Genomic DNA, 45,342 nt, shown 5'->3' with positions numbered 1-45,342 from the left:
CCGCAACCCAATAAAACGAGCACGCCGAATAAGAACCGAGACGCGACAAGACGCGACCCAGCCCGAACCGGGAAGTGGTGTTTCGAAGGATTGGCTACCTCGGGACCGTCCGCGCAAACACGTGTCCGGTGCTCCCTGCCAGGCAGCTCGAAGAACACTAGACCTCGGGGGCGACCGAGTCAAGCGCCGATTCCGCCTCGGTGACGCCCTCCTCCGCCGGCAGGTGGAAGGCCAGGACGGCGACGTCGTCGTCGTGCTCGGACGTCACGCCCATCGCCCGCAGCAGGCGGGCGCAGATCACCTCCGGGGCCCCGATGGCGCCGGTGAGGGTGCGGGCGAGAAGGTCGAGGCCCTGGTCGATGTCCTCGTCGCGGCGCTCGACCAGGCCGTCCGTATAGAGGACGCCGGTGGTCCCGGGCAGCAGGCGCAGGGTGTGCGAGACGTGCAGGCCGTCACCGGTGCCGAGCGGGGGGCCGTTCTGCTCCTCGCTGCGTAGGACCGTTCCGTCAGGGCAGCGCAGCAGCATGGGGAGGTGCCCGGCGGAGGCGTAGGAGAGGGTGCGGCGCTGCGGGTCCCAGACGGCGTAGGTGCAGGTGGCGATCTGGTTGGCGTCGATCTCCATGGCGAGGCCGTCGAGCAGGCGCATCACCTCGTGCGGGGGCAGGTCGAGGCGGGCGTAGGCGCGGACGGCGGTGCGCAGCTGGCCCATGACGGCGGCGGCGCGCAGGCCGCGGCCCATCACGTCGCCGATGACGAGTGCGGTTCGGCCGCCGTCGATGGCGATGACGTCGTACCAGTCGCCGCCGACGGCCGCCTCGGCGCCGCCGGGCTGGTAGGTGGCGGCGACCCGGAGGTCGGCCGGCTGGTCGAGCTTCTGCGGGAGGAGGCTGCGCTGGAGGGTGACGGCGGCCTCGCGCTGGCGGCGTTCCGCCTCGCGGAGCCGGGCGGCGGCGAGGACCTGGTCGGTGACCTCGGCGGCGAAGATCAGGACGCCGGCGGGCGGCCCCTCGGCGGGGGTGTCCCCGGTGTCGCCGGGGCCGAGCGGGACGCAGGAGACGTTGTAGTAGCGGTTACCGGTGAGGCCGAGGATGCAGCGGGCCTTGACGCTGCGCGGGCGGCCGCCGCGGATGACCTGGTCCATCAGGGGCAGGACGCCCATGGTCCCGAGTTCGGGGAGGGCTTCGCCGGCCGGCAGACCGGTGGTGCGGTCGCCGAAGAGTTCGCGGTAGGCGCGGTTCGTGTAGCCGAGCTGGTGGAGCGGGCCGTAGGTGACGGCCACCGGAGCGGGGATGCGGTTGAGGACCTCGCGCAGGTTCTGGGGTTTGTGCGGGTCGAACAGTTCGGCGGCGGTGGCGAGGCTGGTGGGGTCGCGGGGGCTGGGGACGACGACGCCGTCGGCGGAGGGCGCGCCCTCGTCGGTGCCAGCCCCGATCGGCGGGGCAGCACGCCAAGGGACTCCGGTGAGCCGGGCGCTCCAGCGCATGAGGTTCAAACGACGGCCGCTTCCTCGTTTTCCAGGCATATCATCACTTTTTGTGTGCACATCAGCACACGGGGTAATGACTAGGGTGGGCTGATCCTGTCAGGCAAGGGCCCGATTCCGGAAGTCGCCCGCCCGGCGTGGCCGTCCGATCCGCCCCGGTTCGTAGCACCGGGGGCACTCACCGCGGGGCCTCCGGCCCTCCGTCGGGCGGCAGGCCGAGCCCGGTCCCGGACTCCGGACGCGGGTGCCCCGCCGCCCCCAGCGAGACCACCTCGCGGGAGAACAGGCCGCCCAGCACCCAGTCCATCAGCACCCGCACCCGGCGCTCCGCGCTCGGCAGCCGCCGCAGGTGCCGGGCCCGGTGCAGCCACCAGGCCCGCCGCCCGGTGATCCGGCGACCGCGCCGGGTGTGGGCGACGGCCCGGCGCAGGCCCAGCGAGGTCGAGCAGGCGGCGTGCCCCGGCCGGTACTCGGCGAGGTCCGGGGAGTGCGGTCCGTAGTCCAGGGCGACCGCGATGTTCCGGGCGAGCAGTTCGGCCTGCGCGAAGGCGTGCTGGGCGTTGGGCGCGCAGGGCGCCCCGTCCGCGTTCGGGTCCGGTACGGCCGCACCGTCGCCGGCCGCCCAGACCCCGGGCAGCGCGCGCCCGTCCGGGCCGACGGCCTGCAGGGTGGCGAGGCAGCGGACCCGGCCGAGGGTGTCCAGCGGCAGGTCGGTGTCGCGCAGCAGCGGGGACGGGCGGACCCCTGCCGTCCAGACCAGGGTGCGGGCGCCGAAGCGGCTGCCGTCGGAGAGGGCGACGACCCGGCCGGCGACGGACGCCAGGGTGGTGCGCAGCCGGATGTCGACGCCGCGTTCGCGGAGTTGGCCGAGGGTGTGTTCGGCGAGCTCCGGCGACTCCTCGGCCAGGATCCGCTCGGTGGCCTCGACCAGGACCCAGCGCAGGTCCTCGGTGCCGACGTTGTGGTAGCCGCGCACCGCGGACCGGGCCATGTCCTCCAGTTCGGCGAGCGCGCCGACGCCCGCGTAGCCGGCGCCGACGAAGACGAAGGTGAGCGCGGACTGGCGCAGGGCCGGGTCGCGGGTGGCGGAGGCGAGGTCGAGTTGCTCCAGGACGTGGTTGCGCAGGCCCACGGCCTCACCGACGGTGGAGAAGCCGAGGCCGTGCTCGGCCAGGCCCGGCACCGGAGCCGTCCGGGAGACCGAGCCGGGCGCCACCACCAGGACGTCGTAGGGGAGTTCGATCGGCGCGGAGGTCTCGCCGGGGTTCGCCGCGTCGGCGAAGGCGCGACGGGCGGCGTGCTCGATCCGGGTGATCCGGGCGGTCAGCACCCGGCAGTCCGGCAGGGCGCGGCGGAGTGGCACCACCACGTGCCGGGGGTCGATCGATCCGGCCGCGACCTCGGCCAGCAGCGGGTGGTAGGTGAAGTAGGCCTGGGGCTCGACGACGGTGATCTCCACCTCGCCGCGTCGCAGCCGTTCCCGCAGGCCGCGCTGGAGGTGCAGCGCGGTGGCCATACCGGCGCAGCCTCCGCCGGCGATCAGGATTCTGATGGTGCACCTCCAGCCGATCGACGCTTCGTCCCGGCCTCGCGGCCGGGGGTGTCCCCCCTCACGCCCCCCTATGAAGGACCGGCAGGGGTGGTCTTGTCCACAGTCCGTACCGCGCCGGATGGGACGGGAGTCGACCGGTGTGGCCAGTTGTGCTGCCCGGGCTACTTTCTGACGGACTTTCGGACACGAAGAGCCGTGAACTATGGTCGGATTGTGTGCCGGAGCGGCCACCGCCATGACAATCGGCGGCGACGCACCGTGGAGCGGCCACTACGGCCAGTTCCAGCGTTGGCTCGACAACCCGACTGCGGGACAGTCATCCGGGGAAGGGTAGTTCCCGGACAAGGCCCCGGACGGTGCCGACGCGCCGAGCCGGACGCGAACCGGCGCGGAGGCACGAACCGTGGTCACGGAACCGGACGGGCGGCACGAGCGATGGATCATCAGGTCATGTCTGACGGGCTGAGCTGCACCGGGGGGTGCAGGGGCGGGCGACGACAGGGTCCGGGTTCGGGCGCCTGTGGGGGAGAGTTGGGATGATGGAGCAGGAGCAGGTGTTGGGGCGGGCGGGAGCACCGCACGCCGGCCAGGGCATGGTGCCGGAACAGCGCGGCCCGGTGGACCTGCCGCCGCAGTCCGGGGCGGCCTACCCCGGCGTCCCCTACCGGGCGGAGCCGCCACAGGCCGCCGCGCCCGTCCCCGGGGCCCGGCTACGGGTGGATGCCCGGCGGAATCTGGAAAGCGTGCTGCGGGCCGCCCGCGAGGTGTTCGGCGAGTTCGGCTACGGCGCGCCGATGGAGGAGGTCGCGCGCCGGGCCGGGGTCGGCGTCGGGACGGTCTACCGGCGCTTCCCGAGCAAGGAGGTGCTGGTCCAGCGGATCGCCGCCGAGGAGGTGGCGTGGCTGACCGCACAGGCGCGGGAGTCGCTGTACGGCGGCGGCGGTGCCTGGGAGGCGCTGGCCGGCTACCTGGCCCGGGCGGTCGGCACCGGCGCCGGGCGGCTGCTGCCGCCGGAGGCGTTCCGGTACGCGGAGGAGCTCGGACGGGTGCCCGAACAGCGGGTGCCCGAGCCGGCCGCCGTCCGGTTCGACCTGCGCGGTGAGGACGCCCAGGGCGGTGCCGGCGTCGAGCCGTCGGCGGCCGACGCGGATCCCCGGCTGCTGCTGCAGCTGCTGGCCGCCCTGGTGGCCCGGGCCGGCGCGGCGGGTGAACTGCGGCCGGGCGTCACGGTGTCGGACGTCGTGCTGGTGCTGACCGCCTCGGTGCCGGTGCACGCGGCCCGCACCGTGCCGGCGACGGCCGGGTTCTCGGCCGGTGTCCCGCAGGCGGAGGGGCAGCCGTCCGCCGGGCCCTCGGACCGGTTGCTGGCGATACTGCTGGACGGTCTGCGGGCGCGCTGACGCTCCACCGCCGGGGCGGCCGCCGCGCTCGGTGGGAACACGTGGCGGGAACGGGACTTGGACGGGAGACCGGCGCGCGTACCAGGCGCGCGCGCCGGGTGCGGGCGGCACGCAACCTGCTGCCGTGTGCTGGGCGAACACATCCGCGACGGCCCCTCGGAAGAGTGGGTCCCGGCCGGTCCGGCTACCGCCCGTCCCTGCGCTATGCCATCCTTTGCCCGTGGTTGGAGCCAATGTCCCGATGCGCGCCCTTCGCGCGCCGTCGGCGCCGTACAGCGGGGAACCGTGCGCCTACGCACTCCCGCGCGCCCTGCCACACTACGGGGGCTGTCGTGGAATCTGGGGTCCGTTGTGAGCGCCGAGGAACAGAACGACTACGGGTACGGCCTCGACTTCGGCCCGTCCGGAGGCCTGGCCGGGGGAACCGGGGGACTGGCCGGTGGAGCCGGCGGGCTGTCCGGCGGCCTGACCGGCGGTGCGCCTGACGGTCCTGCCATGGCCTCCGGCGGCCCCTCCCAAGTACCCGGCGCCGCACCGGGTTCGGCCACCGGCCCGACCGCCGGACACGTCCCCGACCAGGCCGGCATGCCCAGCCGCGAGTCCCTCTCCGCCTCCGACGCCGCGCTGCCCCCCGGGCGGGTGCCCGGTCAGGCCCCGGCGGGCCGGGGCGGCGTCGCCCCCGAGGCGTTCGTCGGCGACCGCCGCCCGGTCCGCCCCACCGTGCCCGCCCCCGCCGACCCGGTCGACGGCGAGCGCCCGCCCTCCGACGCCGAGTTGACCGCCCTGGTCCGGGCCGGCGACGACAGCGCGTACGAGGAGATCTACCGTCGGCACGCCGACTCGGTGCGCCGCTACGCCCGCACCTGCTGCCGCGACAGCTTCACCGCCGAGGACCTCGCCGGCGAGGTCTTCGCCCGCACCCTGCAGGCCCTGCGGGCGGGCAAGGGCCCGGAGTTCGCCGTCCGCGCCTACCTGCTGACCGCCGTCCGCAACGTCGCCGCCGCCTGGACCCGCAGCGAACGGCGCGAGCAACTCGTCGACGACTTCAGCGTGTTCGCCCAGACCTCGGCCGCCGTCGTCGACCTCGACCTGGCCGACCCGGGCGCCGACGCCTGGGCGATGGCCATGGCCGACCAGCGCATGGTCATGCAGGCCTACGCCGAACTGCCCGAGGACGACCGGGTGGTGCTCTGGCACACCGAGGTCGAGCGGGAGTCCCCGAAGACCGTCGCCGTGATGCTCGGCAAGACCGCCAACGCCACCGCCGTCCAGGCCCATCGGGCCCGCGACCGACTCGCCGCCGCCTTCCTGCAGGCGCACGTCTCCGGCAGCCAGGACAGCACCTGCGAGTCGTACGCCAACCGGCTCGGCGCGTACGCACGCGGGTCGCTGCGCAAGCGGGCCTCGGCGGAGGTCGGACGGCATCTCAAGGAGTGCGACCGCTGCACGGCCGCCTGCCTCGAACTCACCGAGATCAACACCGGCCTGCGCGCGCTGCTGCCCGGCGGCGTGCTCGTCTGGATCGGGGTCGGCGGGTTCAGCGCGGCCGCGGCCGCCGTCGGCGGCGTCGCCGCGGTCGGCGGTGCGGCCGCGGGCACCGCGGCGGCCACCTCCGGGACCGCAGGTGCCGGTGCCGCGGGCGCGGGCGCAGCCGGTGCCGGCGCCGTGGCCGGTGAGGGCCTGGGCACCGCGGCCAAGGCCGGAATCACCACCGCCATCGCGGTGGCTGCGACCGCCGTCGCCGCTTACGCGCTCACCGGCTCGCCCGAACCCAAGCCCCCGGCGGCCGCTCCCCCGGCCACCAGTGCCCCGGCCGTGCCCAGCCCGCAGGCCCCCGCCCCCGTGCCGCCCACCCCGGCCCCTGCTCCCGCCCCCGCCGCGGCGGCCCCGGCGCCGCCCGCGCCGAGCCCCAGCGCGAAGCCCGCGGCCCAGCCGACGCACGCCCCGACGGCCACCCCGACCACGCCGAAGGCCGCGCCGCCGGTCACCTCGGGCCCGCCGGCACCCAAGTCGACCCCCACGTCGCCGGCCCCGGTCGTCCCCGTCGTGCCGACGCCCACGGTGCCGCCGGTGCCCACACCCGAGCCGCCGGTCGTCCCCACGCCGACCACGCCGCCGGTGCCCACCCCGACGATCACCCCGCCGTCGCCGCCCGCGCCCACCGACTTCTGGGCCGACTCGCTGCCCGTGGTCAAGCCCGGCAACAATCGGGTGCCGCCGCCCGGGCCCAGCATCCGGCAGAAGGGCAGCGACTGGTTCTGGCAGCACGACAGCGCCTGGATCGGCGGCGAGCGCCACCCGCACGCCATCACCGTGCGCGCCCCGGCGACCACCCTGATCGACCTCAACCGCAGCTGCACGTCCTTCGACGCGGTCGCCGGGGTCGACGACGCCACGCTCACGCCCGGCGGTGTGGTCTTCTCCGTCCAGAGCGGCGACGGCAGCACGCTGTGGCGCTCCCACCCCCTCGCCGCCGGGGACGACGCGGTGCCGGTGCACGTGCCGCTGGCCGGGCAGAAGTCCATCCGGCTGGTGGTCACCCCGGTGCACGGGATCTGGTCGGCGCTCAACGTGGCGGACTGGGCCGAGGCCCGCTTCAGGTGCTCCTGAAGCGGGCCTCGGCGGGGGCTGTGCGCGGGGTCGGCGGCTGATCGCGCGGGGTTCAGCCGCGTGCGGTCCGATCGCGCGCGGACTGATCGCGAGGGGCCAGATGGCTAGCGGTCAGATGGCTAGGGGTCAGATGGCGCAGGAGCCGTCCGCACAGGCCTCCCCCGCCGGGGCGACCTCGACCGGGGCCGGTCGGCGCTCGCCTATCTCGGCGGCGACCTGCTCCAGCACCTTGCGGAAGGTCTCGGCCTCCTGGCCGCCCTGCACCGCCCACTTGCCCTCGAACACGAACGTGGGCACGGCGGTGATCCCCAGTTCCCGGGCCTCCGCCAGCTGCGCGCGGACCTCGGCGACGCCCTCGTCGCCCGCCAGGTAGGCGGTCACCCGCTCCCGGTCCAGGCCGGCGGCCACCGCGACGTCGGTCAGCGCGGCTCGGTCGCCGACGTCGACGCCGTCGGTGAAGTGCGCCTTCAGCAGCGCCTCCTTCAGCCGCCCCTGGACGGCCGGACCGTACTCGACCTCGGCGAGGTGCAGCAGGCGGTGGCCCAGGAAGGTGTTGGCGTGCAGCGCGGCGTCGAAGTCGTACGCGATGCCCTCGGAGCGGCCCAGCTCGGTCACCCGTGCGTCCATCGCCACCGACTGCGGACCGTAGCGGTCGGCCAGCCAGGCGCGGTGCGGGCTCGCCGTCGCCGGCGCGTCCGGGACCAGCTGGTACGGCCGGTAGACCACCTCGACGCCCTCCTTGCCCGGGAAGTCCTCCAGGGCCTGCTCGAAGCGGCGCTTACCGATGTAGCACCAGGGGCAGGCGATGTCGGACCAGATCTCGACCTTCATGCGGGGCACTCCAGGGGATGGGGACGGGACGGGTGTCGGATTAGGTGAACGGTGAACCATCTCGGTACATTCCCGACACCCCGGCCATCCCGGCCATCCCGGGTCGAGCCCGGGTCATCCCCGGTCAGCTCTGGTCAGCCCGCCGCGGGCGCCGGGACCACCAGCACCGGGCACACCGCGTGGTGCACCGCCGCCGAACTCACCGAACCCAGCAGCAGCCGCGCGAACCCCCCGTTCCCGCGCGTGCCGACCACCAGCGTGTGCTGCCGGGTCGAGGCCTCCAACAGCACCTCGATCACGTTCCCCAGCACCACGTGCAGCGACAGCTCCCCCGCGTACGGCCGGGCCCGCTGCCCCTGTACGGCCGCCACGGCCCGGCGCAGCCCGTCCGCCATGCTCTCCACCAGCGTCTCCACGCTCTCCTGCACCAGCTCCGCCATCCCCGGCGGATAGCCGGCCGGGGCCGGATTCACCACGGCCAGCACATACAGCGGCAGGCCGAACAACTCCGCCTCGGTCATCGCCCGGTCCAGCGCCCACAGCGACCCGTCCGACCCGTCGCAGCCCGCCAGCACCCCCGGCGGGCGCCCCGTCGGTGGCTGCCCCAGCACCGACAGCACGACGGGAACGGACTGCTCCGGGCTCACGCTGGCCACCACGGCCCTCCTCACCGACGGACTCACTGCCCGCCATCATCACCCGCCCCTGCCCCCAAGCCCCCGCCGGGCCGACCCGGGCGCGCCGCAGGGGACGGGAGGAGGCGGGTGGAGGGGGTGAGCCGGCCAGGGCGAGCCCGGCCCACAGACGCCGCGGCGGCGGGCCGGGTGCGGCGAAGCCGGGCCAGCCGACCCGCAAAGGCCCCGGCGGGCAGGGGTCAAGCCGGGTGAACGGGAGCAAGGGCGGGAGGTTGGGCCAGGGGGAGTCCGGTCCAGCAGGCGCCGTGGCGGCGGGCGCGGATGCGGCGGAGCCAGAGTTCGGTGGAGACCAGGTCGGCGAGGCCGGCGAGGGCCACCGGGGAGAGCGGGGTGGCGGGGTCGGCGAGGCCGGCGCGGACGGCGGGGAGGTCGATGAGGCCGGCTTCGGCGAGGAGGGGGGCGTCGAAGAGTTCGGCGAGGCCGTCGGCGGCCAGGCGCAGGCCCGCCCGGGCGGGAGCGGTGCGGTCGGGGCGGGGGCCGCGGCCCCAGTCGGGGGGCAGGTCGGTACGGCCGGCGCCGGTGAGGACGGCGTGCAGGAGGGCATGCCGGGCGCCGGGCTGGAGGCGGACGTCGTCGGGGAGCAGGCGGGCGGCGCGGACCACCTGGTTGTCGAGGAACGGCGCGTGCAGCCGCTGGCCGGGCTGTTCGGCGGCGTGGACGAGGGTGCGGTACGAGCGCGCGTGCCGGTAGAGGGCGTGCCGGGCCCGGTGTGCGCCTGGGTGTTCGTCGGGCGCCGGTCTGCGCGCCGCCAGCCGCAGCCGGAGGGCGACGGCGGAGAGCGCCTCGTCGGAGAGCCAGCGGGCGGCCGGCCCGGGAACGCACCAGGCGAGGTCACCGGCCGAGCGGTCGCCCGCCGTGCCACCGTCGCCCGGGGCGTGCCGGGCCGTCAGCTTGGCGGCGGCGTCGTCCAGCGCCTCGGCGTACCGGACCCGGGACAGCCGGTGGGCGGCCCGGAGCACGGTGAGCGGGGTGCGCAGTGCGCCGGCCAGCACGCCCGCGACGGCCCGGTCGGCGCCGGCCAGCGCCGCGACCGGGGGCAGCAGTTCGCGCGGGCGGCCGGCCCGGATGAGGTCGGCGAGCCGGGCCGGATGCCCGTCGAGGACCTGGCGGGCGCCGTAGCCGGTGAGGTGGTCGGTGCCGCCGGCGTCGAAGCGGGCCTCGGCGCGGGCGGCGGCGACGAGTTCGGGGCCGGGCTCGTCGGTGAGCCGACCGGCGGGCGCGTCGGGGCGCAGTCCGGCGTACGGGAGGGTCTCGGGGCCGGGGTCGAGCACGGTGTGCCGCAGTCGGGGGGTGTCGGGGGCGAGCGCGAGGGTGGTCGGGGCTTCGGTCTCGCCGAGCGTGACGGCGGCCAACTGCTCGGGGGCGGAGGGTCCCTGGGCGGCTGCGCGGGCCCAGGAGCCCTTGACCGCGCCGTTCCTGGCCCCGGCGCCGATGGCCGGCGGTTGCTCCGGGGCGGCGCTCGCGGGCACCGGCGGCAGCGGTACGGCGGCGGCGAGCAGGGCGACGGTGGCGGAGGCGGTGCCGTAGGAGAGGTCGACGCCGAGCCGGGCACGGCCGACCGGACCGGGCCCCCCGACGGGCGCGGCGGGCCCGCTGGTGCGGATCCGGGAGCGGACGGACTCCAGCAGCGCGCGGGTGAGTTCGCGGACGGCGGGCGCCTCGTCGCGCGGCTGCTCGCGGACGGCGGGGTCGTCGTAGGCGGAGAGGTACGGGTGGCCGCCGCGGATGGCGAGCACGTGGCCGGGCGGCACCCGCTGGACGCCCAGGTACGGGGTGCCGGAGCCGAGCGCCTCGGGCGATTCGGGGCAGGCGAGCCGGGCGGCGAGGTGGCCGGTGTCCAGCGGGGCGCCGACCAGGTCGGCGAGCGGGAGGGCGGCGGTGGCGTACGCGGTGCCACCGGCCCAAGGCGTGTGGAAGACCGGTTGGGCGCCGGCCAGGTCGGTGAGCAGCAGGGTGGAGCGGGTGCCGGTGCGCAGCACGACGGTGTAGCTGCCGGGCCAGGCGGTGAGGTGGCGGACGGCGCCGCCACGGGCGACCGCGAGGCCGGCGGCGAGTTCGGCGTCGGTGGCACCGCAGTGGCCGAGGACGGCGAGGCGCAGGGTGGCGGGGGTGTCCTCGACCGGGTCGGGGGCGGTGGGGCCGGTGGTGACCGCGGCGGGGGCGCCGGGGCGGAGGGTGGCGAGGCGGATCTCCTCGGGTCGCCAGTCGCCGACGGCCCAGAGCGGGTTGGGGCCGGCCCACAGGGGGCGTGCGGCGATCGGCGCGACCGTGCCGAGTGCCTCGTGCGCCGGCGTGCCCGCCCGGGGTGTGCCCGTGCTCCAGCCCGTCAGCCACCGCATCGCGCCTCCACCGGACGAGGACCTGCACCCGTGCGGCGTGTCCGCGCCGCCGGGCGGCTCCTCGCCGGTCTACGGCGTGCCGTGGCGACCGCCCCGCGTACCGGCGCGCCGTCAGGAGACATCGTGCCACCGGTTGGCGCTCCCGTGGCCGGTGTTGTCGGTTCCGGTTCCACTCCCGGTTCTGGTCCCGCTTCCGGTTCCGACCTCGCTCCCGGTTCTGGTCCCGCTTCCGGTTCCGGCCTCGCTCCCGGTTCTGGTCCCGCTTCCGGTTCCGGCCCGCTTCCGGCCTCGTTCTCGTAGCCGGTCCCGCTCCCGCTGCCGGCTCTGCCGCCGCTCCCGGTTCCGTCGCCGATCCCGGTTCGGCCACCGGGTGTTGACGTGTCCGCGCGCTCCGCAGGGCGGGCCGGGCCTCCCCCTCCCCGGCCCGGACCGCCCCCCGCGCCGTCTTTGGCATGGGCATCGCGAGATGGCCGAAAGACGTCGCTCGGCCCGGGAGGGCATCCGCATGCCCTCCCGGACTCAGCCCGCCGCCCGCGGGGATTGAGGCGGCGGTATCCCCCGGCCCGCCGGGTCCTCGACGGCGGGCCGACCCACGACCACCAGCGAATCGCCGACCAGCCGGTGGGGCCAGGGGGCACGGCCGGGCGCACGTGAACACGGGACCGGAGCACGACGCTCCGGCGCGCGGTACCCCCGACCCGTACCGAGTGGTCCAAACCAACCCCGGCGGGGACCCGGCGCCGCACCGCCTGGTGCGCGATCCCGCCATCCGGAATGCAGCCTCTTAACCGTCGGAACGCGTCCGACTACTCTAGGTACAGCAGCTACGGCCCGGTGCCGCCCGGGCCCCGCGCACAAGGCCGCAGGAGGTGCCGCCGCCACCATGACCGTCAGCCCACGAGGACCGAACGAACGGCTCGGCACGCTCCTGACCCTCGCCCAGATCAGCAACGCCGGACTGGCCCGCCGGGTCAACGACCTCGGCGCCCAACGCGGGCTGACCCTGCGGTACGACAAGACCTCGGTGGCCCGCTGGGTCAGCAAGGGCATGGTCCCGCAGGGGCCCGTCCCGCACCTGATCGCCACCGCGATCGGCGGCAAGCTCGGCCGCCCGGTGCCGCTGGAGGAGATCGGCCTCGGCGACACCGACCCGGCCCCCGAACTCGGCCTGGCCTTCCCGCGCGACGTCGCCGAGGCGGTCCGCTCCGCCACCGACCTGTGGCGGGTCGACCTCGACCTGCGCCGCGGACCCGGCGGCGGCCGCTGGAGCGACAGCCTGGCCGGCACCTTCTCGGTCGCGGCCTACGCGACGCCCGTCTCCCGCTGGCTGATCACCCCGGCGGACGGTTCGGTCGCCCGCGAGGCACCGCGCGCCCCGAGCGAGTCCTCCTCCTACCGGGTCGGCCACTCGGACGCCGCCAAGCTCCGCGAGGCCGCCCAGGAGGCCCGCCGCTGGGACTCCAAGTACGGTGGCGGGGACTGGCGTTCGTCGATGGTGCCGGAGTGCCTGCGGGTGGAGGCGGCCCCACTGCTGCTGGCCTCGTACAGCGACACCGTCGGCCGGGCGCTGTTCGGCGCGACCGCCGAACTGACCCGGCTCGCCGGGTGGATGGCCTTCGACACCGGGCAGCACGAGGCCGCCCAGCGCTACTACATCCAGGCCCTGCGGCTCGCCCGGGCCGCCGCCGACGTGCCGCTCGGCGGCTACGTGCTCGCCTCGATGAGCCTGCAGGCGGGCTACCGGGGCTTCGCCGAGGAGGCGGTGGACCTCGCCCAGGCCGCCCTGGAGCGCAACCGGGGCCTGGCGACCGCCCGGACGATGAGCTTCTTCCACCTGGTCGAGGCACGGGCCCAGGCCAAGGCCCGTAACGCGGCGGCGTGCGCGACGGCGCTCGGCGCGGCGGAGAGCGCGCTCGAACGCGCACGCGCCGGGGATCCCGATCCGGCGTGGATCGACTTCTACGCCTACGACCGGCTCGCCGCCGACGCCGCCGAGTGCTTCCGCGACCTCGGAGTGCCCTCCAAGGTCCGGCAGTTCACCCGCGAGGCGCTGGCCAAACCCACCGAGGGCTACGTCCGCTCGCACGGCCTGCGGCTGGTGGTCTCGGCGATGGCCGAGGCCGAGGCGGGCAACCTGGACGCCGCGGTCGCCGCCGGCGAGCGCGCCGTCGAGGTGGCCGGCCGGATCTCCTCGCAACGCAGCCGGGAGTACGTGGTGGAGATGTTGCGCCGCCTGGAACCGTTCCAGGGCGAGCGCCGCGTCCGGGAGTTGACCGAACGGGCCCGCGCGGTGATCGTCGCCCCGGCATGACCCGTGCCGCCTGACGGTAATTCGGATGCACCGGCGGGAGAGGCCTCGCTATGGTCTCTCTCGTCCAGGTGCGCAGGCAGAGGTTACTTCCACTCTTAATGGGCGTGTCGCGGGTTCGAGTCCCGCCGCCGGTACTCGCCGGTGTAGCTCAGTTGGCAGAGCAGCTATGTCACCTCAGCCGCCTTCGATCTCTGGACACCCATACGTGAATAGGAATTCCGCACCTCCCGGTGCGACGGCAGCGGTTACTTCTTGGTGAGGCGCCCATAGTGGCGCTGCGGTTCGAACCCGCGAAACACCGCGGCCACCTTTGATCTCGGGAGGCAGTGCGCCGGTGTGCCCGGTGCGCAGGCGGGGGTTACTTCTGGTTCTTGCGGTTCCGGGTTCGAGTCCCGGGCGTGCCGTGCGCGAGTGCGGCCGCTAGCTCAATGGGTAGAGCACAAGACTGTGCACCTCCGCCGACGTCGGCCGCCGGGTCGGCACGATCTCGGGCACCCCGCGTTCCGCCTTGCCTCCCTCCCGCTTCGACACCAGCAGGCCAGGGGGGCTTCGCCATGTCTCGATTCAACAGCCGCAAGGCCAAGGCCGGTTCGACCTCGCCCGTGGCCACCACCGGCCGGCGCACGGTCAACCACAACGGCGGCCCCGGCTTCGTCCGGGACCGCAAGTCCGAACTCTTCCTGCTGGCGATCGCCAACATGGTCGGCCAGGACACCTTCTACGAGCGCGGCGGCGACCGCGACGACCGCTACACCGCGCTGGTGCGCGAACTCGCCGTCGCCGAGCCGGAGTGGACCCTCGGGCTGCTGCGCTGGCTGCGCCACGGCGCCCAGCTGCGGACCGCCGCGCTGGTCGGCGCCGCCGAGTTCACCCGGGCCCGGCTGGACGCCGGCGCCCACGGCTACTCCCGGCAGGCCGTCGACGCGGTGCTGCAGCGCCCGGACGAGCCCGGCGAGCTGCTCGCGTACTGGACCTCGCGCTACGGCCGGGCGCTGCCCAAGCCGGTCAAGCGCGGCGTCGCGGACGCCGTCCGTCGGCTCTATCACGCCCGTTCGCTGCTCAAGTACGACACCGCCGGCAAGGGCTACCGCTTCGGCGACGTCCTGGAGTTGACACACCCCGCGCCGGATCCGGCGAAGCCGTGGCAGGGCGCGCTGTTCGCGTACGCGCTGGACCGCCGGCACCGGCCGGAGGAGGCCGTCCCGCCCGTGTCCGACCGGCTGCTGACCGCCAACCGGGAGCTGCTCGCGCTGCCCGTCGGCGAGCGTCGGGCGGCCGTGACCGAGCCCGGCGGCGCCGAGCGGCTGGCCGCGGCCGGGCTGACCTGGGAAGCGCTGGCCGGCTGGCTGCAGGGCCCGCTGGACGCGGCCGTCTGGGAGGCGGTCATCCCGTCGATGGGCCCGATGGCGCTGGTGCGCAACCTGCGCAACTTCGACCAGGCCGGGGTGTCGGACGCGGTCGCGGCCGAGGTGGCCCGGCGGATCGCCGACCCGGACGAGGTGCGGCGCTCGCGCCAGTTCCCGTTCCGCTACCTGGCCGCGCACCGGCACGCGCCGTCGCTGCGCTGGGGGCACGCACTGGAGACCGCACTCTCCCACTCGCTCGCCAACGTGCCCACGCTGCCCGGCCGGACACTGATCCTGGTGGACCGCTCCGGCTCGATGTTCGACCGGCCCAGCGCGCAGAGCCAGCTCAACCGGGCCGACTCGGCGGCGATCTTCGGCACCGCGCTGAAGATCCGGGCCGCCGACGCCGACCTGGTCGAGTTCGGCACCACCAGCCGGGTTCTGCAGGTCGGCCGGGGAGAGGCGGTGCTGCGAGTGCTGGAGCGCTTCTCCGACCTCGGCGGCACCAACACCGCCGAGGCCGTCCGCGCGCACTTCCGCGGCCACGACCGGGTGGTGATCGTCACCGACGAGCAGACCGGCCCGGGCCACTGGGGCGGCGACCCGCTCGCCGCCGTACCGGCCCACGTGCCCGTCTACACCTGGAACCTGGCCGGCTACGCGCCCGGCCACGGCCCGAGCGGCGTCGCCAACCGGCACACCTTCGGCGGTCTGAGCGACGCCGCGTTCCGGCTGGTCCCGCTGCTGGAAGCAGGGCGCGACACCGCCTGGCCCTGGCAGGCGTAGCCCCCGGGGCCGCCACCGCCCGGCCCCGGCGCCCTCGACCGACTCCGCCCGTCGTGGCAGCATCGGCGGCGGGGGAGCCGGGCGGACTGCGAGGAGCGGGCGGTGGCGTACGACTTCGACGTGCTGGTGGTGGGCGGCGGGATCGTCGGCCTGGCCACCGCGTACGCGCTGACCCGGACCCGGCCGGGGCTGCGGCTCGCGGTGCTGGAGAAGGAACCCGGCTTCGCCGCCCACCAGACCGGGCGCAACAGCGGGGTGATCCACAGCGGCGTGTACTACCGGCCGGGCTCGTACAAGGCCCGGTACGCGGTGGCGGGCGCCGCCGAGCTGGTGGCGTTCTGCCGCGAGCAGGGCGTCCCGTACGAGGTCACCGGCAAGCTGATCGTGGCCACCGGCGCGGAGGAGCTGCCCCGGCTGGCGGCGCTGGCCGAGCGCGGGCGGGCGAACGGCATCCCGGTCACGGAGGTGGACCGGGCCGGGATCGCCCGGTACGAGCCGCAGGTCACCGGGGTGGCCGGGCTGCACGTCGGCACCACCGGAATCTGCGACTTCCCGGCCGTCGCCACCGCCTACGCCCGGCTGGCCCGGGAGGCCGGCGCGGAGCTTCGGCTCGGCAGCGAGCTGCGGGCGGTGGCCCGGCGGGCGGACGGCGTGACGGTGCAGACCTCCACCGGGGAGCTGCGCTGCCGGGTGCTGGTGAACTGCGCCGGGCTGCACAGTGACCGGATCGCCCGGCTGGCCGGGGACGAGCCCGGCGTGCGGATCGTGCCGTTCCGCGGCGAGTACTACGAACTGACCGAGAGGCGCCGGGACTTGGTGCGCGGCCTGGTCTACCCGGTGCCCGACCCGGCCTTCCCGTTCCTCGGCGTGCACCTGACCCGGGGCGTCCACGGGGACGTGCACGTCGGCCCGAACGCGGTCCCCGCGCTGGCCCGCGAGGGCTACGACTGGCGCACCGTACGCCCGCGCGACCTGGCCGGGACGCTGGCCTTCCCCGGCGCCTGGCGGATCGCCCGGCGGCACTGGCGGTACGAGGTCGGCGAGTTGCACCGCTCGCTGTCCAAACGGGCGTTCACCGCCGCCGTGCGGCGGCTGCTGCCCGCCGTCACCGCCGAGGACCTGGTGCCGGCCGGCGCCGGGGTCCGGGCCCAGGCGGTCGCCCGGGACGGCTCGCTGCTGGACGACTTCGCCTTCGCCGGCTTCGACCCGGCGGACCCGCGTTCCCCGCGCCGCACGGTGCACGTGCTGAACGCCCCGTCCCCCGCCGCGACGGCCTCGCTGCCGATCGGCCGCGAGGTGGCCCGCCGGGCGCTGGCCGCGCTGGAAGCCGGCGGATGAGCCCGGTCACAGCACCTTCGGGCGGCGCCCGGTGGCCCCGTAGACTCGGGTGATTGTGACTGCCACCGCCCCGATCCCCCAGCCCTCGCCGTCCGCCCGGCTGTCCGCCGCGCCGGCCGGCTACCCCGCGCCGATGTACCCGCACAAGGCCACCGAGGCCCAGCACCGCGAGCGGCGCATCCGCAGCTTCCAGCCGCGCCGGGGCCGGATGACCAACGCCCAGGCGGGTGCCCTGGACCGGGGCTGGGAGACCTACGGCATACCGATCGACGGCAGCCCGCTCGACCTGCGGGAGCTGTTCGGCGAGCTGCCGGTCACCCTGGAGATCGGCTTCGGCATGGGCGAGACCACGGCCACGATGGCCGCCGCCGACCCGGCCACCGGCATCCTCGCCGCCGACGTCCACACCCCCGGCCACGGCAACCTGCTCGGCCTGCTGGAGCGCGACGGCTCGCGGAACGTGCGGCTGGCCGCCGGCGACGCCGTGATCCTGCTGCGCGACATGCTGCCGGACGCCTCGCTGGCCGGCCTGCGGGTCTACTTCGCCGACCCGTGGCCCAAGCCCAAGCACCACAAGCGGCGGCTGGTCCAGCCGTCCTTCCTGGACCTCGTGCTGCCCCGGCTCGCCCCCGGCGCCCTGGTGCACTGCGCGACCGACTGGGAGCCGTACGCGGAGCAGATGCTGACCGTGCTGTCCGCCTCGCCGGAGCTGGAGAACCTGCACCCCGAGGGTGACGGCAGCGGCTGGCTGGAGCCCGCGGACCACCCGGACGGCAGCATCCCCGGCTACGCGCCGCGACCGGCCTGGCGTCCGGTCACCAAGTTCGAGCGGGCCGGGCTGGCCAAGGGCCACGTCGTCCACGACCTGCTGTTCCGCCGCCGCTGAGCCGCCGACGACGGTTCGAACAGGCCGCCCCACGATGACCGGACGGTCCTGCCCCGGGGGGACGGTTCGTCCCGAGTCCTCCCGACGGACGGGTGCGGTGGCCTACCCTGTGCCGCATGGGCAGCCCGGCCGGCGGCGGGTCCCGGGCCACCGTCCAGGCCGCCGCTGACGTACCGGAGACGGTCCCGCGCACCGGCGACACCCGGACCATCCCGGGGCCCCGGAGGCGCCGGGTCCACCGCCTCGTGCCCTGGCCTGGCGCCGCGTCACCACCGCCGGCCGTGACCGCGGCGCCGGCCCGACCCGGCCGCTCGGTGGCGGTCTCCTCGGTCACCGCCACCGCCGTGCTGACCCTGGTCGGCTGCGGGGTGCTGATCCTGCACCTGGTCCAGCGGCAGACCGGCACCGTCGGGCTGCTGGTCGGCATCGGCCTGGCGATGGTGCCGCTGCCGTTCGTGCTCGGCGCCCTGGCCTGGCTCAACCTGACCGCCCGGGTGCCACTGCGGCACACCGTGTTCTGCCTCGGCTGGGGTGCCTGCGCGGCCACCACCGTCGCCATCGTCGCCAACAACTGGACCGCCAGCTACCTGACCTCGCACCAGGGCCCGCTCGGCGAACTGCTGGGCGCCGGCATCGCCACCCCGATGATCGAGGAGACCGCCAAGGCCACCGCCCTGCTGGTGCTGCTGCTGCCGCTCGGCCAGCGGCTGCGCTGCCACGGCCGCCGCACCGGCCGCCCCTGCGCACCGCTGCTGCGCCGGCTCCCGGCCCCCCGCCGTCCCCGGACGTACGCCCGCCGGCCGACCGGTCCGCACGCCCGTGACCGGCTGCGGTTGCGCCCGTACCTGCGCCCGCTGCCGTACCTGTGCCCGGCCCCGTCGTCCGGCGGCGGCCCGCACCGCCGCTCCCGGCCGCGCACCCTGACCGCCGGCGTGGTACTCGGCGGGATGACCGCCTGCGGCTTCGCCTTCACCGAGAACGCCCTCTACCTGGGCCGGGCGTTCACCAGCGACCAGCGGCAGCGGCTGGACAGCATCGGCCTCGGCGATCCGCCCAGCCTGCGCGACTTCGACAGCACCGTGCAGACCTTCGTGCTGCGCGCCCTGCTCTCCCCCTTCGCGCACCCGCTGTTCACCGCGCTCACCGGAATCGGCCTGGCCGTCGCCCTGACCACCGGGCGGCGCTGGCTGGCCCGGCTGGCCGCGCCGACCGGGCTGCTGCTGGCGATGGCGCTGCACGGCACCTGGAACGCCGCCGCCGACCTGGGCACGGACGGCTTCCTGGTCGTCTACGGGGCGCTGATGGTGCCCTGCTTCGCCGCGCTGGTCTGCTTCGCCGCCTGGGCCAGAACCCGGTCCGTCCGGCACACCGCCCGGCGCGGGAGACGGGCCGCCGAGCGCTCCGCCGCGGTGGCCTGAAGAACCGATTTCCCATCTCGGCGACTTCCCCGTATTGTTGTGTTCACCGACGCGGGGTGGAGCAGCTCGGTAGCTCGCTGGGCTCATAACCCAGAGGTCGCAGGTTCAAATCCTGTCCCCGCTACTCAGTAGCCGAAGGGCCCGGAGGATTCGTCCTCCGGGCCCTTTGCGTTCCCCCGGGACCGGGACCGGGACCGGGGACGGCACGGGCGGCTCCAAGCGCGGCACCGCCGACTCAAGGACCGGCTCGCGACGGCCTGAACGGCGGCCTGGACGATCGCCCGAGCAGCGGCCCGACCGGCGGCCCGACCGGCGGCCGCCGATAATCCGTTGCCCTCCGTCCGATCGGCTGCCTATCGTGGAGACACGATGGAAAGGAGGTGATCCTGAGTTGAGTACCAACGCAACTGCGCGCGCGTGCGCGTCTGACTCGCTCGGGCGCGCCTCCGTGGAGCTCACGGCCTAGTCGTAGCCCTGCGGACGGGAACGCGCAGAAGTTGTCGTGCCCCCGGGACACCCTCAACGCGAGGCCCCGGGGGTTCGGCATGTCCCCCGTGGTGTCGCCGGAGGATCCGTTCCGGCCGCCGGCCGGATCACACGGCGACCGGCACGGCGTTGGTGGCGGCGACCGCGGGACGGGCCGCCTTGGCCAGGTCCACGGCGTCGCCCACGGCCCAGACGTGGGTGAAGAAGAGGCGCGGTTCGTCCGTCAGGCCGTGGTTGTGGAGTTCGACGAGTTCGATACCGCCCCGCCGCAGCGCCGCGAGCACGTCCTGGACCTCGGTGGCGATCATGGCGAGGTCTCCGCTGAGTGCGGCCCGCCCCCCGCCGAGCGGTTGGAAGTTGAAGGCCGAGGTCGCGCCCAGGCCGGCCGGCAGGACGTGCCCCTCGTCGATGACGGTCTCCCGGCGGGCGAAGAGACAGGTATAGACCTCGCCGCTGCCCGAGCCCTTGGTGCCCAGTGCGGCGTCGATGCCGGCGGTGTCCAGATCGAGGGTTTGTTGCGGCCGAAGCCCCTGCGGCGGCGGCGGCGTGCCGGTGCGGTCGAGCGCGCTCCGCAGCCCGCGGGCCAGTTGCACGGCGTCAGGGCCGTGGGCGCAGACATGGGTCCACCAGACGTTGGGCTCGTGCGACGGCAGGTGCTTGTGGATGGCGGTCTGGGCGATCCCGTGGGCCTGGAACGCGTCGGTCATCGCCGGAAGTTCGTCCTCGGTCATCACCAGATCGCCCATCATCAGCGTGCTGCCGTCGTCGTAGCGGGCGAAGGAGACGTGCGAGCCGAGCGCGAGCCCCGGGGTGACGGCAACACCGCGGCAGAGCACGCGCAGGTCGTGTCGCGGGAAGGGCGTGTGGTGGTAGGTCCCGCGGATGAGGTTGCCCGGCCGACCGAGGGCGCGCACGATGTCGCCCCAGTGTTCCTCGGTGGTGTGCACCGGCTTGACCGGCTCCATGGTGCCGGGCTCCATGGCGCCGTGCGCCATAGCGCCGGGATGACGGGCGGTGGCCCGCCCGGTAGCGGAATCCGCTCCCAGGCCGGCCAACACCGACATCAGCCCAGCCGCCGCCAGTAAGGGTCTCCGCGCTATGGCGGGCAGAGCGCGGTTCCCCTGGGTCCCGTCCTCGGTCTCCACAGGATCACCTCCAGAGCTCGATGCAACCACGGAAGCCCTGCCCTCTCCCGTCCGGATCGGCCGACCGGGGGAGGCCGCGGCACGGGGAGGCGGCGGCCCGGGGTCAGGATTCGGGGGACGTCCAGGTACCCAGGGACATCTCGGCGGTGATCCCCGGGCCGAACCCGGCCAGCAGCCCGTGGTGGCCGTCGAGAACGGACTGCTCGTCGAACATCCGGGCCAGGGCGTCGAGCACCACCGCACTGGCGATGTTGCCGTACTCGGTGAGGGTGGCCCGGCTGAAGCGGAACGCCACGGGCGGCACCTCCAGGAAGTGGCTCAGGTCGTCCAGGATGCGCGGACCGCCGGCATGGACGATGTAGAAGTCCAGCTTGCCCACGTTCCACTGGTGTTGCTCCGCCAGCGCGCGCAGAGCCGGGCTGAGGGGCTCCATCGTCCCCGGCACCCGTTTGTCCAGCTGGAAGTGGAAGCCGGTGGAGCGGACCGCGTAGGAGATCCAATCCTCGGTGTTCGGGATGAGGTACGAGCTGTTGCGCTCCAACCGGATCCCGGTGCCGCCCTCGCCCCGGACCACCGCGGCGGCGATCCCGTCGCCGAACAGGCCGTTGGACAGCAGCGACCCCACGCCCAGGTCGGTGGGCTGGTAGCAGAGGGAGCAGAACTCGCAGGCCACGATCAGCACGTTGGCGTCGGGGTAGGCCAGGCAGAAGTCGTGGGCCCGGTTCACCGCCGCGCCGCCGGCCGCGCAGCCCAGTTGGGCGATCGGCAGCTGCCGGGTGTCCGACCGGAAGCCCAGCTTGTTGATCAGCCACGCCGTGAGCGACGGCATCATGAAGCCGGTGCACGACACGTACACGATCAAGTCGATCTGGGACGGCTCCACTTCGGCGTTTTCGAGGGCCTTGGACACCACGGCCGGAACGCGGGCCTTGGACTCCGCCTCGTAGACGGCACTGCGGGCGTCCAGCCCGGGGTGTTCCAGCACCGCCTCGATGGGTTGGATCAGATGTCGCTTCTGCACCCCGGTGTTCTTGATCAGACGTAATGCCAGGTCGATCTGCGGATGGTTGTGGTGAAGCATTCGAGCCAGGTCGAGGGTCTCCTCGTTGGTGATGACGTGCTCGGGTACGGCTATCGCCGGTTTGCACAGAACTGCCATGGGGGTTCCTCCTGACGGGCGGTGTTCCCAGGACGACCCGGAAGGGGCGGGGAATTCACCACTCGGCGGCAGCCGCTGCCGGCCGGACGCGCGGAGGTGGCGCGACGGGGGGGCACCGGATGGGACTCACCGGGGGATCAGACGGGCCGGCAGTTTGAGGATCGGATGCTCGCCGTGCGGGCAGTGGCACCGGCCACGAGCCGGTTTGAGCCACGCCAACTCAATCTACGGGAGGCGGGTCGATCGCGCACGTCGGCCCGCACACCCCGGGGTGTGCGGGCCGACCGGCATCTCGACCAGCAGCCTGGTCATCCGCTCGTGCGGAACACCGTCACCAGGTGACCGGCAGCGCGAGCGGATAGCGCCAGATCGACGTGGTGTTCCACTGCACTTCCTCGGCGGGCTTCGTCAGTGCGATCCCGGGGAAACGCTCCAGCAGCGTCCCGAGGGCGACTTCGAGCTCGGTGATGGCGAGCGGCGCGCCGAGGCAGTGGTGCGCACCCCAGCCGAAGGTCATGTGGGACGGGCTGGTCCGCGCCAGGTCCAGCTCGTCGGGCCGGTCGAACTTGTCGCCGTCCCGGTTGGCGGTCAGGTAGGAGACGTGCACGATGTCCCCCGCCGGGATCGTCACCCCGCTCAACTCCACGTCCTCAAGGGCCACCCGGGGGATGCCGACGCCCTTGCGGAAGGGAATGAAGCGGAGCATCTCCTGGATCACCTGAGGGAGGCTCTCGGGCTGCTCGCGCAGTACGGCCAGCACGTCGGGCCGCGTGAGGATGGTGTACGAGAGGTTGCCGAGCTGGTAGGTCGTGGTGTCCTGGCCGGTGATCAGGAGGACCATGGCCATCACGGTCAGTTCCTTCTCGTCGAGCACCTGGTCGCCGTCACGGGCCGTGGCCAGTGCGCTGATCAGGTCCTCGCCGGGGTTCCTGCGCCGCTCGGCCGTCAGCTGGGCGAAGTACGCCCGCAGGTCGGCCTTGGCCTGCACCGCGTCCGGCTTGTTGTCCAGACTGACGTCCATCATCGTCCGGGCGTGGGCGCGCAGCTGTGCGCGATCGGCCTCGGGGATCTCCAGGACCTCGCAGATCGTGATCAGCGGGAGCGGGTGGGCCAGGTGCTCCATGACGTCGGCCTGGGGCCCCTGGTCCCGCATGCGGTCCAGCAGCTCGTTCACCACGTGCTGGGTACGGTCCCTCATCCGCTCGATGCGGTCGGGCGTGAAGCCCTTGGACACCAGGCTGCGCAGGCGGCTGCTGGCAGGCGGGTCCATGACGTTGATCGCCTCGGCCTGGACGATCGGCTCGGGAGTCATGCGCGGGAAGTCCCGGCCGACGATGGCGTGGCGGCTGAAACGCCGGTCGGTGGTCACGGTGCGCACGTCGTCGTACCCCGTGACGAGCCAGGCCTCCCCCTCGCCGTAGGGGAGGCGGATGCGGCTGACCGGTGCTTCGTTCATGAGCTGCCGGAGCGTCGGGTCGAACTCGAGGGCCTCGGCGAAGTCGAATGGGCAGTTCCGTGCGCTGGAGCCGGTGGACATGTGGACCTCCGGGTCTGGGCTGTGCGGGCCGGATTGGCAGACGGACGAGGCAGCGGTACCCGATCGGTCGGCCGCGCATACCGGAGGCGGTCCTGGACCACCGGTAATTCATCCGTGCTGATCAGTGCCGGCGACAGGCGTGCGCCCATCGGCGCGGGGCCGGTCGGGTCGGCCGGTCGGGTCGGGGCAGGGCCGACCCGGAGGAGCGGCCCGCGGGCGGTCCGCGTTCTCCCGCCGCGTTCTCCGCCGGTTTCGTCGCCTTCCGCGTCGTACCCGGGCCCGCCCCGAGCCGTTCCCGTGGTGGGAGCGCGGCGCTAGAGTCGGCGCGGGTTCCGGAGCGGAGCGGTGCGGGCACAGGGGGTAGGCGATGGCGAAGGCGCGGCGGGGCGGCACGGCGGCGCAGCGGACGGCGCAGTGGGCTGCGGCCGGGGTGCTGGCCGGAACGGGGCTGCTCGGGCTGCTGCTGTTCTCGCTCGGCCAGGAGCAGGCCTGGCAGGCGCTCGGCGGCGGGCTGGTGGTGGCCGGGGCCGCGGCGGTGCTCGGCGGCGCGCTCGGCTTCCTGTTCGGGGTGCCCCGGGTGCGCGGTGGTGCCGAGGAGCCGCAGGGCTCGTACGCGCCGAACACCAACCTGGAGCAGGTGTCGGACTGGCTGACCAAGGTGCTGCTGGGCGTCGGGCTGACCCAGCTGGGCTCGCTCGGCGAGCGGCTGCACCAGCTCGGTACGGCGCTGGCGCCCGCGCTCGGCGGGGAGGGCTCCGCGGTGCCGTTCGCGGCGGCGCTGGTGCTGTACTTCCTGGTCTTCGGCTTCCTGGCCGGCTGGCTGGTGACCCGGCTCGCGCTGCCGCAGGTGCTGAACGACGCCGACCAGGCGCTGGACCTCTTCCTCGCCGGGCAGGACCGCGACCGGCGGGGCGACAAGGTGGGCGCCGACGACCTGCGGGTCCGGGCGATGCAGCACCTCGGGCTGCTCGGCGGCAGCGCGGAGCAGCCGGGCGCGCTGGCCGCGCAGCTGCCGCCCGCGTCCTCGGCGTCGTCCGGGCCGGACGGTGTGGTGGCCGAGGTCCGCTCGACCGCGCGCCGCTCGGCGCTGAACGCCGACCAGGTGCGGGCACTGTACGCGGACGGCTCCGAGGGCCGGCGGATCCAGGCGCTCGCGCTGATGCAGGGCGACCCGTCGCTGGCCGACCTGCCGAGCGTGCTGGACGCGATCGAGCGGCCGCGCTCCGGCTTCGAGCAGTACCACGCGCTGCTGGCCGCCCGGGGCCTGCTCTCCCGGCTGCCCGGCGCCGAGGCGCAGCGGCTGCGGGACGCGGTGGCCAGGCAGTTGATGCTGCCGGAGGGGATCCCGTACGGGTCGGACCGCAGCTGGCTGGCGGAGAAGATACTGTCCCGGCTGGAGGCGACGGCCTTCGTTCCGGTGCAGTCGACGGCGCCGGACCCTGCGGGGACGGCCACCGCGCAGACGCCCCCGGTGGCGGCTCCTTCGGCGGAGACGCCCCTGGTGGAGACGTCTTCGGCGGCGCCTCCGGTGGAGAACGGCTAGACGGTGAAGCGCAGTTCGGGCCGGTCCCAGGTGATCCGGCCCCGGGCGGGGGAGGTGCCGACGCGCTCGGCGCCCATCCGCAGGTAGAAGCGCTCGGCGGGCGGGTGGGAGACCACCTTGACGGCGGTGATGCCGGCCTCGCGGGCGCGCTCCAGCATGTGCGCGATCAGCTGCTGCCCGACGCCTCGCCCCTGGGCCGGGTCGGCGACGAACATCAAGTCGAGTTCGGCCGGTTCGCGGATCAGGGCGTAGAAGCCGAGCAGGTGGTCGGTGGCCGGGTCCGAGGCCAGGGACACCTCGTGCCGGGCGATGTACTCGGGGGTGACCCGGTAGCCGTCGATCATCGCCGCGTAGTCACCGCGGTAGGTGGCGGAGTCCTGGATCAGCTCGGTGAGCCGGTCGGCGTCGGCCGCTCGGGCGCGCCTGACAGTCGTTTCGATCACGCGTTCGAGTATAGTGGTGAAGTGACCTAGCAGCCATTACATTCCGAGGGTGTCCCGACGTCGGCGGTCGGCTGCCCGCAGGACCAGGACGCGGCGGGTGCGGCCGTCCTCGGGGCGGGGGAAGCGGCGGATCTCGCTGGCGACACAGTGCTCGCCGAGCGCGTACCGCAGTGGGTCGAGGTGGCAGCAGCGGCGGCCACGACCGTCGTGCAGCGGTTGGACGCGGACCTCGCCGTCCGGGGAGGTGACCCGGACCAGTTCCAGCAGGGCTTCCAACTGCCTCTCGGGGCCGAACACTTCGGGGTAGGCGAAGATCAGGTAGCCGCTCAGGGTGAGCGCGAAGGCGCCGTCCGCGAACGGCAGTCGGGGCAGCGCAGCGGCCACGTACTGCTGGGGGTGCGCGGCCGAGTCGGCGGCGAACAGCCGGCGGGCGCGGTCCCAGCTGCGCAGGTAGCGGTCCGACCGGCAGGGGCGCGGCGCCGGGTACAGGTGCGGGCGGGCGACCAGCGCGGCGGCCATCGACGCCCGGGCGGCCAGCGCGTGGGCCGCGACCTCGGGCACGGGGAGCGCGTACGCCGGGTCGGCGGCTATGACCCGGCAGCCGAGTTGACGCGCCTCGGCGGCCAGGCCGGCCGCGCCGCCCGGACAGTCCAGCAACGGCCCTGGCAGCGTGGCGAGTTGGGACCGGGTGAGGTCGAACAGGGCGCAGTACTCGTCCAGCGGACGGGAGGTGACCAGGATGTCCCGGCCCACGGCGCTCGGGTCGGCGGGGGTGTGTACGGCGGACACCCGGCCATCCGAACACGGGCCGGCCCCGCCCGCATCCGGAGTACGTCCGGGGCGCGGGTGGGGCCGGTGGGGCCTTCGGGTTCAGCGGGTTCAGCGGGTTCAGCGGCCGAGCAGGCCACGGGCGGCGGCCCGGTTCACGTTGGTCAGGCCCCGGACCAGCTGCGCGGTGAAGAGCACGAGCAGGATCCCGGTCAGTGAGAACGCGGCGATCTGCCAGGCCCCCTCGACGTAGTAGAGGTGCCGGACGTGGTCGCTGTCGTAGAAGTCGAAGAGCCGGTACCCGCGCCAGGTGGTGAAGGTCGGGAACACCCAGTGGTAGAGCGGATACAGCGCCATCGCCCAGCCGAGCACCAGGAACACCAGCGACAGGGCGAAGCTGAAGATCGCCCACGGGAGCATCACCACCTGGTACAGCACGGCCTTCCACCCGGCCGCGTCCGCCAGGCGCGCGGTGATCGCCCCCCAGGCGCCCTGGCGGACCTGGCGCACCGGCGCCGGGCCGGGCACGTCCAGCGCCAGCATGCCGCGGGCCCGGGCGCGCTCCAGCCGGCCCATGCCGCGGGCGGCGGAGGTCAGGGCGGCCAGCACGGGCACGCCGAGGACGGTGACGAAGGTGCCGATCCCCACGCAGAACAGGGTGGTCGCGAGGGCGAAGCCGACGATCGCCACCGGCAGACCGGTGAGCGTGTAGCCGATCTCGCGGTAGTAGTGGGCGGAGAACGGCGCCCACCAGACGGCCGGCGGCTGCTCGGTCCGGTGGGCCCGGGTGGAGCGCTGGTCGTCGCCGTAACCGCCGAGGACGTCCCACTCGCGGTCCAGCGTGCTTCGGCTGCTGATCATGTCCCGGCCTCGGTCCCTCGTTCTCGGTGGCTGATGCTCCCAGTCTGGCCGGACGGCGAGCCGGGGAGGATCCGGAGGCCTGGCGGATCAGGGGTGGGGTTAACCCCCGGGCCGGTCTCGGGTCCGCCTCGGGCGGGGCGGGCGGTCTGCGCGGGTGGTCGGGGACGGTCGTCGGGGAGGGTGGTCGGGGAGGGCCGGGCAGGGAGAGCCGGGCGGCCGTCCCCGCGGGTCGTCAGCCGTCCGCGCCCGGCCACTCGTCGGCGAGCAGCGAGTACAGGTGGGAGTCGGACCAGACGCCGCCCTTGCACAGGTCGTGCCGGACCCGCCCCTCCCACTGGAACCCGAGCCGGGTGAGCACCTTGGCGGAGGCCGCGTTGTCCACGTCGACCCGGGCGGCCAGCCGGTGCAGCCCGAGGGGGCCGAAGGCGAGGTCGCAGAGCAGCCCGGCGATCTCGCCCGCGTAGCCGCGGCCCCAGACCTCGCGGTCCAGCACGTAGCCGAGGTGGGCGGAGCGGTACCCGCCGAGAGTGAGGGAAGCGTGGGCGATCGGCGCGGCGTCCGCCGGGTCCTCGGCGTCGGCGCGCCGGGTGACGGCGAGCCGGTAGGTGTCCCGCTCCGGCGCCATCGCCTCCTCCAGGTAGAGCTCGATCTGGTCGGCGCAGGTCTCGCGGTCGCGCGGATCGAAGGGGAGGTACCGGGTGACCTCCGGGTCACCGAACAGCGCGTACAGCGCGTCCACGTCACCGGGGGTGTGGTGGTACTCGCGGATGGCCAGGCGGGGGCCGGTGAGTCGGACGGGGACCATGGCAGCCGACCCTACCCCCGGCCAGCGGCTACCGTTCGAGCTATGAACGACGAAGACCTGCGACTCGCCCCGCGCACCAGGGCCGCCGACCTGCTCGCCTGGGCGGCGGCGCAGGACCGCGCCCCGGTGGCCGAGGCGCCGCTGCGCGCGGTGCTGGCCCTGCTGGAGCTGGGCGAGGGCAGGATGCACGACGGCTGGCCCGAACTGACCTCGACCGCGGTGGAACACCTGCTGTACGAGCGGCTCTACCTGTACGTCCAACCCGAGCCGGAGGCGGACCCGCTGGCGTACGGCGCCGCCGTGCGGCTGGTGGTCGACCACCAGCGGGCGGCCAAGCGCCTCAACGCCAAGCGCCAGGAGCGGCTGCACGCCGAGGCCGAGTGGCAGGGCGAGGTCGCGGCCGGGCTGCTGCGCCGCGCCGACCTGGTGACCTGGCCCCGGCTGTACGCGCTGCTGCTGCACGCGCACGGGGTGGACGTCGCGGACGAGGCCGAGGTCCGGGCCTGGCTGGCCGGATTCCGGGAGCTGACGCAGGACGAGCGGCTGGCCGCGTTCGCCGCGCTGGGGCAGGCCGGCTGGTTGGACGAGGTGGACGAGCAGGGCTGGGGCCCGGCCCGGGTGCTGTCGGTCGGCATGGCCACCGATGGCGCGCGCCGGCTGCTGGAGCAGGGCCTGATGCGGCGCAGCTACCGCAACCTGGCCGAGCTGACCGCGCTGGGCCGGCCGATGCCGGACGAACTCGCCGGGGACTTCGGGGAGTTCGAGGACGCGGCGGCGGAGGCGGCGCTCGACCTGTACGGGGAGTGGACGGCGCCCGGGCTGCCGCGGCTGCTGGTGACGGAGTTCCCGGACCTCGCACCGGAGCCGGGGCAGGAGGAGATCGACACGTATCTGGCGGGGCTGGCGCAGGAGTGACGTGTGCAGGAGTGACGTGTGCGGGCGCGGCGTGTCTGAGCCCGGCGCGTCCGGGCGTGATGTGACGGAGCCCCGGCCGCGCGGTGTGCGGCCGGGGCTTCGCGGGTGCGTCAGGGGTTGAGGCCGCGCTGCTGGAGCCAGGTCTCCGGGTCGACCGGGGCGCCGCCGCCGGGGCGGACCTCCAGGTGCAGGTGCGGGCCGGTCACGTTGCCGGTCGCACCGACCTTGCCGATCTGCTGGCCGGAGCCGACCTTGCCGGAGCCCTTGATGATCGAGGAGAGGTGGCAGTACCAGATTTCGGTGCCGTCGGGCAGCGTCTCGACGATCCGGTAGCCGTACGAGCCGGACCAGCCGGCCGAGGTGATGGTGCCCTGGCCGACCGCGTAGACGGGGGTGCCGGTGTCGGCGGCGAAGTCCAGGCCGGTGTGCAGGTGGGCCCAGTAGCGGGCGCTCTGGCCGTAGTGGGCGGAGAGGTTGTAGTCGCGCACCGGCAGGGTGAGGGCGGCGGCCTTGGCCCGCTCGGCCTCGTCGGCGGCCCGCTTGGCCTCGGCCTCCTTGGCGGCGGCCTTGGCCTCCGCCTCCTTCGCGGCCTGCACGCGGGCGCCCTCCTCGGCGGCGGTGCGCTGGCTGTCGGCCTGCTGCTGGATGCGGGCGGCGAGCGCGAGGCCGGGGTCGGCGGAGAGCGCGACCGGGGTCTCGTCCGGGGCCTCGATGGCGGGGGCGGCAGCCGGGGTGGCGGAGGCGAAGCCGGTGGCGCCCAGGGTCGCGGCGACGGCAGTGACGCCGAGCAGCGGGGAGGCCCCACGGGTCTGACGCGGCATCCGGTGCCGGTTGGTCTCGACGTCCGGGCCGGAGTGCTCGGGGCTGTCCGAGCCGGGGTGGTCGAGGAGCTGGGTACCGGCTGCGGGGCCGGCCGGGTGTGCCGGGGTGTGCGTCGACGCCACGGAGGCGCGCTCCTTTCCTTCCTTCGCGCCTACCGGGTTAGCTGACGGGTTCGGAGCAGGAAGGTCTCCTACGGCCGGGCCGGAGCCCTGCCGATTCACCCCAAGGAACGTGGTTCCCCGGCTCCCTGACCTGCCCGGAGGCCGGCCGGCGGGATTAGGCGACGGCGCACGGTGCCGTCTGGGTACGGCGTTGACGACCGCGCTGCGTTATCAAACGTTAATCCTAGGAGGCCCTGATTCCAAGCCGTTCGCTCGGGACGACCGGAGACGGGCGGGGCAATCTGGGACACGATGGGCGTTTTGCGACCCTTGACCACCATTGACGCCACCTAACATGATCGGACGTCAACGAACGACCCCCCACCTGAGTACTCCTACTCATGTGCGGCCCGGCCGCGCCGCCGCATTCTGGCGCCATGAACGCACCGATGCAGTCACGCACGACGGCCGCGTACCACCTCCAGGCCGTACTGTCCTTCGCGCTGTCCGGCAGCGCCCTCGCCGTCGGAATCGCCTACCTGCCGGTCGGCGGCTGGACCCGGGCCTTCCTCGGCATCGGCCTCCTCTACACCGTCACCTCCTCCTTCACGCTGGCCAAGGTGATCCGCGACCGGCAGGAGACGAACGAGATCGTCACCCGGGTGGACCAGGCCCGGCTGGAGAAGCTGCTCAGCGAACACGACCCGTTCAAGGTCGAGGGGGCCTGAGGGGCGGACTCCGAGGGTCGGCACTCCGACTGCCTGCCGAGAGCTTGACGGCTAAGGCTATTAGCCTTAGCTTTATGGCTATCGGCAGAACGGCCGATGACCCGCACCGGCGGTCCCAGGAGGCCCACCATGAACGCCACCAGCGCCCCCAGCACCCAGTACCTCGACGTCCACGGCGGCCGGATCGCCTACGACGACACCCGGCACGGCGAGGGCACCCCCGTCGTCCTGCTCCCCGGGATGCTCGACACCCGCGCCGCGTACCGGCACCTCCGCCCCCTGCTGACCGCCGCCGGCCACCGGGTCGTCACCATGGACCTGCGCGGCTTCGGCGAATCCTCGATCGTCTGGGACGACTACTCCCCCACCGCCATCGCCGCCGACGTCCTCGCCCTGCTCGACCACCTCGGCATCGAGCGCGCCGTCCTGGTCGGCAACTCCTACACCGGCGCGACGGTCGTCAAGGTCGCCGGGGACGCCCCCGCCCGCGTCGCCGGCATCACCCTGCTGGACGCCTTCATCGAGAACCCGCCGCCGAACGCCCTGATGCGCGGCGTCGTCCGTGCCATGGGCGCCGCGCTCGTCCACTGGCCCGCCTTCTGGGGCCTGTACCACCGCAAGCTCGCCTTCCCCGGCGCCAAGCCCGCCGACTTCGACGCGTACGTCGACGGACTCGTCGCCGCGCTGCGCACCCCCGGCCGCAAGACCGCCACCCGCGGGCAGGTCGCCGGCGACTCCGCACCGGTCGGCTGGACCGAGGCCGTCCGCTGCCCGGCGCTCGTCGTCATGGGCAGCAAGGACCCCGACTTCCCCAAGCCGGAGGTCGTCGCCGACCGGCAGGCCTCGGCGCTGGGCGCCCGGAAGGTGATGATCGAGGGGTCCGGGCACTACCCGATGGCCGACAACCCGCAGGCCACGGCCGACGCCCTGCTGCCCTTCCTCGCCGAACTCGCCTGAGCCGACCCGGCCCCGCCGCCCCTTCCACCGGAGAGACCGCACCCATGCCCCGAGTAGGACTGACCCCCGACCAGGTCGTCGGCCACGCCCTCGCCCTCATCGACGAGCAGGGCCTCGACGCCCTCACCCTGGCCGCCGTCGCCGCCCGGGCCGGGGTCGCCACCCCGTCGCTGTACAAGCACGTCAGCGGCGGCCTCGCCGAACTGCGGCGGCTGATCGCCGTCCGGGTCACCGAGGAACTGGCCGACCGGCTCGCCGAGGCCGCCGTCGGCCGCAGCGGGGACGACGCCGTCGCCGCCGTCCTGCGCGCCTACCACGCGTACGCCACCGAGCACCCGCACCGCTACACCGCCCTCCCCCAGGCCCCGCAGCCCGACGACGACCTCACCCACGCGGCGGCCCGGCTGGTCGGGGTGATCATCGCCGTCCTGCGGGAGTACGGCCTCGACGGCGCGGAGGCGATCCACGCCGCCCGCACCGTCCGCTCCGTCGCCCACGGCTTCGCCTCCCTCTCCATCGGCGGCGGCTTCCAACTCGCCGAAGACCTGGCCACCACCCAGAACCGCCTCATCACCGTCCTCACCACCGGCCTCCGCACCTGGCCCACCCCCTGACCCCACCGACTTCCCCGGCCAGCGCAACAGACCGAGAAGTCGGACTCGCCGACTTCTCGCGCAAGGCAAGCGCGAAGCGCACCTGACATGGCCGGCGGGCCCACACGCACGATCGGGCCGGGACGAGAAGTCGGCGGGGCCGACTTCTGGTGGCGGGTGGGGGTGGGATGGCGGGGTGGTGTCGAACTGGTTGTCGGGGGCGGTGGGGGTGGACGGGTTAGTGTGGCCGGGCTGACTGGTGGTCATGACCGGGGACCGCCGACCCCTTGGCGGAGGTCCACGTGCCCGCACTGCTGGCGAGGGCGCGGCGGTGGTACCGGCGACTGCTGGACGGGGACGCGCGGGCGGAACGGAACGCGCTGGGTGTGCTGCTCGGGCTGACGGCGGTGCTGGGCCTGCTGCCGATCGCGCTGCCGTACAGCTGGCCGCCGTCCGCGCTGGTGCTGCCGCTGGTGGTCGGCGGGCTGCTGCTGCGGCGCGGGCAGTTGCTGGTGCTGGTGTGCGTGGCACTGGCGGGTGGTGTGCTGGGCGCGGTGGTGCAGGACCCGCGCGGGGTGCGGATCGGGGTGACCCTGGTGCTGGCCGCGACCGGGGTGACGGTGCTGGCCGCGAACCGGTTCCGGCACCAGCTGGGCCTGCGCGGGACGCAGGGCGATTCGATGCTGCTGGAGCTGGCCGAGCACACCCGGGCACTGGCCCGGCTTCCGGAGCGGCTGCTGGACTGGCACTTCGACAGTGCGCTGGCACCGGCCGGCGGCACCTCGTTCTCGGGGGACTTCCTGCTGTGCGCCCACCGTCCGGAGGAGGACCTGCTGGAGCTGGTGCTGGTGGACGTGTCGGGCAAGGGCAGCCGGGCGGCGGCCCGCTCGACGCACCTGTCGGGCGCGTTCGCGATGCTGCTGGGCCGGGTGCCGCCGGAGGCGTTCCTGCCGGCGGCCAACGACCACCTGATGCGGATGGGCTGGGAGGACGACTTCGCGACGGCCGTCCACCTCGCGCTGCGGCCGGCGACGGGCGACTACCGGCTGTTCAACGCCGGCCATCCGGCGCCCGCGCAGTACTGCCGGGCGGACGGCGGCGGCTGGGAGCGGTCGGGCCACGGCGGCCCGGCGCTGGGCCTGGTGTCGGGCGCGCCGTATCCGGCGGTGTCGGGACGGCTGCGGCGCGGCGACTCGCTGCTGCTGTTCAGCGACGGCGTGGTGGAGGTGCCGGGCCGGGATCTGGACGAGGGGGTGGGCCGGCTGCTGGCCGCGGCCGAGCCGGTGGTGCGGACCTGGCGGACGCAGCAGCAGCTCACCCGGGGTGCCGCGGAGCGGCTGGTCCGGACGGTGGCGCCGGACGCGGCGGACGACCGGACGCTGGTGCTGGTGAGACGCCTGGGCCCCCATTCGGCCGCTCCAGCACCCGCTTGAGAAATGAGGTATTAAGAATTAAGTGCCCGTTCGGGCACCCCTAGGGCACCCACCCCCTCGGAGCGGAAAGGCCGGGTATCCCGATGGACCTGACCTCGCCGTGGGCCTCCCCCTCCGAGGACGAGAGCCGGACGCCGCGCAGCAGTCCCACCGCCCGCAGCGCCATGCGCTGTGTGCGCTTATTACTCGGCTGCACCACCGCCGCCGACCTGCTCGGCACCGTCCTCGCCGAGGGCCCGGGCTGGATCACCGGCGAGGGATCCGCGCTCTACCTGCTGGATTCCGTCGGAATGCTCCGGCTGACCGCCTCGCACGGGCTTCCGGACTGGGCCCACGAGCGCTACAGCACCGTCGATCCGGCCAGTGACCTGCCCGCCGCGATGGCCCTGCGGCTGCGCCGCCCGTACCTGCTCAGCCCCGAGCACACCAGCATCGACTACCCGAACAAGAACGCCGGCATGGGCACCGGAATGGTCGCCGTGATCACCCTGCCGATGATCGTCGACGAGCGGCCGGTCGGCGTCCTCTCCCTCGCGCTGGCCCACCGGGGCACCGTCCCCCACCGCGACCTGGACGTCCTGGAGACCATCGGCGAGGCCTGCGCCCACCGGCTGTCCCACCTGCTCGACCACGCGGACGCCCGAATACCCCGGGGCCCGGCCGAGACGCCGCAGGACGGGGACGGGAGCCTCCCCGCCGGGCTGGCCCACCCGATGCTGTCGCTCGCCGTCCGGGCCGCCGGGCACGGTGCCTTCGAACGCGACCTGGTCACCGGGGAGAGCTACTGGGACGCCGCGGCGTTCCAGGTCACCGGCCAGCCCGCCACCGCCGACGGCTCCGCCCCGGAGCTGGACCGGATCGTCCACCCCGAGGACCTGCCGGACGTCCAGGCCGCGCTCGCCGAGGCGCTCGCCACCGGCGGGCGGTACCGGATCGAGTACCGGGTGCTGCGCCGGGGCGGCAAGGTGGCGCGGATCGAGGAGACCGGCGAGGTGATGCTGGACGTCCACGACCGGCCGGTCCGGGTCGCCGGGCTCCTCACCGACCGAGAACAGAGCCGCGCGCAGAGCCGGGAGCAGGGCCGGGAGCAGAACCGAGAGCAGCGCGGCACCCCCGCCGGGGCCCGGACGGCGCTGCTGCTCGCGCTCACCCGGGCGCTGTCGCGGGCGGTGACCGTCCGGGACGTCACCACCGCCGTCACCGACGTCGCCCGCCCCACCTTCGGCGCCGCCAGCATCGTGCTGGACCTGGTGGACGAGGGCCGGCTGCTGCCCGTCTCGCACACCGTGTACGGCGGGCCGCGCCGCACCGAGCTGACCCGCCTGGCGGACCTCTCCGAGGACGTGATGCAGCACGCGCTGACCCGCTCCGCCCCGCTGTTCAGCGAGCCCGGCGCGGGCCGGGTCCGGCACGGCCCGCTCACCCCGGCCGCCTGGGCGGTGCTGCCGCTGGTCGCCTCCGGGCGGCAGGTGGGCTCCTGCCTGATCACCTTCGCCACCGAGCGGGTGTTCAGCCGGGAGGACCGCACCCTGTACTCGGCCTTCGCCGGGATCCTCGCGCAGTCCCTGGAGCGGGCCCGGCTGTACGACACCCACCTGCACCGCGCCACCGAGCTGCAGCGCGCGATGCTGCCGCGTACCCTGCCCCGGCTGTCCGGCATCGCCAGCGCCGCCCGCTACCTGCCGAGCACCGAGGGCATGCAGATCGGCGGCGACTGGTACGACCTGCTGAAGCTGCCGGACGACCGGATCGGGCTGGTGATCGGCGACGTCCAGGGCCACAACGCGGAGGCGACGGCGGTGATGGGCCAGCTGCGCAGCGGCCTGCGGGCGTACGCGACGGACGGGCACGATCCGGCCGCCACGCTGGCCCGGACCAGCCGGCTGCTGACCGAGCTGGACACCGAGCTGTTCGCGACCTGCCTCTACCTGACCCTGGACCCGACCGACGGCGCGCTGACCGCGGCCCGGGCCGGGCATCCGGCGCCGGTGCGGATCGCGGACGCCAAGGCCGCCGAGCTGGACCTGCCGGGCGGGCCGCCGCTGGGCGTGGACCCGGGGCAGCCGTACCCGCTGGCGGTCGACCGGCTGTCGGTCGGCGAGACGCTGCTGGTGTACACCGACGGCCTGGTCGAGGACCGCGAGGAGGACTACGACGAGTCGGTGCAGCGGATGCTCGGCGGGCTGGAGCTGTGGGCCCGGCAGACCGGCCCGGCCCGGATCGGTGCGGCGCCCGCGCTGGAGCGGCTGGCCGACCTGCTCACGCTGAACGTGACCGAGCGGCGGTCCCGGCCGGACGACGTGGCGCTGCTGCTCCTGCACCGGACGTCGCCTCTTCCGTGACACCGTGCACACGCGCCCCACACATCCCAGGACGGGACTCGGCCATCCCCGTCTCTCCCGGACCTCGGGCCTCAGGGCCCCCACCGGGACCGAAGACCCGCAGGCCGTCCGGATCGCGGTCGAACGGCGCCGGTTTGACGCCGTATTGACTGGATATTGACGAGATCCGGTCACTTGGCGAGATCCGTTCACACCTTCGTAGGATCATCACCCTAGAATTCGCGGCGTGACGATGACTCAGTGGTGCGCAACGGCAACCGGCGTGCTCGCCGCCCTCGCCCTCGTGGCCGCCGCGCGGTACCGCGCCGTGTCCGTCACCCAGCGCCGCCGCGCCGACCGGCTGCGGCGCGACCTCGCCCGGCTCCAGGAGCAGCTCGGCGCCGAACTCTCCCGCCGGGGCGCCGAACTGGCCGCCGTCCAGCAGGAGCAGGAGCTCACCGCCTCCACCCAGCGGGCCTTCCTCAGCGTCGCCCGCCGCATCCTCGTCATGGCCCACGACCAGCAGGCCCTGCTCGACGAGATGGAGCGCACCCACGACGACCCGGCGCTGCTGGAGGGCCTGCTCAAGGCCGACCACGCCGCCGCCCAACAGGCCCGGCTGGCCCAGACCCTGGCCGTCCTGTGCGGCGCCCGGGCCGGACGGCACTGGCCCGAGCCGGTCTCGCTGGAGGACGTCGTGCGCGGCGCCCAGTCCCGCATCCTGCCGTTCCAGCGGGTGGTGGTGCGCAGCCGGATCGAGACCGCGGTGGTCGGCGCGGCCGCCGAGGCGCTGATCCACGCCATCGCCGAGCTGCTGGACAACGCCACCCGCTACTCCCCGCCCAGCACCCAGGTGTTCGTCACCCTGATGCCGGTGCACAACGGCGCCGTCATCGAGATCGACGACGGCGGCGTCGGCATGCCGGAACAGGCCGTCGCCAAGGCCGCCGCCGCGCTGGCCGGCGGCACCAGCCTGGAGGTCTCCCGGCTCGGCGAGGTGCCGCAGTTGGGCCTGGCCGCGGTCGGCCGGCTGGCCGAGCAGTACGGGTTCCGGGTCACCCTCAGCTCGGCGCCCTCGCCGTACGGGGGCGTCCGCGTCGTCGTGCTGCTGCCGAACGCCCTGCTCACCGAGCCGCTGCCGCCCACCGTCCCCGGCCTCGGCTTCGGCCTGGACGACCGGGCGTTCGGCGCCGGCCCCCGGCCGACCGGACACGCCGCCGAACACCCCCTGGTGGAGACCCCGCCGACCGGCCGACCCCCCGCGGCCGCCGGCACCCCGCCGCCGCTGCCCCGCCGGAGCCACCGGCGCGACCGCGCCAACCGCCCCGCCCAGCACGCCTCTCCCGCACCGCCGCCCGAACCGCCGTACCGCTCGGCCCGGGATGCGCAGGCGTTCATGGCGATGTTCCAGGCCGGGACCGCCAGCGGCCGATCGGCCGCCCGGGCCCAGGCCCAGCCCGACCCTTCCCTGCCCGCTTCCCCCCGACTTCCCCAGCGCTCCGGAGAGTTCCATGACCACCACCCCTGATCTCGGCTGGCTGCTCGCAGACATCGTCAACGTCCCCCAGGTCCAGCACGCCGTCGTCGTCTCCAACGACGGTCTGGAGATCGGCCGCAGCGCGAACATCGCGCGCGAGGACGCCGAACGGCTCGCCGCCGCCTGCTCCGGACTTCAGTCGCTGGCCCGCGGCGTCGCGACCGGCTTCGGCGGCCCGGGCAGCACCACCCGCCAGATCATCGTCGAGTACGGCGGCGGCTACCTGTTCATCGTCGCCGCCGGGGCCGGCGCGCACCTGGCCGTGGTGACCAGCGAGTCGGTGGACGCCGGCCTGGTCGCGTACCAGATGCAGGTCCTGGTCGAACGGATCGGCAGCCACCTCACCAGCCCGCCGCGGGTCGACCACGCGGCGGGGGGCCACCGGTGAGCGGGCCCGTCCGCCCCTACGTCATCACCGGCGGCCGCAGCCGGTCGACCCGGGCCGAGTTGGCCATCGAAAGCCTGGTCAGCGCGTCGGCCGAGGCGCCGGAACTGCCCGAGCACGCGCTGCTCAACCGGGAGCACCGGCGCATCCTCACGCTCTGCCACAGCCTGCTGTCCATCGCCGAGGTGGCCGCCCACCTGGGGCTGCCGCTCGGCGTCGTCAAGGTGCTGGTCGGCGACCTCTGGGACCTCGGCGCCGTCCAGGTGCTCCCGCCCGTTCCGCAGGCCGAACGCCTGCCCGCAACCCTTCTGGAAGAGGTGCTCGTTGGCCTCCGCCAACTCCGCTGAAGCCGCCCCCGAGGCCACCTCCGGCCTGCCCGCCGAGCCGAGGTACCTGCCGTCCTCGGTCCAGGGCGCGGTGAAGATCCTGGTCACCGGCCCGTTCGGGGTCGGCAAGACCACGCTGGTCGGCTCGCTCAGCGAGATCACCCCGCTGCGCACCGAGGAGACGATGACCGCCGCCAGCAGCGGCATCGACGACCTCACCGGCCGCGGCGACAAGACCACCACCACGGTCGCGCTGGACTTCGGCCGGATCACGCTCAACCCCCGGCTCGCGCTGTACCTGTTCGGCACGCCCGGGCAGCAGCGGTTCCGGCCGCTCTGGGACGACCTGTCGCGCGGCGCGCTCGGCGCCATCGCCATGGTCGACCTGCGCCGCCCGGACGAGAGCTTCGACGTGCTCGGCCGCCTGGAGGAGCAGCGGATCCCCTTCGCCGTGGCGGTCAACACCTTCCCGGACACGCCGAGTTACCCCGAGGACGAGCTGCGCTCGGCGCTCGACCTGCTGCCGGAGGTACCGATCCTGCACTGCGACGCCCGCGACCGGCGGCAGTCCTACGACCTGCTGATCGACTTCGTGGACCACCTGCACCGCAGCTCGCTCCTGGAGCCCCAGGGATGACCGCGCCCGAACCCGGCACCGCCTCCCCCGGCTGCCCGGTCCCGCACGGCGGCGGCCTGCCCGTCGGCGTCCCGCTGACCCCGCTGTACGGCGCCGCCGTGGCGGAGGACCCGCACGGCCTGTACGCCGAGCTGCGCCGGCGCTACGGCCCGGTCGCGCCGATCGAGCTGGAGCCCGGGGTCGAGGCCTGGCTCGTCCTCGGCTACGCCGAACTGCTCGAACTCACCCGCAACGAGGCGCTGTTCTCCAAGGACTCGCGCCGCTGGCGGGTGCCCGCCGAGGGCCGGCTGGCCCCCGACTCCCGGCTGCTGCCGATGACCTCCTGGCGGCCGACGCTGCTCAGCCTGGACGGCGCCGAGCACCAGCGACTGCGCGCCGCCGTCTCGGACACCCTCGCCCAGATCGACCACCGGCAGCTGCGCGAGACCACCGAGGCCTGCGCCAACGACCTCATCGACAGCTGGGGCCCGGACGGCACCGCCGACCTGATCGCCCAGTACGCCCGCCCGCTGCCGCTGCTGGTCTTCACCCAGCTGGTCGGCCTGCCCCGCGAGGCCGGGCCCCACCTGGTCGAGCTGATCAGCCACTTCGTGGACAGCGGCCCGAAGTCGGTGCGCGCCAGCGCCGAGTTCCAGGCGATCCTGGTCGACCTGGTCCGGCGCCGCCGGGCCGCCCCCAGCGCCGACCTCACGTCCTGGCTGCTCGCCCACCCGGCCGCGCTCACCGACGAGGAGGCGGTGCACCACCTGGTGGTGATGCTGGTCGCGGGCAACGAGACCTCCATCAACTGGACCGGCAACACGCTGCGGCTGCTGCTCACCGACCGCCGGTTCCGGGCCACCCTCACCGGCGGGCGGCTCACCGTCTCCGACGCGCTGGAGGAGGTGCTCTGGCGCGACCCGCCGACGCAGAACTTCCCGGGCCGCTGGGCCACCGGCGACACCGTCCTCGGCGGCCAGTACATCAGCGCCGGCGACATGCTCGTCCTCGGCCTGGCCGCGGCCAACGCCGACCCGGCCGCCCAGGGCCTCGCCTCGGCCGCGCAGGGCTCGCTCGGCGGCAACCGGGCCCACCTCGCCTGGGGCGCCGGACGGCACGTCTGCCCGGCCCAGCACCCGGCCCGGATCATCGTCGAGACCGCCGTCGAGACCCTGCTGCACCGCCTGCCCGACCTCCAACTCGCCGTCCCGCCGCACGATCTGGGCTGGCGCCCGTCCCCCTGGTCACGGGCCCTGCTCGGCCTGCCCGTGCTGTACAGCGCCTTCACCCCGCCCCGCCCGCCAGCCCCCGAGAGGCCCGCATGGACACCGCCGTCGACCCCCGACCCGAGCCCGTCAGACTCGACCCCTTCGGACGCGACCAGCACCGCGAGAACGCCCTCCTCCGGGCGGCCGGCCCCGCGGTCCTGGTGGAGCTCCCTGGCGGGGTGGTGGTCTGGGCGATAGCCCACCACGACACCCTGCAGGCGCTGCTCGCCGACCCCCGGGTGGGCAAGAACGCCCAGTTGTGGACGACCTTCCGGGAGGGCCGGCTGCCCGAGGGCTGGCCGCTGCTCAACTTCGTCACCGTGCCCGGCATGGTCACCGCCGACGGCGAGGACCACCGGCGGCTGCGCGGCCTGGTCAGCCAGGCCTTCACCCCGCGCCGCATAGCCGACCTGGCGCCCGCGATCGAGGCCCGCACCGTCGCGCTGCTCGACGAGGTCGCCGAGCTGGACGGCGCGTTCGACCTGCGCGAGCACTTCGCCTACCCGCTGCCGATGCAGGTGATCGGCGAACTGCTCGGCCTGGCGCTGGAGCAGCAGGACGAACTGCACGAGCTGTCCGACACCCTGGTCTCCAGCTCGGCCACGCCGGCCGCGGCCGCGGCCGCGCAGCAGGCCCTGTACGCGCTGCTGGCCTCCGTGGTGGCGGCCAAGCGGGCCGAGCCCGGGGACGACCTCACCACCGACCTGATCTCCGCCCGCGAGGCCGGGGACCGGCTCAGCGAGGCCGAACTGGTCGGCACCCTGCTGCTGATGCTGGTCGCCGGGCACGAGACCACGCTCAACCTGATCACCAACGCCGTCCGGGCCCTGCTCGCCCACCCCGACCAGCTGCGGCTGGTGCTGTCCGGCGAGCAGTCGTGGTCGGCGGTCGTCGAGGAGACGCTGCGCTACGACTCGCCGGTCGGCCAGTTCCCGCTGCGCTACGCGACCGAGGACATCGAGGTCGGGGACGTGGTGATCCGGCGCGGCGAGGCGCTGCTCGCCTCGTACGCGGCGGTCGGCCGGGACGCCGCGCACTACCCGGACGCCGACCGCTTCGACATCACCCGGCAGCCCAACCGGCACCTGTCGCTCGGCCACGGCCCGCACTTCTGCCTCGGCTCCGGGCTGGCCCGGCTGGAGGCCGAGACCGCGCTGCGGCACCTGTTCGGGCGGTTCCCCGGGCTGGCCCTCGCCGAGGGCGAAACGCCGGAGCCGATCGGCTCCTTCATCAGCAACAGCGTGCGAACCCTGCGGGTGACGGTCTGAGCCGTCCGGTTACCTGAAGGCGGCCCGGGTCGTTCGGCAGTGCATGAAGAAACTCGCCACCCTGGCCGCCCTCACCATGGCGGGCCTCGCGCTCGCCGCCCCGGCGGCGTCCGCCACCACGCAGACCGCGAGCTCCCCGGACGCCACCGGGGGCCTCACCGATGGCCTCAACCTCTCCCCGGCCGACCTCGCCGTCCACGCCGCCGGCGAGCTGCCGGTGGTCGGCCACGCCGCCCAGGAGGTGGAGGCCGTCGGCACCAACCAGATGAGCCACCCGGGCCTCGGCGGGCAGCTCGGCTGAGGCCGGGGCCTGGGACGACCGGACCGGACCGACCGACCCCCGTACGGTCAGCCGTCCGGCCGTCCCAGGCCGTCCCGGGTCAGCCCGGGTCAGCCCCGGAAGAGTCCGTTCAGCTCCTGGTAGGTCAACCCGCCGTCGAGGGCGGTGTACGTGCCGCTCGCGTACACCTCCTCGGCGGCCCGGCGGACCGCCGCGTACGCCACCTTGGCCAGGCCCGGTCCGAGGCTGATCCGGGCCACCCCGAGCTCGGCCAGCTCGGCGACCGACGGGGTGCCTGGGGCGGCCAGCACGTTCAGCGGCGCCGGGACGGCCGCGACCAGGGCGGCGATCGTCTCCGGGTCGGCCACGCCGGGCACGAACACGCCGTCCGCGCCCGCCTCGACGTACGCCCGCAGTCGGCGGACAGCCTCGTCCAGCCGGCCCTCCGGCGCGCCCAGCCCGCGCAGGAACACGTCCGTGCGGCCGTTGACGAAGGCCGGGACACCGAAGGCGTCCGCCGCCGCCCGGGCCGCCGCGATCCGCTCGGCGGCCTCCTCCAGCGGGCGCTCCTCGTCCTCCAGGTTCACCCCGACCGCGCCGGTGGCGAGCAGCGCGGTGACGGTCTCGCCGACCCCGGCGGCGGTCGCCGCGTAGCCGCTCTCCAGGTCCGCGGTGACCGGCAGGTCCACCGCGCGGACCACCTGCGCGGTCCGCGCCAGCACCTGCTCGCGGTCGGCGCCGCCGCCGTCCGGGCTGCCGAGCGACCAGGAGACGCTCGCGCTGGCCGTCGCCAGCGCCCGGGCCCCGGCGGCCGCCACCAGGCGGGCGCTCGCCGCGTCCCACACGTTCGCCAGCACCAGCGGGTCGCCCGGGCGGTGCAGGTCCCGGAGCAGCCGGGCCCGCTCCTGCTGGGTGCCCACGTCCGCGCGCCTCACTTCGCGGCCGGGCTGAGCCGGGAGGCCACGCCGATCCGGTTCCAGGCGTTGATGGTGGCGATCAGCGCGATCAGCTGGGCCAGCTCGGTCTCGTCGAACTGGGCGGCCGCCTCGGCGTAGACGGCGTCCGGCACGTGGCCCTGGGTCAGCAGGGTGACCGACTCGGTGAGGGCCAGCGCGGCCCGCTCCCGGGCGGTGAACCAGGAGGTCTCGCGCCAGGCCGGGAGGGAGAGCAGCCGGTGGTCCCGCTCGCCGTTCTTCACGGCGTCGGTGGAGTGCATGTCGATGCAGAAGGCGCAGCCGTTGATCATGGAGGCGTGCACCTTGACCAGCTCGGCGATCGTGGGATCGATGCCCTGCCGGGAGGTGCGGTCCACCGCGACCATGGCCTGGTAGTAGTCGGGGGCCAGGCTGAACAGCGAGAGGCGCTGGGCGGGGGCCGGGACGGTGGCTTCGGTCGTCACATGCTCGTTCGTCGTCATGAGTCCAGCCTAGGAGCCGGGTGGACCTCTTCCCTGGTGCATTCGGGCCGCGAAACCCTGGGCCACTTCGGCCCGCGCCCGGCCGTCCGCCGAGTGTGGCACGGCGGGCGCGGAAAGGGGAGGCCCCGGGCGCGCACCCGCACTCCCGGCACGCGAACAGGAGTGCGAGGATCGACGGCGGGGGCACCACCGCGAGCGTCCCCGCCGAGCGAGCTCAGGGGGCCAGGATCGTGTGTACGGCGTTCGTCAGCATCGAACCGGGGGCGGCCGTGCCGGTGCTGCTCCTCTCCGTCCGGGACGAGTACCTCGGGCGGGCCTGGCTGCCGCCGGAGCACCACTGGCCGGACCGGCCCGGCCTGGTCGGCGGACTGGACCTCGCCGCCGGCGGCACCTGGCTGGCCGCCGACCCCGCCCGGCGGGTCGCCGCCTGCCTGCTGAACGGCTTCGGCCCGCCCGCCCCCGCCCACGCCCGGCTCTCCCGCGGCGAACTGCCGCTCACCGCCGTCCGGGACGGCGGGATCGGCCACCTCGACCTCACCCCCTACGACCCCTTCCACCTCGTCCTGGTCCGGCCGGACGGAGCCCGGGTCGCCGGCTGGGACGGCGGCCGGCTGGAGGAGCACGAACTGCCGCCGGGCCTCAGCGTGGTGCTCAACGACGGGCTGGAGGGCATGGCCGCGAACCGGACCGCCTCCGAGCGGGTCCGCTCGCTGATGGCCGCCCGCGCCGACCACTTCCGGGCCCGCCTCGCGGCTGCGCCCCGGCCGGAACCGACCGGCGACGGGCCGGCCGGGCAGGCCTGGGGCGCGTGGCTGCCGATCGTCGCGGGCGACGGGCTGGCGCTGGACGACGACGCGGCGCTGATCCAGCGGCGGGACTTCGGCGACGGGCGGATCTGGGGCTCCTCCTCGATCTCCCTGCTCGCCCTCGGGCCGGAGGGGCTGCGCTACGACTTCGCCCCCGCGCCGGTGGCCGCCGACGGCGGGGCGTGGCGGCGGGTGGCGCTCGGCCGAGCCGCCGGGGCGTCGTAGAAGCACTTGAACCTGACGCAGCGGGAGGCGGCATCGTGGGCACCCGTCGACGCCCGAGGAGGCCCACGATGAACCGCTCCCGCCTGGCCGTACTGGTGTCGGCCGTCCTGCCGGTGACCGGCACCGCGCTGGCCGCCACCGCCGTCCTGCTGCTCAGCGGCGCCACGCACTGGACGGTGTCGTCCACGGCGCTGCCGGCCGCCGGGGTGCACCTGCTGATCACGTTCGCCCGGATCGTGCACGCGACGGGCGGCTGACGGCGACTGACCGGTGCCGGGGCCGGTGGCGGTGGCAATGGCGGTGGCAGTGGCGGCCAGACGTCCGCTCGATGAACTTCTGGCGGCGGGGCTGCCGGGCGTCTACATGCCCGTAGTAGCTTCGCGGGGGCTCCCCCGGATTCAGACCCCCCGAGCGAAGGTGCGCGATGTCCACCCTGACCTACCCGGAAGCGATAGGCGTCGGCCTGCTGCAGGGTGTGACGGAACTCTTCCCGGTCTCCAGCCTGGGCCACAGCATCCTGCTCCCCGCCCTCATCGGCGGGAAGATCCAGCAGGACCTCGACATGACCGCCGAGGGCTCCTCGTACCTCGCCGTCCTGGTCGGCCTGCACCTGGCCACCGCGCTCGCGCTGGTGGCGTTCTTCCGCAAGGACTGGGTCCGGGTGATCGGCGGCCTGCTCAGCTCGCTCCGCCACCGCCGGGTGCAGAGCCGGGACGAGAAGCTGGCCTGGCTGCTCGTGATCTCCACCATCCCGGTCGGCGTGGCGGGCCTCGCCCTGGAGAAGGCGCTGCGGGCCGCGCTCGGCAAGCCCGTCCCGGCCGCGATCTTCCTCGCCCTCAACGGGCTGGTGCTGCTCGGCGCCGAGCGGCTCAAGCGCGGCGGCACCGGCCGCCGACGCGCCGGGCGCGCCGCCCCGGCGGGCGAGGAACCGGGACTGGACCCGGCGATCGCCTCCGACCACCGACTGGCCCGGCTCAGCTTCGTCCAGGGCGCCTGGATCGGCGCCGCCCAGATCCTCGCGCTCTTCCCCGGCATCAGCCGCTCCGGCGTCACCATGAGCGCCGGCATCCTGCGCGGCCTGCACCACGAGGACGCCGCCCGGTTCTCCTTCCTGCTCGCCACCCCGGTCATCCTGGCCGCCTCGGTGCTGAAGGTCCCCGAGCTGTTCAAGCCGGAGAACTCCGCCGTCCTCGGCCCGGTCGTCGCCGGCAGCATCGCCGCCTTCGTGGCCGGCTACGTCTCGGTGCGCTTCCTCACCAAGTACTTCGAGACCCGCAGCCTGGCGCCGTTCGCGGTCTACTGCTTCCTGGCCGGCGTCGGCAGCGCGGTCTACCTGTCGGTCTGACCGGCTCTCACGACTGCGCCAGGACGCGGGCGAGTTCCACCGGCTGCGAGAACATCGGCCAGTGCCCGGTGGCCAGCTCCACCAGCCGCCACCGCTCGCTCCCGAGCAGCTCGACCACCACCGGCGGCGGCTCCGGCCAGTCCAGCAGGCACTTCACGTACGTCGCCGGGAGCTCCCCCAACGGGCGTGCCAGCACGGCCGGTTCGGTCAGCGAGGCGCCCGGGTGCGGGGTCATCCCGGCGACGATCCGGGCGATC

The 45,342-nt window shown here is 74.6% G+C and carries 39 protein-coding genes, 2 tRNA genes, 1 pseudogene and 1 riboswitch (1 of these 43 running past the window's edge); of the genes and pseudogenes, 26 read left to right on the top strand and 16 right to left on the bottom strand.

What is annotated here, in order from left to right:
- Window positions 1–205: 205 nt before the first annotated feature.
- Together ACIOJE_RS23345 and ACIOJE_RS23340 are read right to left on the bottom strand one after the other, a co-directional pair.
- Window positions 206–1,492 (bottom strand): annotated as a pseudogene (locus ACIOJE_RS23345) (SpoIIE family protein phosphatase); the annotation flags it as partial.
- A 169-nt stretch (window positions 1,493–1,661) separates the two neighbouring features.
- Entirely contained in the window at window positions 1,662–3,023 is a 1,362-nt protein-coding gene (locus ACIOJE_RS23340; RefSeq protein ID WP_400778476.1) for an NAD(P)/FAD-dependent oxidoreductase, read from the bottom strand.
- Between the two features lie 548 nt (window positions 3,024–3,571).
- Here ACIOJE_RS23340 and ACIOJE_RS23335 point away from each other — a divergent pair.
- Window positions 3,572–4,435 (top strand): helix-turn-helix domain-containing protein, encoded by an 864-nt coding sequence (locus ACIOJE_RS23335; protein WP_280686154.1) that lies wholly within the window; start codon window positions 3,572–3,574, stop codon window positions 4,433–4,435.
- Between the two features lie 351 nt (window positions 4,436–4,786).
- The gene (locus tag ACIOJE_RS23330; protein ID WP_400778461.1) at window positions 4,787–7,045 is read left to right on the top strand and encodes a sigma-70 family RNA polymerase sigma factor; all 2,259 of its coding nucleotides are present in this window, start codon (window positions 4,787–4,789) and stop codon (window positions 7,043–7,045) included.
- A 126-nt stretch (window positions 7,046–7,171) separates the two neighbouring features.
- Here ACIOJE_RS23330 and ACIOJE_RS23325 read toward each other — a convergent pair whose 3' ends face one another.
- The 3 genes from ACIOJE_RS23325 to ACIOJE_RS23315 all read right to left on the bottom strand — a co-directional run bounded on the left by ACIOJE_RS23325 (window position 7,172) and on the right by ACIOJE_RS23315 (window position 10,910).
- Complete coding sequence (locus ACIOJE_RS23325; RefSeq protein ID WP_280686156.1) at window positions 7,172–7,876, bottom strand: DsbA family oxidoreductase; 705 nt, start codon at window positions 7,874–7,876, stop codon at window positions 7,172–7,174.
- Window positions 7,877–8,010: 134 nt separating this feature from the next.
- On the bottom strand, window positions 8,011–8,532 hold the full coding sequence (locus ACIOJE_RS23320; protein ID WP_400778457.1) for a universal stress protein: 522 nt from the start codon (window positions 8,530–8,532) through the stop codon (window positions 8,011–8,013).
- 218 nt (window positions 8,533–8,750) lie between these two features.
- On the bottom strand, window positions 8,751–10,910 hold the full coding sequence (locus tag ACIOJE_RS23315; RefSeq protein ID WP_280686158.1) for an asparagine synthase-related protein: 2,160 nt from the start codon (window positions 10,908–10,910) through the stop codon (window positions 8,751–8,753).
- An 883-nt stretch (window positions 10,911–11,793) separates the two neighbouring features.
- Here ACIOJE_RS23315 and ACIOJE_RS23310 point away from each other — a divergent pair.
- The 7 genes from ACIOJE_RS23310 (at window position 11,794) to ACIOJE_RS23280 (ending at window position 19,119) form a co-directional block, all read left to right on the top strand.
- Window positions 11,794–13,221, top strand: coding sequence for an MFS transporter (locus ACIOJE_RS23310; RefSeq protein ID WP_280686159.1), 1,428 nt, complete (start codon window positions 11,794–11,796; stop codon window positions 13,219–13,221).
- A gap of 72 nt (window positions 13,222–13,293) precedes the next feature.
- A tRNA-Ser gene (locus ACIOJE_RS23305) sits at window positions 13,294–13,355 on the top strand.
- 420 nt (window positions 13,356–13,775) lie between these two features.
- Window positions 13,776–15,353 (top strand): TROVE domain-containing protein, encoded by a 1,578-nt coding sequence (locus ACIOJE_RS23300; RefSeq protein ID WP_280686160.1) that lies wholly within the window; start codon window positions 13,776–13,778, stop codon window positions 15,351–15,353.
- 102 nt (window positions 15,354–15,455) lie between these two features.
- Window positions 15,456–16,691: an L-2-hydroxyglutarate oxidase gene (gene lhgO, locus ACIOJE_RS23295; RefSeq protein ID WP_400778453.1), complete on the top strand. Its 1,236-nt coding sequence runs from the start codon at window positions 15,456–15,458 to the stop codon at window positions 16,689–16,691.
- A 55-nt stretch (window positions 16,692–16,746) separates the two neighbouring features.
- Window positions 16,747–17,577, top strand: coding sequence for a tRNA (guanosine(46)-N7)-methyltransferase TrmB (gene trmB, locus ACIOJE_RS23290; protein WP_280686163.1), 831 nt, complete (start codon window positions 16,747–16,749; stop codon window positions 17,575–17,577).
- Between the two features lie 116 nt (window positions 17,578–17,693).
- A complete protein-coding gene (locus ACIOJE_RS23285) occupies window positions 17,694–18,995 on the top strand; it encodes a PrsW family intramembrane metalloprotease (RefSeq protein ID WP_400778450.1) in 1,302 nt (433 codons plus the stop codon).
- A gap of 50 nt (window positions 18,996–19,045) precedes the next feature.
- Window positions 19,046–19,119 (top strand) — tRNA-Met (locus ACIOJE_RS23280).
- A 469-nt stretch (window positions 19,120–19,588) separates the two neighbouring features.
- Here ACIOJE_RS23280 and ACIOJE_RS23275 read toward each other — a convergent pair.
- The 3 genes from ACIOJE_RS23275 to ACIOJE_RS23265 all read right to left on the bottom strand — a co-directional run bounded on the left by ACIOJE_RS23275 (window position 19,589) and on the right by ACIOJE_RS23265 (window position 23,322).
- On the bottom strand, window positions 19,589–20,476 hold the full coding sequence (locus ACIOJE_RS23275) for a DUF1259 domain-containing protein (RefSeq protein ID WP_400778447.1): 888 nt from the start codon (window positions 20,474–20,476) through the stop codon (window positions 19,589–19,591).
- A 253-nt stretch (window positions 20,477–20,729) separates the two neighbouring features.
- Entirely contained in the window at window positions 20,730–21,785 is a 1,056-nt protein-coding gene (locus ACIOJE_RS23270; protein ID WP_280686166.1) for a type III polyketide synthase, read from the bottom strand.
- A 331-nt stretch (window positions 21,786–22,116) separates the two neighbouring features.
- Window positions 22,117–23,322, bottom strand: a complete 1,206-nt coding sequence (locus ACIOJE_RS23265) for a cytochrome P450 (RefSeq protein WP_280686167.1) — start codon at window positions 23,320–23,322, stop codon at window positions 22,117–22,119.
- 367 nt (window positions 23,323–23,689) lie between these two features.
- On the opposite strand from ACIOJE_RS23265, the gene ACIOJE_RS23260 reads away from it, so the two are divergent.
- Window positions 23,690–24,865, top strand: a complete 1,176-nt coding sequence (locus ACIOJE_RS23260; protein ID WP_400778442.1) for a hypothetical protein — start codon at window positions 23,690–23,692, stop codon at window positions 24,863–24,865.
- On the opposite strand, the gene ACIOJE_RS23255 is transcribed toward ACIOJE_RS23260, so the two are convergent.
- From ACIOJE_RS23255 to ACIOJE_RS23240, 4 genes are all read right to left on the bottom strand, one after another.
- Window positions 24,862–25,308 carry a GNAT family N-acetyltransferase gene (locus ACIOJE_RS23255; RefSeq protein ID WP_280686169.1) on the bottom strand — a complete coding sequence of 149 codons (447 nt, stop codon included), beginning with the start codon at window positions 25,306–25,308 and terminating at the stop codon, window positions 24,862–24,864. The two genes, ACIOJE_RS23260 and ACIOJE_RS23255, sit on opposite strands and share 4 nt — an antisense overlap.
- A 36-nt stretch (window positions 25,309–25,344) precedes the next feature.
- Window positions 25,345–26,097 (bottom strand): hypothetical protein, encoded by a 753-nt coding sequence (locus ACIOJE_RS23250; protein WP_400778439.1) that lies wholly within the window; start codon window positions 26,095–26,097, stop codon window positions 25,345–25,347.
- A 99-nt stretch (window positions 26,098–26,196) separates the two neighbouring features.
- Window positions 26,197–26,937, bottom strand: a complete 741-nt coding sequence (locus ACIOJE_RS23245) for a sensor domain-containing protein (RefSeq protein ID WP_280686171.1) — start codon at window positions 26,935–26,937, stop codon at window positions 26,197–26,199.
- Window positions 26,938–27,169: 232 nt separating this feature from the next.
- Complete coding sequence (locus tag ACIOJE_RS23240; protein ID WP_280686172.1) at window positions 27,170–27,742, bottom strand: GNAT family protein; 573 nt, start codon at window positions 27,740–27,742, stop codon at window positions 27,170–27,172.
- A 42-nt stretch (window positions 27,743–27,784) separates the two neighbouring features.
- On the opposite strand from ACIOJE_RS23240, the gene ACIOJE_RS23235 reads away from it, so the two are divergent.
- Window positions 27,785–28,657, top strand: coding sequence for a hypothetical protein (locus ACIOJE_RS23235; RefSeq protein ID WP_400778435.1), 873 nt, complete (start codon window positions 27,785–27,787; stop codon window positions 28,655–28,657).
- Between the two features lie 110 nt (window positions 28,658–28,767).
- Here the strand turns inward: ACIOJE_RS23235 and ACIOJE_RS23230 are convergent, their stop codons facing one another.
- Window positions 28,768–29,601, bottom strand: a complete 834-nt coding sequence (locus ACIOJE_RS23230) for a M23 family metallopeptidase (RefSeq protein ID WP_400778432.1) — start codon at window positions 29,599–29,601, stop codon at window positions 28,768–28,770.
- Between the two features lie 12 nt (window positions 29,602–29,613).
- A riboswitch (cyclic di-AMP (ydaO/yuaA leader) is annotated at window positions 29,614–29,772 on the bottom strand.
- 257 nt (window positions 29,773–30,029) lie between these two features.
- Between ACIOJE_RS23230 and ACIOJE_RS23225 the strand changes: the two genes are divergently transcribed.
- The 12 genes from ACIOJE_RS23225 (at window position 30,030) to ACIOJE_RS23170 (ending at window position 41,313) form a co-directional block, all read left to right on the top strand.
- Window positions 30,030–30,308 carry a YiaA/YiaB family inner membrane protein gene (locus ACIOJE_RS23225; RefSeq protein WP_400778429.1) on the top strand — a complete coding sequence of 93 codons (279 nt, stop codon included), beginning with the start codon at window positions 30,030–30,032 and terminating at the stop codon, window positions 30,306–30,308.
- A gap of 129 nt (window positions 30,309–30,437) precedes the next feature.
- A complete protein-coding gene (locus ACIOJE_RS23220; RefSeq protein ID WP_400778427.1) occupies window positions 30,438–31,265 on the top strand; it encodes an alpha/beta fold hydrolase in 828 nt (275 codons plus the stop codon).
- A gap of 44 nt (window positions 31,266–31,309) precedes the next feature.
- Complete coding sequence (locus tag ACIOJE_RS23215; protein ID WP_280686177.1) at window positions 31,310–31,879, top strand: TetR-like C-terminal domain-containing protein; 570 nt, start codon at window positions 31,310–31,312, stop codon at window positions 31,877–31,879.
- A 281-nt stretch (window positions 31,880–32,160) separates the two neighbouring features.
- Window positions 32,161–33,291: a PP2C family protein-serine/threonine phosphatase gene (locus ACIOJE_RS23210; protein ID WP_400778424.1), complete on the top strand. Its 1,131-nt coding sequence runs from the start codon at window positions 32,161–32,163 to the stop codon at window positions 33,289–33,291.
- Window positions 33,292–33,374: 83 nt separating this feature from the next.
- Complete coding sequence (locus ACIOJE_RS23205) at window positions 33,375–35,633, top strand: SpoIIE family protein phosphatase (protein WP_400778421.1); 2,259 nt, start codon at window positions 33,375–33,377, stop codon at window positions 35,631–35,633.
- Between the two features lie 232 nt (window positions 35,634–35,865).
- Entirely contained in the window at window positions 35,866–37,140 is a 1,275-nt protein-coding gene (locus tag ACIOJE_RS23200) for a sensor histidine kinase (protein ID WP_400778473.1), read from the top strand.
- Complete coding sequence (locus ACIOJE_RS23195) at window positions 37,124–37,537, top strand: roadblock/LC7 domain-containing protein (RefSeq protein ID WP_400778419.1); 414 nt, start codon at window positions 37,124–37,126, stop codon at window positions 37,535–37,537. Before ACIOJE_RS23200 ends, ACIOJE_RS23195 begins: the two co-directional genes overlap by 17 nt.
- On the top strand, window positions 37,534–37,881 hold the full coding sequence (locus ACIOJE_RS23190; RefSeq protein ID WP_280674081.1) for a DUF742 domain-containing protein: 348 nt from the start codon (window positions 37,534–37,536) through the stop codon (window positions 37,879–37,881). The genes ACIOJE_RS23195 and ACIOJE_RS23190 overlap by 4 nt, the downstream gene beginning before the upstream one ends.
- A 25-nt stretch (window positions 37,882–37,906) precedes the next feature.
- A complete protein-coding gene (locus ACIOJE_RS23185; protein WP_400778470.1) occupies window positions 37,907–38,497 on the top strand; it encodes a GTP-binding protein in 591 nt (196 codons plus the stop codon).
- Window positions 38,494–39,942 (top strand): cytochrome P450, encoded by a 1,449-nt coding sequence (locus tag ACIOJE_RS23180; protein WP_400778416.1) that lies wholly within the window; start codon window positions 38,494–38,496, stop codon window positions 39,940–39,942. Before ACIOJE_RS23185 ends, ACIOJE_RS23180 begins: the two co-directional genes overlap by 4 nt.
- A complete protein-coding gene (locus ACIOJE_RS23175) occupies window positions 39,906–41,012 on the top strand; it encodes a cytochrome P450 (protein WP_400778413.1) in 1,107 nt (368 codons plus the stop codon). The genes ACIOJE_RS23180 and ACIOJE_RS23175 overlap by 37 nt, the downstream gene beginning before the upstream one ends.
- A gap of 43 nt (window positions 41,013–41,055) precedes the next feature.
- Window positions 41,056–41,313, top strand: coding sequence for a hypothetical protein (locus ACIOJE_RS23170; RefSeq protein WP_400778411.1), 258 nt, complete (start codon window positions 41,056–41,058; stop codon window positions 41,311–41,313).
- A gap of 89 nt (window positions 41,314–41,402) precedes the next feature.
- Here ACIOJE_RS23170 and ACIOJE_RS23165 read toward each other — a convergent pair whose 3' ends face one another.
- Both ACIOJE_RS23165 and ACIOJE_RS23160 read right to left on the bottom strand, forming a co-directional pair.
- A complete protein-coding gene (locus ACIOJE_RS23165; protein WP_280674077.1) occupies window positions 41,403–42,212 on the bottom strand; it encodes an isocitrate lyase/phosphoenolpyruvate mutase family protein in 810 nt (269 codons plus the stop codon).
- Window positions 42,213–42,223: 11 nt separating this feature from the next.
- Window positions 42,224–42,709: a carboxymuconolactone decarboxylase family protein gene (locus ACIOJE_RS23160; RefSeq protein ID WP_280674076.1), complete on the bottom strand. Its 486-nt coding sequence runs from the start codon at window positions 42,707–42,709 to the stop codon at window positions 42,224–42,226.
- Window positions 42,710–42,939: 230 nt separating this feature from the next.
- On the opposite strand from ACIOJE_RS23160, the gene ACIOJE_RS23155 reads away from it, so the two are divergent.
- From ACIOJE_RS23155 to ACIOJE_RS23145, 3 genes are all read left to right on the top strand, one after another.
- On the top strand, window positions 42,940–43,740 hold the full coding sequence (locus tag ACIOJE_RS23155; RefSeq protein WP_400778407.1) for an NRDE family protein: 801 nt from the start codon (window positions 42,940–42,942) through the stop codon (window positions 43,738–43,740).
- Between the two features lie 68 nt (window positions 43,741–43,808).
- Window positions 43,809–43,997 (top strand): hypothetical protein, encoded by a 189-nt coding sequence (locus ACIOJE_RS23150; RefSeq protein WP_400778404.1) that lies wholly within the window; start codon window positions 43,809–43,811, stop codon window positions 43,995–43,997.
- A gap of 167 nt (window positions 43,998–44,164) precedes the next feature.
- Window positions 44,165–45,085, top strand: coding sequence for an undecaprenyl-diphosphate phosphatase (locus ACIOJE_RS23145; protein ID WP_400778401.1), 921 nt, complete (start codon window positions 44,165–44,167; stop codon window positions 45,083–45,085).
- 7 nt (window positions 45,086–45,092) lie between these two features.
- On the opposite strand, the gene ACIOJE_RS23140 is transcribed toward ACIOJE_RS23145, so the two are convergent.
- Window positions 45,093–45,342, bottom strand: partial view of an alpha/beta fold hydrolase gene (locus ACIOJE_RS23140; RefSeq protein WP_400778399.1) — the final stretch only. It continues 437 nt past the right edge of the window; the window shows 250 of its 687 coding nt (coding positions 438–687); its start codon lies off the right edge, out of view — the gene reads right to left on this strand; its stop codon occupies window positions 45,093–45,095.

Origin of the sequence: Kitasatospora sp. NPDC087861 (assembly GCF_044742585.1) — a bacterium.
Lineage (GTDB): Bacteria > Actinomycetota > Actinomycetes > Streptomycetales > Streptomycetaceae > Kitasatospora.
Note: the sequence above shows the minus strand (reverse complement) of the source record. Positions and strands in the feature narration are given on the sequence as shown.

Coding starts and splice junctions, on each gene's coding strand:
- ACIOJE_RS23195 (WP_400778419.1), top strand. CDS start 37,124: ATGACCACCACCCCTGATCTCGGCTGGCTGCTCGCAGACATCGTCAAC.
- ACIOJE_RS23220 (WP_400778427.1), top strand. CDS start 30,438: ATGAACGCCACCAGCGCCCCCAGCACCCAGTACCTCGACGTCCACGGC.
- ACIOJE_RS23325 (WP_280686156.1), bottom strand. CDS start 7,876: ATGAAGGTCGAGATCTGGTCCGACATCGCCTGCCCCTGGTGCTACATC.
- ACIOJE_RS23275 (WP_400778447.1), bottom strand. CDS start 20,476: ATGGCGCACGGCGCCATGGAGCCCGGCACCATGGAGCCGGTCAAGCCG.
- ACIOJE_RS23170 (WP_400778411.1), top strand. CDS start 41,056: ATGAAGAAACTCGCCACCCTGGCCGCCCTCACCATGGCGGGCCTCGCG.
- ACIOJE_RS23205 (WP_400778421.1), top strand. CDS start 33,375: ATGGACCTGACCTCGCCGTGGGCCTCCCCCTCCGAGGACGAGAGCCGG.
- ACIOJE_RS23300 (WP_280686160.1), top strand. CDS start 13,776: ATGTCTCGATTCAACAGCCGCAAGGCCAAGGCCGGTTCGACCTCGCCC.
- ACIOJE_RS23150 (WP_400778404.1), top strand. CDS start 43,809: ATGAACCGCTCCCGCCTGGCCGTACTGGTGTCGGCCGTCCTGCCGGTG.
- ACIOJE_RS23285 (WP_400778450.1), top strand. CDS start 17,694: ATGGGCAGCCCGGCCGGCGGCGGGTCCCGGGCCACCGTCCAGGCCGCC.
- ACIOJE_RS23200 (WP_400778473.1), top strand. CDS start 35,866: ATGACTCAGTGGTGCGCAACGGCAACCGGCGTGCTCGCCGCCCTCGCC.
- ACIOJE_RS23260 (WP_400778442.1), top strand. CDS start 23,690: ATGGCGAAGGCGCGGCGGGGCGGCACGGCGGCGCAGCGGACGGCGCAG.
- ACIOJE_RS23315 (WP_280686158.1), bottom strand. CDS start 10,910: ATGCGGTGGCTGACGGGCTGGAGCACGGGCACACCCCGGGCGGGCACG.
- ACIOJE_RS23265 (WP_280686167.1), bottom strand. CDS start 23,322: ATGTCCACCGGCTCCAGCGCACGGAACTGCCCATTCGACTTCGCCGAG.
- ACIOJE_RS23270 (WP_280686166.1), bottom strand. CDS start 21,785: ATGGCAGTTCTGTGCAAACCGGCGATAGCCGTACCCGAGCACGTCATC.
- ACIOJE_RS23160 (WP_280674076.1), bottom strand. CDS start 42,709: ATGACGACGAACGAGCATGTGACGACCGAAGCCACCGTCCCGGCCCCC.
- ACIOJE_RS23235 (WP_400778435.1), top strand. CDS start 27,785: ATGAACGACGAAGACCTGCGACTCGCCCCGCGCACCAGGGCCGCCGAC.
- ACIOJE_RS23225 (WP_400778429.1), top strand. CDS start 30,030: ATGCAGTCACGCACGACGGCCGCGTACCACCTCCAGGCCGTACTGTCC.
- ACIOJE_RS23215 (WP_280686177.1), top strand. CDS start 31,310: ATGCCCCGAGTAGGACTGACCCCCGACCAGGTCGTCGGCCACGCCCTC.
- ACIOJE_RS23180 (WP_400778416.1), top strand. CDS start 38,494: ATGACCGCGCCCGAACCCGGCACCGCCTCCCCCGGCTGCCCGGTCCCG.
- ACIOJE_RS23240 (WP_280686172.1), bottom strand. CDS start 27,742: ATGGTCCCCGTCCGACTCACCGGCCCCCGCCTGGCCATCCGCGAGTAC.
- ACIOJE_RS23335 (WP_280686154.1), top strand. CDS start 3,572: ATGATGGAGCAGGAGCAGGTGTTGGGGCGGGCGGGAGCACCGCACGCC.
- ACIOJE_RS23245 (WP_280686171.1), bottom strand. CDS start 26,937: ATGATCAGCAGCCGAAGCACGCTGGACCGCGAGTGGGACGTCCTCGGC.
- ACIOJE_RS23310 (WP_280686159.1), top strand. CDS start 11,794: ATGACCGTCAGCCCACGAGGACCGAACGAACGGCTCGGCACGCTCCTG.
- ACIOJE_RS23145 (WP_400778401.1), top strand. CDS start 44,165: ATGTCCACCCTGACCTACCCGGAAGCGATAGGCGTCGGCCTGCTGCAG.